Source organism: Nocardiopsis alba, assembly GCF_000710955.1.
In the GTDB taxonomy this organism is placed as follows: Bacteria; Actinomycetota; Actinomycetes; order Streptosporangiales; family Streptosporangiaceae; genus Nocardiopsis; species Nocardiopsis alba.
Map to the genome: position 1 here is coordinate 55,308 of NZ_BAZE01000002.1, position 53,380 is coordinate 108,687.

The 53,380-nt window shown below is 69.2% G+C and carries 59 protein-coding genes and 2 pseudogenes (2 of these 61 only partly in view); 32 read left to right on the top strand and 29 right to left on the bottom strand.

The genetic code is table 11. The features are described from left to right. The 4 genes from TR33_RS03610 to TR33_RS03625 form a co-directional block, all read right to left on the bottom strand. Positions 1–465: the 5' portion of an HAD family hydrolase gene (locus TR33_RS03610; RefSeq protein ID WP_017534976.1), read on the bottom strand. Its footprint begins 261 nt before the window's first position; 465 of the gene's 726 nt are visible here — the first part of the coding sequence; it begins with the start codon at positions 463–465; its stop codon lies off the left edge, out of view. Between the two features lie 128 nt (positions 466–593). Beyond that, on the bottom strand, positions 594–1,541 hold the full coding sequence (locus tag TR33_RS03615; protein ID WP_042281416.1) for a VWA domain-containing protein: 948 nt from the start codon (positions 1,539–1,541) through the stop codon (positions 594–596). Between the two features lie 70 nt (positions 1,542–1,611). Beyond that, positions 1,612–2,580: a DUF58 domain-containing protein gene (locus tag TR33_RS03620; RefSeq protein ID WP_042281419.1), complete on the bottom strand. Its 969-nt coding sequence runs from the start codon at positions 2,578–2,580 to the stop codon at positions 1,612–1,614. A 7-nt stretch (positions 2,581–2,587) separates the two neighbouring features. Continuing rightward, complete coding sequence (locus TR33_RS03625) at positions 2,588–3,652, bottom strand: AAA family ATPase (protein WP_014908995.1); 1,065 nt, start codon at positions 3,650–3,652, stop codon at positions 2,588–2,590. A 151-nt stretch (positions 3,653–3,803) separates the two neighbouring features. On the opposite strand from TR33_RS03625, the gene TR33_RS27375 reads away from it, so the two are divergent. The 5 genes from TR33_RS27375 to TR33_RS03650 all read left to right on the top strand — a co-directional run bounded on the left by TR33_RS27375 (position 3,804) and on the right by TR33_RS03650 (position 9,718). Further along, positions 3,804–4,514 (top strand): hypothetical protein, encoded by a 711-nt coding sequence (locus tag TR33_RS27375; protein ID WP_026125073.1) that lies wholly within the window; start codon positions 3,804–3,806, stop codon positions 4,512–4,514. Positions 4,515–4,959: 445 nt separating this feature from the next. Continuing rightward, positions 4,960–5,727, top strand: a complete 768-nt coding sequence (locus TR33_RS03635; RefSeq protein ID WP_017534973.1) for a HipA family kinase — start codon at positions 4,960–4,962, stop codon at positions 5,725–5,727. Further along, positions 5,724–6,158, top strand: a complete 435-nt coding sequence (locus TR33_RS03640; RefSeq protein ID WP_026125072.1) for a DUF3037 domain-containing protein — start codon at positions 5,724–5,726, stop codon at positions 6,156–6,158. The genes TR33_RS03635 and TR33_RS03640 overlap by 4 nt, the downstream gene beginning before the upstream one ends. A 147-nt stretch (positions 6,159–6,305) precedes the next feature. Continuing rightward, entirely contained in the window at positions 6,306–7,562 is a 1,257-nt protein-coding gene (locus TR33_RS03645) for a multidrug effflux MFS transporter (protein WP_042281423.1), read from the top strand. A gap of 140 nt (positions 7,563–7,702) precedes the next feature. Beyond that, the gene (locus TR33_RS03650) at positions 7,703–9,718 is read left to right on the top strand and encodes an AMP-binding protein (protein ID WP_017534970.1); all 2,016 of its coding nucleotides are present in this window, start codon (positions 7,703–7,705) and stop codon (positions 9,716–9,718) included. 87 nt (positions 9,719–9,805) lie between these two features. On the opposite strand, the gene TR33_RS03655 is transcribed toward TR33_RS03650, so the two are convergent. Both TR33_RS03655 and TR33_RS03660 read right to left on the bottom strand, forming a co-directional pair. Beyond that, entirely contained in the window at positions 9,806–10,453 is a 648-nt protein-coding gene (locus TR33_RS03655; RefSeq protein ID WP_017534969.1) for a LuxR C-terminal-related transcriptional regulator, read from the bottom strand. Then, positions 10,402–11,670, bottom strand: a complete 1,269-nt coding sequence (locus TR33_RS03660; protein ID WP_042281426.1) for a sensor histidine kinase — start codon at positions 11,668–11,670, stop codon at positions 10,402–10,404. The genes TR33_RS03655 and TR33_RS03660 overlap by 52 nt, the downstream gene beginning before the upstream one ends. Positions 11,671–11,951: 281 nt before the next feature. On the opposite strand from TR33_RS03660, the gene TR33_RS03665 reads away from it, so the two are divergent. The 3 genes from TR33_RS03665 to rnhA all read left to right on the top strand — a co-directional run bounded on the left by TR33_RS03665 (position 11,952) and on the right by rnhA (position 13,847). Beyond that, on the top strand, positions 11,952–12,395 hold the full coding sequence (locus TR33_RS03665; protein WP_026125071.1) for an SMI1/KNR4 family protein: 444 nt from the start codon (positions 11,952–11,954) through the stop codon (positions 12,393–12,395). A gap of 89 nt (positions 12,396–12,484) precedes the next feature. After that, positions 12,485–13,147, top strand: coding sequence for a peptide deformylase (def, locus tag TR33_RS03670; RefSeq protein WP_017534967.1), 663 nt, complete (start codon positions 12,485–12,487; stop codon positions 13,145–13,147). A gap of 226 nt (positions 13,148–13,373) precedes the next feature. Further along, positions 13,374–13,847 carry a ribonuclease HI gene (gene rnhA / locus TR33_RS03675; RefSeq protein ID WP_017534966.1) on the top strand — a complete coding sequence of 158 codons (474 nt, stop codon included), beginning with the start codon at positions 13,374–13,376 and terminating at the stop codon, positions 13,845–13,847. A 67-nt stretch (positions 13,848–13,914) separates the two neighbouring features. Here rnhA and soxR read toward each other — a convergent pair whose 3' ends face one another. Further along, complete coding sequence (gene soxR / locus TR33_RS03680) at positions 13,915–14,382, bottom strand: redox-sensitive transcriptional activator SoxR (protein WP_014912762.1); 468 nt, start codon at positions 14,380–14,382, stop codon at positions 13,915–13,917. A gap of 4 nt (positions 14,383–14,386) precedes the next feature. Then, a complete protein-coding gene (locus tag TR33_RS03685; protein ID WP_042281429.1) occupies positions 14,387–15,061 on the bottom strand; it encodes an ATP-binding cassette domain-containing protein in 675 nt (224 codons plus the stop codon). A 156-nt stretch (positions 15,062–15,217) separates the two neighbouring features. Between TR33_RS03685 and TR33_RS03690 the strand changes: the two genes are divergently transcribed. Then, entirely contained in the window at positions 15,218–16,183 is a 966-nt protein-coding gene (locus TR33_RS03690) for a DUF2332 domain-containing protein (protein ID WP_052358086.1), read from the top strand. A gap of 73 nt (positions 16,184–16,256) precedes the next feature. On the opposite strand, the gene TR33_RS03695 is transcribed toward TR33_RS03690, so the two are convergent. Beyond that, entirely contained in the window at positions 16,257–17,240 is a 984-nt protein-coding gene (locus TR33_RS03695) for an adenosine deaminase (RefSeq protein WP_042281431.1), read from the bottom strand. A 119-nt stretch (positions 17,241–17,359) separates the two neighbouring features. Beyond that, positions 17,360–18,310 (bottom strand): alpha/beta fold hydrolase, encoded by a 951-nt coding sequence (locus TR33_RS03700; RefSeq protein ID WP_042281433.1) that lies wholly within the window; start codon positions 18,308–18,310, stop codon positions 17,360–17,362. A 544-nt stretch (positions 18,311–18,854) separates the two neighbouring features. On the opposite strand from TR33_RS03700, the gene TR33_RS03705 reads away from it, so the two are divergent. Together TR33_RS03705 and TR33_RS03710 are read left to right on the top strand one after the other, a co-directional pair. After that, positions 18,855–19,181, top strand: a complete 327-nt coding sequence (locus tag TR33_RS03705) for a thioredoxin family protein (RefSeq protein WP_042281436.1) — start codon at positions 18,855–18,857, stop codon at positions 19,179–19,181. A gap of 385 nt (positions 19,182–19,566) precedes the next feature. Beyond that, positions 19,567–20,019 (top strand): pyridoxamine 5'-phosphate oxidase family protein, encoded by a 453-nt coding sequence (locus TR33_RS03710; RefSeq protein ID WP_193789612.1) that lies wholly within the window; start codon positions 19,567–19,569, stop codon positions 20,017–20,019. Positions 20,020–20,121: 102 nt separating this feature from the next. Here the strand turns inward: TR33_RS03710 and TR33_RS27380 are convergent, their stop codons facing one another. Beyond that, positions 20,122–20,694, bottom strand: a complete 573-nt coding sequence (locus TR33_RS27380; protein ID WP_267880649.1) for an aminotransferase class V-fold PLP-dependent enzyme — start codon at positions 20,692–20,694, stop codon at positions 20,122–20,124. A 41-nt stretch (positions 20,695–20,735) separates the two neighbouring features. Between TR33_RS27380 and TR33_RS03720 the strand changes: the two genes are divergently transcribed. Beyond that, complete coding sequence (locus tag TR33_RS03720; RefSeq protein ID WP_234305738.1) at positions 20,736–21,398, top strand: FUSC family protein; 663 nt, start codon at positions 20,736–20,738, stop codon at positions 21,396–21,398. A 48-nt stretch (positions 21,399–21,446) separates the two neighbouring features. Here TR33_RS03720 and TR33_RS03725 read toward each other — a convergent pair whose 3' ends face one another. Further along, positions 21,447–22,736 (bottom strand): purple acid phosphatase family protein, encoded by a 1,290-nt coding sequence (locus tag TR33_RS03725; RefSeq protein WP_042281439.1) that lies wholly within the window; start codon positions 22,734–22,736, stop codon positions 21,447–21,449. 169 nt (positions 22,737–22,905) lie between these two features. Here TR33_RS03725 and TR33_RS03730 point away from each other — a divergent pair, with 169 nt between their 5' ends. Continuing rightward, positions 22,906–23,877, top strand: a complete 972-nt coding sequence (locus TR33_RS03730; protein ID WP_042281926.1) for a phosphotransferase family protein — start codon at positions 22,906–22,908, stop codon at positions 23,875–23,877. Positions 23,878–23,921: 44 nt separating this feature from the next. Here TR33_RS03730 and TR33_RS03735 read toward each other — a convergent pair whose 3' ends face one another. Beyond that, complete coding sequence (locus TR33_RS03735; protein ID WP_042281440.1) at positions 23,922–24,833, bottom strand: phosphotransferase family protein; 912 nt, start codon at positions 24,831–24,833, stop codon at positions 23,922–23,924. A 143-nt stretch (positions 24,834–24,976) separates the two neighbouring features. Between TR33_RS03735 and TR33_RS03740 the strand changes: the two genes are divergently transcribed. After that, positions 24,977–26,068 (top strand): winged helix DNA-binding domain-containing protein, encoded by a 1,092-nt coding sequence (locus TR33_RS03740; protein ID WP_042281443.1) that lies wholly within the window; start codon positions 24,977–24,979, stop codon positions 26,066–26,068. A gap of 123 nt (positions 26,069–26,191) precedes the next feature. After that, entirely contained in the window at positions 26,192–26,677 is a 486-nt protein-coding gene (locus tag TR33_RS03745; protein WP_017534953.1) for a MarR family winged helix-turn-helix transcriptional regulator, read from the top strand. Positions 26,678–26,737: 60 nt separating this feature from the next. On the opposite strand, the gene TR33_RS03750 is transcribed toward TR33_RS03745, so the two are convergent. Further along, entirely contained in the window at positions 26,738–27,286 is a 549-nt protein-coding gene (locus TR33_RS03750) for a nitroreductase family deazaflavin-dependent oxidoreductase (protein WP_084570190.1), read from the bottom strand. Positions 27,287–27,338: 52 nt separating this feature from the next. On the opposite strand from TR33_RS03750, the gene TR33_RS03755 reads away from it, so the two are divergent. Both TR33_RS03755 and TR33_RS03760 read left to right on the top strand, forming a co-directional pair. Beyond that, positions 27,339–27,494, top strand: coding sequence for a hypothetical protein (locus TR33_RS03755; protein WP_159068767.1), 156 nt, complete (start codon positions 27,339–27,341; stop codon positions 27,492–27,494). A 71-nt stretch (positions 27,495–27,565) separates the two neighbouring features. After that, a complete protein-coding gene (locus TR33_RS03760) occupies positions 27,566–28,252 on the top strand; it encodes a hypothetical protein (RefSeq protein WP_042281447.1) in 687 nt (228 codons plus the stop codon). An 889-nt stretch (positions 28,253–29,141) separates the two neighbouring features. Here TR33_RS03760 and TR33_RS03765 read toward each other — a convergent pair. Both TR33_RS03765 and TR33_RS03770 read right to left on the bottom strand, forming a co-directional pair. Next, positions 29,142–29,333 (bottom strand): hypothetical protein, encoded by a 192-nt coding sequence (locus TR33_RS03765; protein ID WP_052358088.1) that lies wholly within the window; start codon positions 29,331–29,333, stop codon positions 29,142–29,144. A 295-nt stretch (positions 29,334–29,628) separates the two neighbouring features. Further along, entirely contained in the window at positions 29,629–30,795 is a 1,167-nt protein-coding gene (locus TR33_RS03770; protein WP_017534947.1) for a DUF418 domain-containing protein, read from the bottom strand. Positions 30,796–30,906: 111 nt separating this feature from the next. Here TR33_RS03770 and TR33_RS03775 point away from each other — a divergent pair, with 111 nt between their 5' ends. Both TR33_RS03775 and TR33_RS03780 read left to right on the top strand, forming a co-directional pair. Beyond that, positions 30,907–32,139, top strand: a complete 1,233-nt coding sequence (locus TR33_RS03775) for a sensor histidine kinase (protein ID WP_234305739.1) — start codon at positions 30,907–30,909, stop codon at positions 32,137–32,139. Continuing rightward, positions 32,136–32,801, top strand: a complete 666-nt coding sequence (locus tag TR33_RS03780; RefSeq protein WP_036568165.1) for a response regulator — start codon at positions 32,136–32,138, stop codon at positions 32,799–32,801. Before TR33_RS03775 ends, TR33_RS03780 begins: the two co-directional genes overlap by 4 nt. A 188-nt stretch (positions 32,802–32,989) precedes the next feature. On the opposite strand, the gene TR33_RS03785 is transcribed toward TR33_RS03780, so the two are convergent. The 4 genes and pseudogenes from TR33_RS03785 to TR33_RS03795 form a co-directional block, all read right to left on the bottom strand. Beyond that, positions 32,990–33,772 carry a DUF4158 domain-containing protein gene (locus TR33_RS03785; RefSeq protein WP_234305740.1) on the bottom strand — a complete coding sequence of 261 codons (783 nt, stop codon included), beginning with the start codon at positions 33,770–33,772 and terminating at the stop codon, positions 32,990–32,992. A 39-nt stretch (positions 33,773–33,811) separates the two neighbouring features. Next, positions 33,812–34,006: pseudogene (locus TR33_RS26840) on the bottom strand (alpha/beta fold hydrolase); the annotation flags it as partial. A 15-nt stretch (positions 34,007–34,021) separates the two neighbouring features. Then, positions 34,022–34,222 carry an alpha/beta fold hydrolase gene (locus TR33_RS26845; protein ID WP_234305742.1) on the bottom strand — a complete coding sequence of 67 codons (201 nt, stop codon included), beginning with the start codon at positions 34,220–34,222 and terminating at the stop codon, positions 34,022–34,024. 390 nt (positions 34,223–34,612) lie between these two features. Then, a complete protein-coding gene (locus TR33_RS03795; RefSeq protein ID WP_017534940.1) occupies positions 34,613–35,614 on the bottom strand; it encodes an alpha/beta hydrolase in 1,002 nt (333 codons plus the stop codon). Between the two features lie 215 nt (positions 35,615–35,829). Here TR33_RS03795 and TR33_RS27115 point away from each other — a divergent pair. Together TR33_RS27115 and vph are read left to right on the top strand one after the other, a co-directional pair. After that, a pseudogene (locus tag TR33_RS27115) lies at positions 35,830–36,080 on the top strand (IS1380 family transposase); the annotation flags it as partial. Positions 36,081–36,363: 283 nt separating this feature from the next. Further along, positions 36,364–37,218, top strand: coding sequence for a viomycin phosphotransferase (gene vph / locus TR33_RS03800; RefSeq protein WP_042281455.1), 855 nt, complete (start codon positions 36,364–36,366; stop codon positions 37,216–37,218). Positions 37,219–37,628: 410 nt separating this feature from the next. Here the strand turns inward: vph and TR33_RS03805 are convergent, their stop codons facing one another. Then, positions 37,629–37,907, bottom strand: coding sequence for a hypothetical protein (locus tag TR33_RS03805; RefSeq protein WP_234305743.1), 279 nt, complete (start codon positions 37,905–37,907; stop codon positions 37,629–37,631). A 128-nt stretch (positions 37,908–38,035) separates the two neighbouring features. Between TR33_RS03805 and TR33_RS27125 the strand changes: the two genes are divergently transcribed. Then, on the top strand, positions 38,036–38,443 hold the full coding sequence (locus TR33_RS27125; protein ID WP_234305744.1) for a sigma factor-like helix-turn-helix DNA-binding protein: 408 nt from the start codon (positions 38,036–38,038) through the stop codon (positions 38,441–38,443). Then, a complete protein-coding gene (locus tag TR33_RS27130) occupies positions 38,368–38,670 on the top strand; it encodes a DUF6596 domain-containing protein (RefSeq protein WP_052358090.1) in 303 nt (100 codons plus the stop codon). Before TR33_RS27125 ends, TR33_RS27130 begins: the two co-directional genes overlap by 76 nt. A gap of 66 nt (positions 38,671–38,736) precedes the next feature. On the opposite strand, the gene TR33_RS03815 is transcribed toward TR33_RS27130, so the two are convergent. The 4 genes from TR33_RS03815 to helR form a co-directional block, all read right to left on the bottom strand. After that, entirely contained in the window at positions 38,737–39,036 is a 300-nt protein-coding gene (locus TR33_RS03815) for a hypothetical protein (RefSeq protein WP_042281457.1), read from the bottom strand. Positions 39,037–39,276: 240 nt separating this feature from the next. Beyond that, entirely contained in the window at positions 39,277–39,939 is a 663-nt protein-coding gene (locus tag TR33_RS03820) for a dioxygenase family protein (RefSeq protein ID WP_042281460.1), read from the bottom strand. A gap of 74 nt (positions 39,940–40,013) precedes the next feature. Then, positions 40,014–40,952, bottom strand: a complete 939-nt coding sequence (locus tag TR33_RS03825) for a helix-turn-helix domain-containing protein (RefSeq protein ID WP_017534934.1) — start codon at positions 40,950–40,952, stop codon at positions 40,014–40,016. Between the two features lie 53 nt (positions 40,953–41,005). Beyond that, the gene (gene helR, locus TR33_RS03830) at positions 41,006–43,156 is read right to left on the bottom strand and encodes an RNA polymerase recycling motor ATPase HelR (RefSeq protein WP_042281462.1); all 2,151 of its coding nucleotides are present in this window, start codon (positions 43,154–43,156) and stop codon (positions 41,006–41,008) included. 362 nt (positions 43,157–43,518) lie between these two features. Here helR and TR33_RS03835 point away from each other — a divergent pair, with 362 nt between their 5' ends. Next, positions 43,519–43,875, top strand: a complete 357-nt coding sequence (locus TR33_RS03835; RefSeq protein ID WP_036568157.1) for an ArsR/SmtB family transcription factor — start codon at positions 43,519–43,521, stop codon at positions 43,873–43,875. Continuing rightward, a complete protein-coding gene (locus tag TR33_RS03840; protein WP_042281464.1) occupies positions 43,872–45,050 on the top strand; it encodes an MFS transporter in 1,179 nt (392 codons plus the stop codon). The genes TR33_RS03835 and TR33_RS03840 overlap by 4 nt, the downstream gene beginning before the upstream one ends. Positions 45,051–45,057: 7 nt before the next feature. Here TR33_RS03840 and TR33_RS03845 read toward each other — a convergent pair whose 3' ends face one another. Together TR33_RS03845 and TR33_RS03850 are read right to left on the bottom strand one after the other, a co-directional pair. Next, entirely contained in the window at positions 45,058–45,699 is a 642-nt protein-coding gene (locus TR33_RS03845; RefSeq protein WP_042281467.1) for a DJ-1/PfpI family protein, read from the bottom strand. Between the two features lie 39 nt (positions 45,700–45,738). Further along, positions 45,739–46,701 carry a GlxA family transcriptional regulator gene (locus TR33_RS03850; RefSeq protein WP_042281469.1) on the bottom strand — a complete coding sequence of 321 codons (963 nt, stop codon included), beginning with the start codon at positions 46,699–46,701 and terminating at the stop codon, positions 45,739–45,741. Between the two features lie 71 nt (positions 46,702–46,772). Here TR33_RS03850 and TR33_RS03855 point away from each other — a divergent pair, with 71 nt between their 5' ends. From TR33_RS03855 to TR33_RS03865, 3 genes are all read left to right on the top strand, one after another. After that, positions 46,773–47,057: an alpha/beta hydrolase gene (locus TR33_RS03855; RefSeq protein ID WP_267880650.1), complete on the top strand. Its 285-nt coding sequence runs from the start codon at positions 46,773–46,775 to the stop codon at positions 47,055–47,057. A 168-nt stretch (positions 47,058–47,225) separates the two neighbouring features. Beyond that, positions 47,226–47,801 carry a TetR/AcrR family transcriptional regulator gene (locus TR33_RS03860; RefSeq protein ID WP_017534927.1) on the top strand — a complete coding sequence of 192 codons (576 nt, stop codon included), beginning with the start codon at positions 47,226–47,228 and terminating at the stop codon, positions 47,799–47,801. Then, entirely contained in the window at positions 47,798–49,006 is a 1,209-nt protein-coding gene (locus TR33_RS03865) for an FAD-dependent oxidoreductase (RefSeq protein ID WP_042281472.1), read from the top strand. Before TR33_RS03860 ends, TR33_RS03865 begins: the two co-directional genes overlap by 4 nt. Positions 49,007–49,025: 19 nt before the next feature. Here the strand turns inward: TR33_RS03865 and TR33_RS03870 are convergent, their stop codons facing one another. Further along, positions 49,026–49,556, bottom strand: a complete 531-nt coding sequence (locus TR33_RS03870; RefSeq protein WP_042281473.1) for a glyoxalase superfamily protein — start codon at positions 49,554–49,556, stop codon at positions 49,026–49,028. A 193-nt stretch (positions 49,557–49,749) separates the two neighbouring features. Between TR33_RS03870 and TR33_RS25850 the strand changes: the two genes are divergently transcribed. Then, entirely contained in the window at positions 49,750–49,902 is a 153-nt protein-coding gene (locus TR33_RS25850) for a hypothetical protein (protein WP_199806097.1), read from the top strand. Between the two features lie 133 nt (positions 49,903–50,035). Continuing rightward, positions 50,036–50,575: an MOSC domain-containing protein gene (locus tag TR33_RS03880; protein ID WP_017534923.1), complete on the top strand. Its 540-nt coding sequence runs from the start codon at positions 50,036–50,038 to the stop codon at positions 50,573–50,575. A gap of 51 nt (positions 50,576–50,626) precedes the next feature. On the opposite strand, the gene TR33_RS03885 is transcribed toward TR33_RS03880, so the two are convergent. Beyond that, positions 50,627–51,400, bottom strand: coding sequence for an SDR family NAD(P)-dependent oxidoreductase (locus TR33_RS03885; protein ID WP_042281475.1), 774 nt, complete (start codon positions 51,398–51,400; stop codon positions 50,627–50,629). A gap of 345 nt (positions 51,401–51,745) precedes the next feature. Here TR33_RS03885 and TR33_RS03890 point away from each other — a divergent pair, with 345 nt between their 5' ends. Together TR33_RS03890 and TR33_RS03895 are read left to right on the top strand one after the other, a co-directional pair. Continuing rightward, positions 51,746–52,573, top strand: coding sequence for an alpha/beta hydrolase (locus TR33_RS03890; RefSeq protein WP_387608596.1), 828 nt, complete (start codon positions 51,746–51,748; stop codon positions 52,571–52,573). Beyond that, positions 52,570–53,380 carry the 5' portion of a daunorubicin resistance protein DrrA family ABC transporter ATP-binding protein gene (locus TR33_RS03895; RefSeq protein ID WP_017534920.1) on the top strand. It continues 155 nt past the right edge of the window, so 811 of the gene's 966 nt are visible here — the first part of the coding sequence; the start codon lies at positions 52,570–52,572; its stop codon lies beyond the right edge, outside the window. Before TR33_RS03890 ends, TR33_RS03895 begins: the two co-directional genes overlap by 4 nt.

The following is a 53,380-nucleotide window of genomic DNA, read 5'->3' on the forward strand; positions in this document are numbered from 1 at the left end:
GACCACGGTGTGGAAGTAGCCCGTCAGTTCCAGGGCCTGGAGCTTGGCGTGCTGGAGCGCCTCGATGCCGTTGGTGACGATCGCCAGCCGGTACCCGGCCTGCCCCAGCGCGGCCAGGGTCGAGTGGGTGTCGGGGAAGACCTGCCAGGCGGTGCGCTGGACCTCCAGGTAGAGGCGGTAGAGCTCGTCGCAGTGCTGGTCGGCGAGCTCGTTGTGCCCGGCCTGGACGGCCAGGGCGCGGATGCGTTCGCGGCGCTGCTCGTCCAGGGACAGGTGTCCGCGAAGGTAGGCGCCGAAGGAGAGCTCGGTCTGGATGTCCCACAGGGCGCGGGCGGCGCCGAAGTCAGGGTGGCCGATGCGCTCCATGACCGCGCGCAGCCCCGCGGAGGAGGAGGCCGCGTCGTCGATGAGGGTGTCGTCCAGATCGAAAAGGATCGCGGTCGGAGAAGCGGGTGTGTTCGACATCGTTCCTCGATGTAAGTGGGCATGACAAAACATGCCAACGCTAACCGGTATCACCGGGTCAATTGGTGTAAACCCCACCTAAAAGGATGTGGTCAACATCACTTCGGGGGTGGTGGGGGTGGCTCTGATCAGGGAAGTCGCTGGAACCACAGCAGCGAGGTCAACGCGGTGGCCATGGACAGCACGATCGCGACCAGAACGAAACGCGTGACGATCTCCTCGTGCACGTACTCGGTCCCCAACGAGGAGCCGATGTCCTCATAGACCTCGTCCAGCTCGCTCTCGCTCTCGGCCTCGTAGAAGTGGCCACCGGTGTCCTGGGCCAACGCTCGCAACGCCTCCTTGTCGATGTCGGCCGGCACCTGGTAGCCGTCGATCTCGATCATCGCGGCCCCACTGCCGAACGCGATCGTCGACACCGGAACCTCGTCCTCGGCCGCCACCGACGACGCCTGCGCGATGTCCCGGCCGCTGGTGTTCTCACCATCGGAGAGCAGCACGATCGCCGCGGGAGGCGGATCCTCCTCCGCGTCCTCGTCGAAACCGCGAATGGACTCCAACGAGGCGAAGACACCCTCGCCGATGGCCGTACCCGGCCCCAACCGAAGGTTCTCGATCGACCCCATGACCGCCTCGTGGTCCTGGGTCGGAGGCGCCACCACCGTAGCGGTCGAGGAGAAGGACACCAAACCCACGTTGAACCGCTCCGGCAACGTCTCCACGAACCCGCGCGCCGACTCCTTGGCCGCCCGCAACCGGTCCGGCTCGATGTCGGTGGCCGCCATCGACAACGACACGTCCACCGCCACGATGATGGTCGCCCGCTCACGAGGGGCCTCCACCGGCATCGCCGGCACCGCCATCGCGGCGATCAACACCGCCGTCGTCCCCACGAACAGCACCGCCGGGACGTGACGACGCACGTCCGGACGCTTCGGCGCCACCTGGTCCAACAACTCCAGGTTGGTGAACCGCACCGTGTACTCACGACGCTGCCGCTGGGCGAGGACGTAGGCGACCACCAGGAGCACGATGAGCAACAGCCACCACAGCCGCTGCGGTTCCAGGAAGGTCATGACGGCCTCGCCTCCCCCATGGGCGTCGAATGCGCGGGGCCCTCCCACGCCTGGTCCTGACGACTCCGTCTCACCGGGGCGCCCCCGGAGTGTGACGGGCCATGTGATGCGCGGTCCGACGCTGATCGACCACGAACCGCGCGATGTCCAGTACCCAGTCACGGTCGGTCCGCAACACCAGATGCTGGACGCCGCAACGACGCAGAGCCGAACGGATCGTCGCCCGCTGCTCCGCCGTCGCCCGACGATAACGCTCCCGCACCGCACGGGTCAGCCGTACGTCGCGCACCCGCCCACTGGAGGGATCCCGCAGAGCCACGTCGCCCACCTCGGGCACGTCCAACTCACGCGGATCCACCACCTCCACCACCAACACCTGGTGGCGCGCGGCCAACATGCGCAACGGCCGCTCCCAGGGGACCGTGCCCCCGAAGGCCGGAGTGTCCAGAAAGTCCGAGACGACCACGCGCAGACCACGCCGACGACGCGTACGCACCAGATCGTCGATCGCGTCGGCCAACGTCGCCCCGTCCGCCGACGGGACGTTCTCGTCACCCGTGGGCGCGGCCGCTACCGTCGCCAACAACCCCAGCAGGGCCTCCTTGCCCGACCGGGCCGGCCACCGGCGCACCCGCCCCTGATGCAGGAAGTGCGCGCCGAAACGGTCGCCCACCCGCTGCGTCAGCAGGTTCGCCGCCACCAGGGCCCCCACCGCCACGTCGCGCTTGGAGTACAGGCCGGTACCGAAGTCCATTCGAGGGGACAGGTCCAACAGGGTCCAGCTCTCCAACTCCCGGTCGGCGACCAGATCGCGCACGTGCGGGGTGTCGGTGCGCGCCGTCACGGCCCAGTCCATGTGCCGTACGTCGTCCTCGCCCGGCTGGTACAGACGCGCCTCGGCCGCCTCCGAACCGGGCCCCAACCGCAACCCCAGATGCTCACCGTGCAACAGCCCGTCCAGCCGGTGCACGATACGCAGGTCCAGACGGCGCAGCGCGGCACGCAACCGAGGGTCGGTGCCGATGGCGGGAGTGTTCATGGACCGGTCACCTCCGCGCGGCGAAGGAGGCGGTCTCTCCGCTGGGCGGCTCGTCCCAGATCACCCTGGGCGCCGGAACGGTGGACAGGATCCGATCGACCACCTGCCCCGGGGTGATCCCGTCGGCCAGCGCGTCGAAGGTCAGGACCAGACGGTGGGCGATGACGTCGTGGGCGAGCACGCGCACGTCGTCGGGCAGGACGTAGTCGCGCCCGCGCAGCAGCGCCAGGGCGCGGGCCGAGGCGACCAGCCCCAGCGTGGCGCGAGGGCTGGCCCCCACCTCCAAGGCCTGGCGCAGATCGGGCATCTGGTGGTTCTCGGGCTCGCGGGTGGCCATGACCAGCCGGACCACGTAGTCGGCGATGAGCTGGTGGACGTGCACCCGCTCGGCGTCGGCCTGGAGCTCGCCCAGGGTCACCGGATCCAGCACCTGGTGGGCGGTGGGCGGCTCCGTGCTCATCCGCCGCAGGATCTCCATCTCCTCGTGCGCCTTGGGGTGGTTCACGTCGACCTTCATCAGGAAACGGTCGCGCTGGGCCTCGGGAAGGGGGTAGACGCCCTCGGACTCCACCGGGTTCTGCGTGGCGATGACGATGAAGGGGGCGGGCAGGGGGTGGGTGGTGCCGCCGATGGAGACCTGCCGTTCGGCCATGACCTCCAACAGCGCCGACTGCACCTTGGCCGGGGCCCGGTTGATCTCGTCGGCCAGGACGAAGTTGGCGAACACGGGACCGAGCTCGACGTCGAACCGCTCCGTGGAGGGGTGATAGATGCGCGTGCCCACGATGTCGGAGGGGACCAGATCGGGGGTGAACTGGATCCGGGTGAAGGAACCACCGGTGACCTTGGCCAGTGTGGACACGGCCAGTGTCTTGGCGATGCCGGGGACCCCCTCGATGAGACAGTGTCCTCGGGCCACCAGGGCGATCAGGGAGCGCTCCACCATGCGCTCCTGGCCGACGATGACGGTGGAGACCTCGTGCAGCGCCGCGCGCAGCAGACGGGTCGGTTCCCCCGGTGCACTCTCGGGGCTCGGAGTGGGGGAACCGTTCCCGGGTGAGGTTTCTGCCATGGCCCGCCTTCCCAGACTGGGTGCTCCGTCCTCGGGCACCGGTAGGAGTAGGTTGTGGATCACCTGTGGCGACACTACCTGTTCCGGCCCCGTTGTTCCGGTTTCCGGCACGGGTGGTGGGTCAGGGCGTTCGCGGCGAAGGGGGAGACGGATGTCGGTGCCCACGATGGGGCTGCGTGAGGGGGATCCGCGGCAGCTGGGGGAGTACCGGCTGCTGGGGAGACTGCGCGAGTCGCGCCTGGGCGTGGTCTACCTGGGTCGGGACGGTTCGGGAGAGCTCGTGAGCGTGGCGATGCTCAACGACGCCGCCGCGATCGACGAGCCCACCCGTGAGCGGTTCGCCCGGGTGGTGGAGGAGGACGACGACGTGGTGGCCGCGCGCATCAGCGGCCGTTCGGCTCTGTGGGTGGCGCGACCCCACACCGAGGACGGCCCCGACGCCGGGGTGCTGTTGGAGAGGGCCGGAGGCGGCGGTCCGGCGGTGCGCAGCGGTCCCGTGGTGATGCCGCACTGGGCGGGGGAGCGGGGCGCCTCCGCCGTGCGATGGAGCGTGCGCGGTGACGGGCGTGACAGCAAGGTGGCCCGGGGCGAGGCCAACTGGTGGTTGATCGGCGCCCTGGGCGCGCTGCTGGCCCTGCTGCTGGTGTCGATGTTCCTTCTGTACCTGTGGATGTTGCAGTTCCCCCAGCCTGAGAGCACCCCCGAGGAGCAACCGGGGGAGGAGCGGTCCGAACCGGCGCAGGAGGAGCCGTCACCGGGGGACGAGGAGGGGGAGCCCACCCCGGTGCCGTCCCTGCCGGGTCCGGGAGAGGATCCGCAGGGGGAGGAGGGCTGGGAGGAGCTCCCGGAGGACAACGTCTAGGGGAGCGGGCCCGGTCGGGCGGAGGAGACACCCTCTTTCCCGGGGGAGATCGGCGGGAAGACGGTGAAGATCTTCGAAGGACCCTGCCGTGGAACACGTTCCAGCATATAAATCTACGTCGTCAAGGTGGCGCGGCTTTTCTATGAAAAGCACTCCAGAAAAAGAAGATCGCGCGGCTACGCCGCACCCCTATAAACCCCTCCCTGAAGGACCCTCGGCGTGTCGTGGCCCTTCGGGGCCATATCTAGAACGTGTTCAGGGGTGTGTTGGAGACCCCTGGAGGGGTGCTCTCCGGTGACGGCGTGGGTGCGTGTGACCGATCGCGGAGAGAAGGACTGAACGCCTCGTCTCCTCCCGGACTCGAAAGCGCACTCGGCGGTGCGGGTTCGAAGCGCCGTGGGGTGCGCGACATCGCGGTCGGTCCCGCCTTGGGTCATCGGTGTCTATGCTGGCCGGCGTGCTGAAGAAAGTGATCGCGACGCGGTACGTGGTGCCGTTGCGCGAAGGAGGTTCGCTCCCGGGGTTGGTCGAGGCCGACGACCTGGGAATGTACGTGGTCAAGTTCATCGGGGCCGGACAGGGGCGTAAGACCCTGATCGCGGAGGTCGTCGCCGGTGAGCTGGGTCGAGCCCTGGGATTGCCGGTGCCCGAGCTCGCGCTGGTGGAGTTCGACGCGGTCATCGGTCGCGGTGAGCCCGACCCGGAGGTCCAGGAGCTGCTCAAGGCCAGTGACGGGTTGAACCTGGGGATGGACTTCCTGCCGGGGTCGTTGGGCTTCGATCCGCTGGTCTTCGAGGTCGATCGGGACCTGGCGGGGCGGGTGCTGTGGTTCGACGCCCTGATCGGGAACGTGGACCGTTCCTGGCGCAACCCGAACATGTTGATGTGGCACGGTGCGCCCTACCTGATCGACCATGGCGCCTCGTTGATCTTCCATCACTCGTGGGCCAACGCCGACCGGTTCGTCTCCCGTCCCTATGACGCCTCCGATCACGTGTTGTCGGGGGTGCGGCCGGATGTGGCCGCGGCGGACGCCGTGCTGGCCCCGGTGGTGGACGAGGTCCTGTTGCGTCGTGTGGTGGCCGCGGTGCCCGAGGTGTGGCTGGTGGACGAGCCGGGGTTCGACTCGGCCGAGGAGGTCCGTGAGGCCTACGTGCGTCATCTGTCGGCTCGTATGGCCGATCGTTCCTGGCTTCCGGAGGTGTCCTCGTGAGTGAGCGTTACCCCAGTGGGACGGTGACCACCGGGCGTGTGGGTGTGGAACGCGATCGTGCCGTGTTCGAGTACGCCCTGTTGCGTGTGGTGCCGTGTGTGGAGCGTGGTGAGTGTGTCAACGCGGGGGTGATCGTCTACTGCCAGGAGAGGGCGTTCCTGGCGGCTCGTTCGGCGTTGGACGAGGGTCGTCTGTTGGCGTTGGACGAGGGTGTGGACCTGGTGGGGGTGCGTCGGGCCCTGGAGGCGGTGGAGATGATGTGTCGCGGTGGTGATGAGGCGGGTGCGGCCGGTCGTGAGCGGCCGGGGCAGCGGTTCCGGTGGTTGACGGCTCCGCGGAGCACGATCGTGCGTGCGGGGGAGATCCACGGGGGGTTGACGGAGGATCCGGAGGCCGAGGTGGAGCGGTTGTTGGATCGTCTGGTGCGTTGATCCGGGGGGTGGACGTAAGAGAGGTCACAGGTTTCGGTTCGCGGGGGCGGGGAGCGATTCTCGTCGGCCTGGTGTTGGTATGGAGTGTTGTGCGCCTTCGGGTGTGCTTTCCCCTACCTCGTCCTCGTTCGATGAACTGGAGTCCCTGTGTCTTCCTCGTCCTCCCCCACCGCCGTTCCCGAAGGGGCGGCGGTTCTCAGGCCGCCACGTTCGCGTGGTGCGATCGCGTTGTTGGTGCTGGTCCTGGGTGTGTTGACGGCGACCGGTCCGTTGGCGACCGATATGTATCTGCCGGCCTTCCCTCAGATCACCGAGGAGTTGGGGGCCTCTGAGGCGCAGATCGGGTTGACGCTGACGGCGATCATGTTGGGGCTGGCGGTGGGCCAGTTGGTGATCGGGCCGATGAGCGATGCGTGGGGTCGTCGGCGTCCGTTGTTGGTGGGCGTCTCGTTGTTCACGGTGACGTCGGTGTTGTGCGTGTTCGTGCCGGACGTGACGGCGTTCATCGTGTTGCGGTTCGTTCAGGGTGTGGCGGGTGCCGCGGGTGCGGTGATCGCGCGGGCCGTGGTGCGGGACATGTTCCAGGGTGATGACGCGGTGCGGTTCTTCTCGCGTCTGGCGTTGGTGATGATGTTGGCGCCGTTGTTGGCTCCGCTGGTGGGTGCCCAGTTGTTGTTGGTGGGTCCCTGGCAGTTGAGTTTCTGGGTGTTGGCGGCGATGTCGGCGTTGAGCCTGGTGTTGGTGGCGTTGTGGTTGCCGGAGTCGTTGCCGGTGGAGGCTCGGCGGGCGCAGGGGCCGCGGGTGTTGTTGGCGACGGTGGGTTCTCTGGTGCGGGATCGGCGGTTCATGGGGCCGGTGTTGTCGCTGGGGTTGAGTTTCGGGATGTTGTTCACGTATGTGTCGGCGTTCTCGTTCGTTTCGCAGAACGAGTTCGGGGTGTCGCCGCAGACGTACGGGTGGTTGTTCGCGGTGAACGCTCTGGCGTCGATGTTGGGGACGCAGGGCAATGGTCTGTTGGTGGGTCGTGTGGATACGCGGCGGCGGTTGGCGGCCGGTTTGTCGGTGGCGTTGTTCTCGGTGGTGACGTTGTTGGTGGTGGCGTTGGCCGGGGTGGCGCAGTTGTGGTCGGTGTCGGCGTTGTTGGCGTTGATGATGTTCAGTGTCGGTTTCATCATGCCGAACGCGACGGTGACGGCGTTGGACGGTCAGCCGGCGTCGGTGGCGGGTACGGCTTCGGCGTTGATGGGGTCGTTGCAGTTCGCGTTGGGTGGTTCGGTGGCGGCTTTGGCGGGGTTGACTCCGTCGGGTGAGGCGTCGTTGGTGAGTATGGCGGTGGTGATGGCGTCGGTGGCGGTGTTGTCGTTGGGGGCGTTCGTGTGGGGTTCTCGGGTGAGGGTGGTGTGAGTGTGGTCGTTGTGGGTTGTGCTGGGGTTCTGAGGTTGCCGTTCGGTGGTGAAGTGGGCACAGTAGGGCTCTAATTCCCCGATTGAGGCGGGTTGGTTTCGTGTGGCCCGTCTTCTGATGTGGCAGAGGATGAGTGGGATATGGGCGAGACCCCCGGTTCGGTGGCTCGGGAGCAGTCCGGGCTGAGTGACCAGATCTATGACGTGGCGACCTCTGACGCGCATGCGCAGGTGTTCTCGGTGTTCCGGGAGGAGCGTTGGGAGCGGTTGACGGCGGGGGAGTTCGCGACCGAGGTGACGTCGTTGGCCAAGGGTTTGGTCGCGGCGGGTGTGGGTGAGGGCGACCGGGTCTTGTCGGTGTTGCCGCAGGGGCATGACTGGGTGCGTTTGGCGTACGCGGTGTGGTCGGTGCGTGCTGTGTTGGTGCCGGTTCCGGTGGTGGCGTCGTCGGAGCGGTTGGCGTATGTGGTGCGGCATACGCGTCCGGCGGCTGCTGTGGTGTCGGGTGAGCGTGCTCATCGTGTGGTGGTGGGGTTGCAGCGGGAGATGTCGGATCTGGGGAGGGTCTGGCGTTTTTCGGAGGGTTTGCCGGAGGTGGCGAGCCTGGGGGCGTATATGGACGCTTCGGCTGTGCGGTTCCGTCGTGATGCGGTGGTGGCGGAGGATCCGGCGGTGGTGCTGTATCCGATGAGTACGGTGTCGCGGACGATGCGGGGTGTGGTGCTCTCGCATGGTGCGTTGTTGTCGTCGGCGGCGGATGTGGTGGATCGGTTGTGGCCGCGGTTGTCGGAGTTGCCCGAGGGTAAGGCGAGTGCGGTGGTGGATATGCCGCTGTCGGAGTTCTCGGGTCTGGCGATGTTGGTGGCGTGTGTGGCCGGTCGGGTGCGGGCGGGTGTGGCTCGGCCTGGTGGGTTGCGTCGTGAGTTGTTGAGGTTCCGGCCGACGGTGTTGGTGGGGACGTCGGGGTTCTTCGAGCGTGTGCATGGTGCGGAGCGGTCGACCGCGCATGCGACGGACTGGAATTCGGTGGGGGCGTTCAACGCGGCGGTGGACGCGGCGGTGCAGTTCGATCAGAACAAGAAGAAGGGTGCTTGGGCCCGGTTGTCGCGGTCGATGCACGATTGGTCTTTCGCGAAGGTGCGGGAGGCGTTGGGTGGTCGTGTGCATGTGGCGGTGTGTTGGGGTGGGGGGTTGTCGGAGCGTCTGGATTCGTATTTCAACGGTTTGGGTGTTCCGTTGATGCAGGTGTACGGGGTCGCCGAGGCGGGTGGTGTGGTGGCCGCGAACGCTGTGGGTGATCGTGTGGCGGGTTCTGTGGGTCGTGTGGTGGAGGGCCGGGAGCCGTGGGTGTCGCGTGAGGGTGAGTTGTTCTTGCGTGGTGGTGCGGTGTTCTTGGGTTATTGGGCGGATGTGGAGGGGACGCGGGCGGCGTTTCGTGATGGGTGGTTGGCCACGGGTGTGGCGGCCGAGGTGGATGATGAGGGTTTTGTTCGGGTGTCGGGGCGTGTGAGGCCTCAGGCGTCGGCGTTGGAGGTTCCTGGGCGTTTTGTGGCGTCTTCGGGGGTTTCTGGGGTCGTTGAGGTGGAGGGTTCTGAGGGGTCTTCGGGGGGTCCGGTCGAGGGGCGGGGGGCCGAGGAGGCTCGTCGTGCGTTGGCGGTTCTGGGGGCGGTTGCCGAGGGTGAGGGTGCCGGGTCCGGGGTCGTGGAGTCGGGTGTGGAGGAGCCGGAGGAGGAGGGTTCTTCCGGTGTTTCGGGTGAGGACGCCGAGTTGGTGGCGGGGTTCGAGGCTCGGTTGCGGGCTCATCCGTTGATCAGTCAGGTGTTGGTGATCGTGGAGGGGCGGCCGTTCGCGAGTGCTCTGGTGACGTTGGTGCGTGATCAGTTGGAGTATTGGCGTTTGGTGAATGGTCGGCCGTTGTCGATGGCGCCGGAGGAGGTCGCGGGGGATCGTGATCTGCTTCGTGAGGTGCAGGGGTTGGTGTACGAGGCCAATCGGAGTGTGCCGCGGCATTTGGCGGTGCGGTCGTTCCATGTGTTGGCGGAGGAGTTCACGGTGCAGTCGGGGTTGGTGCGGCCTTCGGGTGAGTTGCGGCGTGAGGCTGTGTTGAGGGCGTTCTCCGAGGAGATCGATGGTCTGTATCGGGTGCGTCGGGAGTAGGTGGGGGTGTGCGTGCGGCCGTGGTCCTTGGGGGCCACGGCCGTTTTGTGTGCGGGGGGTGGGTCGTTGTTGTTCGTGGTGGGTGCTCTAGCGGCCGTTGAGGTAGGCGAGGACGGCGAGGACGCGGCGGCTGTCGTCGGAGGAGGGGGGTAGGTCGAGTTTGGTGAAGATGTTGTTGATGTGTTTGCTGATGGCTTTTTCGGTGATGTAGAGGCGTCCTGCGATGGCGGAGTTGGAGCGTCCTTCGGCCATTTCGGCGAGGACCTGGCGTTCGCGGGGGGTGAGTTGGGCGAGGGGGCCTTGGTTGTCCTGGCGGGCGAGGAGTTGGGAGATGACGGCGGGGTCCATGGCGGTGCCGCCGGCGGCGACGCGGCGGACGGCTTCGATGAATTGGCCGATGTCGAAGACGCGGTCTTTGAGGAGGTAGCCGACGCCGCCGGTGTGGTCGGAGAGGAGTTCGCGGGCGTAGAGCTGTTCGACGTGTTGTGAGAGGACGAGGATGGGCAGACCGGGGAGGTGGGTGCGGGCGTCTATGGCGGCTTGGAGGCCTTCGTCGGTGAAGGTGGGGGGTAGGCGGACGTCGACGACCGCGACGTCGGGTTTGTGTTGGGTGAGGGCGGTGTGGAGGTCGGGGCCGTTGTCGACGGCGGCGACGACGGTGAAGTCGTGGGCTTGGAGGAGTCTTATGAGGCCGTCGCGGAGGAGGGCGAGGTCTTCGGCGATGACAACGCGCATGGGATCTCCAGGGTGATGATGGTGGGTCCGCCGGGTGGGCTGGTGATGTTCATGGTGCCATCGAAGGCGTCGAGGCGGCGTGCGATGCCGTTGAGGCCGCTTTCGGGGGTGGGGTGGGCTCCGCCGTGGCCGTTGTCGGTGACGGTGGTGATGAGGCGTTGGCGGCCGTGGTTGATGTGGATTCGGGCGTGGGTGGCGCCTGAGTGTTTGGCGGTGTTGGTGAGGAGTTCGGCGATGGCGAAGTAGGTGGCGGATTCGACGGGGTCGGCGGGGCGGCCGGGGAGGTGGGTGGTGACGGTGATGGGGAGGGGGTGGGTGAGGGCGAGGGCTTGGACGGCTCCGTCGAGTCCGCGTTCGACGAGGACGGGTGGGTGGATGCCGCGGACGAGGTCGCGGAGTTCGGTGAGGGCGTGGCGGGTGGTTTCGCGGGCTTCGGCGAGCATGGTGCGGGCGGTGGTGGGGTCGGTTTCGATGATCTGTTCGGTCATGGCGAGGTGCATGCCGAGGGCGACGAGGCGGGCTTGGGCTCCGTCGTGGAGGTCGCGTTCGATGCGGCGGATTTCGGCGGCTTGGGTGTCGATGGTGTCGGCGCGGCTGGTGGCGAGGTGGGCGACGCGTGCGGTGAGTCGGGCTTTTTCGGAGGGGGCGAGGATGAGTTGGGATAGGTGTGTGTAGGCGTGGGTGGTGTGGGGTGTGAGGAGGGTGGCGGTGATGGTGAGGAGGGTGGCGGGGATGAGGGCGGTGAGGGCTTGGGTTTGGGTGGTGGCGGTGAAGGTGTCGTAGAGGGGGTGGGTGTGCCAGAGGAGGAGGGCGTAGAGGGTTTGGTAGGTGGCGTGGGCGAGGAGGAGGGTGGGGATGAGGGCGAGGGTGATGAGGAGGGGTGAGGTGGTGAGCCAGAGGAGGTCTCGCCAGGTGGCGGGGTCGGTGAGGATGATGCGGACGCGGGGGATGATGCCGGTGGGTGGGAGGGGTCGGTAGGGGGGTGGGAGGGGTTTGTGGAGGAGGTGGGTGAGGGTGGTGCGTTGGGCGTTGGCGATGGTGCGGAGGGTGAGTGCGGTGAGGATGATGAAGGGGAGGCCGATCCAGAGGAGGGTGAGGAGGCCTGAGGCGATGACGAGGGGGGTGAGGGTGAGTGCTGCGGTGTTGTGGGAGATGAGGAGGAAGAGGTAGGCCGTGGTGGTGTGGTGGGGGGTTCGTGGTGGTCGGGTGGTGGCCATGATGGTCTCTTCCAGGGGTGGGTGTGGGTGGTGTTGTTCTATTGTGCGTTGTGGTGGTGGGGGTGGTGTGTGGGTTCGTGGTGTGGGTGGGGTGTGGGGTGGTTGGTGACTTTTTGTAGTGGGTTGGTGGTTTCGGGTGTTGGTTTTGGTGGGTGGGGTGGCCTCCGGGGCTGGGGGTTTTGTGGGGGTTTGGGGTGTTCGTGGTGATCCGGGTGGGTGGTGGGGTGGATTTTCGGCGCAACTCGCCGACCACGATTTCCCGTGTCTTGCCATGACCTGTGATGATCGGTGGTGTGTGGCGTGAACTGATCCTGGAGATGTATCCGGAGGCCGATCTGAGTGATCCGGCCGATGAGGTGATGCTGGCCGAGGTGGAGAAGCACTTGATGCTGCCTTTGCCGTTCGAGTTGGCGTCGTTGTTGCGTGAGACCGATGGGGTGACCAACGAGTACGGGGACGCGGTGGTGTGGGGTGCGCGCCGGTTGGTGGAGGACAATCTGGCGATGCGGTGTGAGCCGGATTACGAGGAGTTGTACGCGCCCTTCGACGAGATGATCTTCTTCGGTGATTCGGACATGGGTCCGCAGTTCGCGTATGTGCACACGGACTACGGGCCGGGGATCGTGGTGTGGGATCATGAGAGTGACCGGCGGCGCCTGGTGGTGGTGTCGTTGCGCGACTATCTGGCGCGGTGTTTCATTCAGGGCAACGCCTGGTTCCGTTAGGGGCCGGGGTGGGCCGTCGGTCGGTGTTCGTTTTCATCGGCCGTGGCGGTGTGTCGCCGTCGGTGGCCGTTTCCCCGGAGAGAAGGACCATGTCGGAGCAGTCCACGCCCGTGCCCGCCGTCTTCGTTCAGGGGCGGGAGGTGTCGGACTATCCGGATATGGCGCCGGAAGCGGCTCGTGGTCGTGTGCTGCGGGTGACGGTGACGGGTGAGGAGGTCCTGCACCGGGTGAACGCCGATGTGCCCGAGGAGATGTTGGGCGGCGCGGAGTTGTCGCGTCTGGTCGATGACATGTTCTTGACGATGTACGCGGCCGAGGGTGTGGGGTTGGCGGGCAACCAGGTGGGTGTGGATCTGCGGTTGTTCGTCTATGACTGCCCCGATGATGATGGTGTGCGGCATGTGGGGCATGTGATCAATCCGGTGTTGGACGAGCGTGATGTGTCCGACGCGGTGGTGGTGGAGAACGAGGGTTGTCTGTCGGTTCCGGGTCCGCACGCGGAGTTGGGGCGGGCCGAGCACGCGACGGTGCGTGGGGTGGACAAGGACGGCAACGCGGTGGTGGTGAGCGGGAGCGGGTATTTCGCGCGTTGTCTTCAGCACGAGACCGATCACACGTTCGGGCGTTTGTACGTGGATCGGTTGTCCAAGCGTGAGCGTAAGCGGGTGTTGAAGAAGATGAACGAGATGTCGGACAGTGTGTTCGCTCGTCGTGTGGAGCGGGCGCGTGAGTTGGGGGTGGAGCCGGCCTGAGGTGGTCGGTTCCGTCGGTGGCGGGGGTGTTCCGGTGTGGCCGGGGCGCCCTCGTTTTTTGTGTCGGGTGGTCGGTGGTGGTGGGGTGTGGGGGTGCCTTTGGTTGTTCAGGTGGTTTGAAATGGCCGTTTTGGGGGCTCCATTGGTCACGATTGGCTCTGAAAGTGGCACTTTGTTCGGGGGTTGTGGCCTTTTTGTGACCTGTGGGGGCGGTAGATTGCCCGGCATGCACAACGGGGACGAGGTCGACCAGGGGTCGACGCGACGTGTGGTCATCTACACCGACGGGGCGTGCAGCGGCAACCCCGGCCCGGGCGGGTGGGGTGTGTGGCTGCGCTATGGCGAGCATGAGCGGGAACTGTACGGAGGCGAGGCGCAGACCACCAACAACCGGATGGAGCTGATGGCGGCCATCAAGGCGTTGGAGAGCCTGACGCGGCGGGTGCCGGTGGTGTTGCACACCGATTCCTCCTACGTGCGCAACGGCATCACCTCGTGGGTGCACGGGTGGAAGAGGCGCGGGTGGAGGACGGCGGACAAGAAGCCGGTCAAGAACGTGGATCTGTGGCAGCGGCTGGAGGCGTTGGCCGCCGAGCACGAGGTGGAGTGGAAGTGGGTGCGCGGCCACAGCGGTGATGAGGGCAACGAGCACGCCGACGAGTTGGCGCGGCGTGGTCGGGATGAGGCCGCGGCCGCCTGAGGCGGCCGGCGCGGTGGTGTGCGGGCGGTCCCGTTCCCTGGTGGGGGGCGGGGCCGCTTTCGTCGTCTCAGGTGGTCTCGTCCTTGAAGGGGTCGACCATGAGGCGGCGGGCGCCGGGGCCGGTGGCGGCGAGTTCGTCGTCGGGGTTGGACAGGGTGCACGAGCTCAGGGACAGGCAGCCGCAGCCGATGCATCCGGTCAGGTCGTCGCGGAGGCGGATGAGTTGGGTGATGCGGGCGTCGAGTTCGGTGCGCCATTGGGCCGAGACCGATGCCCAGTCGGCGCGGGTGGGGGTGCGGTTCTCGGGGAGGCGTTCGAGGGCCTGGCGGATGCGGGCCAGGGGGATGCCCACGCGTTGGGAGATGCGGATGAAGGCGACGCGGCGCAGGGTGTCGCGGTGGTAGCGGCGTTGGTTGCCTGAGGTGCGTCGGCTGTGGATGAGGCCTTGGCGTTCGTAGAAGTGCAGGGCGGAGACGGCCACTCCGGAGCGTTGGGAGACCTGGCCGACGGTGAGTTCCTTGGTTACGGGTGCCACGGGCTCAGTGTAGGTGGGTGCGGGTGCTTTGGAGGGCGTACAGGCGTGCGTAGGCGCCGCCGCGGATGAGGAGTTGGTGGTGGGTTCCGGTTTCGGTGACGTGTCCGTGGTGGAGGTGGAGGATGCGGTCGGCGTTGCGGGCCAGGGTGGGGTGGTCGGTGAGGGGCAGGTGTGCGGTGGTGGGTGTGGGCGGGGGTGTGGGGGTGGTGGGTTGTTCGATGAGGAGGAGGTGGGCGTGGGTGTGGTGGGCGTAGAGGGTGCGGGCGTGGTGCAGGTGTGAGGCCAGGTGGGGTTGGAGGTGTTTCAGGGGTGTGGTGTGGGGGTGGTGGTGGAGGCCGGTCGCGGTCAGTGCGTGGTGTAGGTGGGGGTCGTCGGGGTGGGGGTGGGTGTGTCCGGTGATGGCCTGGGCGAGGGTGGGGTGGGGTCGTGTGTGGTGTAGGGCGGTGGTGGTGTGCAGGTCGCCGTGGGTGGGGTGGAGGTGGCCGTGGAGGAGTCGGGTGAGGGTGGTGCGGGCGGGGGTGGTCAGGCCGACCAGGGCGACGTGTTCTGAGGGGCGCAGGGTCAGGTCGAGGTGGTGCAGGTGGGTGTGGGTGAGGTCGCGTATCCGGAGCAGGGGTGGTGGGGGTGGGGTGGGTGCGGTGGTGGTGTGGTGCAGGTGGCCGCGGTCGATGAGTCTCACGGGTGGTCCGTTCGTGTGGGTGGGTTCTTCGGCGGGTGGGACTGACGTGGGCGGGTGAGGGTTCTGGCGGGTTTTTCGCACGGGGGCGGGCGGGGTGGTGTGGGGGTGGGTGTGTAGGGTCGGCGCACGTTTTCGTCTGTTGCGAAGGGGTGTGTCGTGGTGGAGGGCGCGGGTCGGGTGGCCGAGAGGTTCGAGCGGATGGCGGTCCATTTCGAGCGGGGTGGTTCGCCGGCCTACGCGCGGATCGCGCGGGGCCTGGCGCGGGATCGGGTGTTGCTGGAGTTGGTGATGTCGGTTCCGGAGGGTAATAAGCGTCAGCCGAACCTGTGGTTGGGGGCGGTGCGGTTTCTGGGTGGGCCGGTGGACTCGTTCGAGGCGTTTCGGGGGTGGGTGCTCGAGCGTTCGGAGGCGGTGGTGGAGGTGGTGCTGTCGCGTTCGACGCAGACCAACGAGGCACGTCGGTGTGCGACGTTGTTGCCGGTGTTGGCGGGTTTGGAGGGGCCGTTGGCGTTGATCGAGGTGGGGGCGTCGGCGGGGTTGTGTCTGTATCCGGACCGGTATCGGTATCGGTTCGATGGTGGTGGTGTGGTGGGGCCGGTGGAGAGTCCGGTGGTGTTGGAGTGTGCGACGTCGGGGGGTGTTCCGATACCCGAGAGGGTGCCGGAGGTGGTGTGGCGGGCGGGGATCGACATGAATCCGTTGGATCCGGCCGATGGGGGTGATGTGGACTGGTTGGCGGCGTTGGTGTGGCCGGGTGAGGGTGAGTTGGAGAGGGTGGCGCGGTTGCGGGCGGCGGCGTCGGTGGCGGCGCGGGAGCCGGCGTGGATGGTGGCGGGGGATCTGTTGGAGGAGTTGCCCGGGGTGGTGGAGCGGGTGCCGGCGGGGGTGCGGCCGGTGGTGTTGCACAGTGCGGTGTTGGCGTATCTGTCGCGGGTGGATCGGGTGCGGTTCGAGGGGTTGGTGCGGGGGTTGGACGTGACGTGGGTGTCGAATGAGAGTGGGGCGGTCTTCCCGGAGTGGGAGGGGGCCTTCGGTGGTGTGGATACGGATTTCGCGGTGGCGGTGGACGGCCGGGTGGTGGGGTACGCGGGTGAGCATGGGGGGTCGTTGGTCTGGCGGTGAGCGGTCCGGGGGCGGACATGGAGGAGGGGGACCACCGTGTGGGGTGGTCCCCCTCCTGTGTCGGTGTGGGGGGTCAGAAGGTGTGGGCGTCGACCTGGGCGATGAGGGCGTCGCGGCGTTCGGGTGTCAGGAAGGAGGCGGTGAAGGAGTTGCGGGCCAGGGTGCGGAGTTGTTCGTCGGTCAGGCCGAGGTGGTGTTGGAGGCCGAGGTAGTTGTCGTGGACGTAGCCGCCGAAGTAGGCGGGGTCGTCGGAGTTGACGGTGACCAGGAGGCCGGCGTCCATCATGGCGGGCAGGGGGTGTTGGTCCAGGGTGGGGACGGCGCGTAGGCGGACGTTGGAGAAGGGGCAGACGGTGAGGGGGGTCTGGGTGGTGGCCAGGTGGGTGATGAGTTCGGGGTCGTCCATGCAGCGGATGCCGTGGTCGATGCGTTCGGCGCCCAGGTGGTTCAGGGCGTTCCAGATGTAGGTGGCGGGGCCTTCTTCTCCGGCGTGGGCGACGCGGCGTAGGCCCAGGTCGGCGGCGGTTTGGAAGACCTCGGTGAATTTTTCGGGTGGGTTGCCGACTTCGGCGGAGTCCAGGCCTACGGCGGTGATGTGGTGCAGGTGGGGGCGGGCGGCGTCGAGGGTGTCCATGGCGTCCTGGGCGCTCTGGTCGCGTAGGAAGCACAGGATGAGGTGGGTGGAGATGCCGTGGTCTTGGAGGCTGGTGTCGAGGGCGGAGGTGAGGCCGTTGATGACGGTTTCGAGGGGGATGCCGCGTTGGGTGTGGGCTTGGGGGTCGAAGAAGATCTCTGCGTGGCGGACGCCTTGGGCGGCGGCGCGGGTGAGGTAGGCGGTGGCCAGGTCGTGGAAGTCGGCTTCGGTGCGTAGGACGTCCATGAGCCGGTAGTAGAGGTCGAGGAAGGATTGGAGGTCGGTGAAGGAGTAGGCGTCGCGCAGGGTTGGGACGTCGGGGTAGGGGAGGGTGATGTTGTTGCGGTGGGCGAGTTGGAAGGCGAGTTCGGGTTCGAGGGTGCCTTCGATGTGCAGGTGGAGTTCGGCTTTGGGGATGGGCATGGTGGTGTGTGGGGCCTTTCGGGGTTGTGTGGTGGTTGTTGGTCATTGTGGCTGATGGGGTGGGTGGGTTGTGCGTGTGGTGGGGGTCGTCGGGTGTGGGGCGGCCCTCTTTTTCGTGTTCAGAGGGTGCGCATGCGGTCGAGGGAGTCTTTGGCGGCTTGGCCGACGCCGTGGTGGTCGGAGGTGTGGCCGGCGTTGTCGACGATGACGAGGTGGGCGCCGGGCCAGGAGGCGGCGAGGTCGTGGGCGATGTCGCTGGGGCCGCTGATGTCGAGGCGGCCGTTGATGAGGGTGGCGGGTAGGTGGGTGATGCGGTGGAGGTCGCGGGTGAGTTGGTCGGGTTCGAGGAAGCAGTCGTTGGCCCAGTAGTGGGTGACCAGGCGGGCGAAGGTGGCGCGGAAGGCGGGGTCGTCGAAGCGGGGGTTGGGGGTGTGGCCGGGGGTGGTGGCGACGTGGGTGTCCTCCCAGCGGCACCAGGCCAGGGCTGCGTCGTGGCGGATGGTGGGGTCGGGGTGGGCGAGGAGTCGGCTGTAGGCGGCGGGGAGCCTGCGGGGGTCGGCGTCGGGTCCGGCGGCGGCGCGGAATTCTTCCCATTGGTGGGGGAAGACGCGGCGCATGTCGTGGGTGATCCATTCGATTTCGCGTCGGGTGCCGGTGTTGACGGCCAGGAGGGTGAGGGAGTGGATGTGGTGGGGGTGGGTTTGTGCGTAGGCCAGGGCCAGGCAGGTGCCCCAGGAGGCGCCGAGGAGGTGCCATCGGTCGATGTTCAGGTGGGTGCGTAGGGCTTCGAAGTCGGCGATGAGGTGGCCGGTGGTGTTGTGGGTGAGGTCGGTGTGGGGGTGTGCGGCGTTGGGGGTGCTGGCGCCGGTGCCGCGTTGGTCGATGAGGATGAGTCGGTAGTGGTGGGGGTCGGCGAGTTGGGACCAGCGGGGGTTGGAGTGGGCGCCGGGGCCGCCGTGGATGCCCAGGAGGGGTGTTCCGTGGGGGTTGCCGTGTTCTTGCCAGTGCAGGTGTTGGCCGTGGGGGCGGGTGAGGGTGCCGGTGGTGTGGGGTGTGGTGATGGGGTGCATTCGGGGCTCTTTTCTTTGTGGGGACCGGTGATGGTAGCGGGTGTGGTGGGGGTGTGGGCGGGTTTTTTCTAGGCGGGGGAGGTAGTGGGGTGTTTCGGGCGTTTGGGTGGTTTCCGGGATGTTGGTGTGTTAGTGGGGTGTTTGACCTGGGGTCTTTCGGTGAGGGGTGGCCGGCCGGCATGATCGTGTGATCGGTTCGTCGCGTTTCGTGATGGCGTTCGGGGTTCTCGGGCCCTGGGGGTCGTTCGCGTTGGTGGCGTCGTCCTCCCTCCTGCGGCCCGTGTGAAGGAGAGTGCTCCGTTGTTCGGTTCGTCCCCTGGCTGTCGGGGTGGTCTTTACCGGTGTCCTGGTCGAAGACCTTTCCGGGGTGCGTCCTCCGTCGGGGTGTAGGGCGCCGGTCCGGTTCCGTGGTGGTGCCGGTTTCGTCGGGCGTGGTCGTTCTCGTGTTCGTCGAGGAGCGCTCGTCCGGGTCTGTTCGATGGTTGTTCGAATGCGCGGTGGCCCTGGTGTCGCCGTTCCCTCTGGAGAAAAGGAGTCACCCCTGATGAGCGGTACCGTCGTCGATGTCACCGACGCTGATTTCGAGGCGAAGGTCGTCCGGGTCGCGGGGCCGGTGCTCGCGGTCTTTCGCGCGGAGTGGAGTGCGGTGTGCCGGGCGTTGGATCCGGTGTTGGTCGAGGTCGCCAAGGAGTACGACGGTCGGTTGACGGTCGCGCGGTTAGACATCGACCGTAGCCCCGAGACGCCGCCCGAGTACGACGTGACGGCGATTCCCACGCTGTATGTGTTCAAGGGCGGGAGCATCGTGGCCACGCGTATCGGCCCGGCGAGCAAGGGCAACGTGGTCGATCTGGTCACGCCGCACCTGTGAGGGGTGCGCGCCCCGGTCTGGAGAGATGACCGGGGTGAAGAGGGGGCGTCTGTCGGGACGGGTGGTTCCGGTGGGCGTCCCTTGTCGTGCGCGGGGTGGTCCGCCGCTCTCTTTTCCTCGTCGCCCGTATCCGGGGGCGGCCTTCGGTGTGCGTTCCCCGGCCGCCGTCGAGCCCACGGGTGTGCGGTGTCCCGGTGGTGGCCCGCGGGTGGCGTTCGCGTCTTCGGTCGTGGGAGGAGGGCGGGGGTCCGCCGTAGGGGGCCACGGGGCGGTGTGCGCTCTCGGGGGTGTTCGAAGGGGTTCGAACATGTGGGTGGGCGGGGGTCGGTGAGGGTGGTGCGGGGGCGCTGGGATGCTGGTGGTGGGGGTGTTCCCCGTGGTTTCGATGGTGGGAGGTCGTGTGTCCGAGGTGGTGTCGGAGGTGGAAGGGTCCGGTGTGGAGGATCCCTTCCTGGTGTTCTGGGGCGAGTACCGGTTGTGCATGTTGGCGTCGCCGCGTCCGGACGGGAGTATCCATCAGGTGCCGGTGGGGGTGACCTATGACCCGGAGCGGCATCTGGCGCGGGTGATCTGTTCGGGGGCCAGTTATAAGGCGCGGAATCTGGCGGCGCGTCCGGGGGCGCGGGTGTCGGTGTCGCAGGTGGAGGGTGCGCGGTGGTCGACGTTGGAGGGTCGTGCGCGGGTGGTGCGTGATCGTGGGGCGGTGGCCGAGGCCGAGCGTCGGTATGAGGAGCGGTATCGGCGGCCGCGGGAGAATCCGGAGCGGGTGGTGATCGAGATCGCGGTGGAGCGGGTGTTGGGTACGGTGCGGCCCGAGCGTGCGGGGTTGGTGCCCTGAGCGGGGTGTTCGAAGGGGTTCGAACACGTGGAGGGGGCGGGGTCTTGGGGCCCGCCCCCTCCTTTTTCGTGTCCTGGGGAGGGCGCGGTCCCCGGTCGGGGGTCAGCGGGTGAGGGTGTGGGCGGCCAGGTCGGCGTCGGCTTCGGTGTTGTAGAGGTGGAAGGCCAGGCGGGTGTGGCCGCCGCGTTCGGTGGCGATGATGCCGGCTTCGCGCAGGGTCTGGAGGGCGCCGGGGGTGGTGACGGTGGTGATGGCCGAGTGGGCGGGTGGTTGGTCCAGGTGGGCGCGGAAGCGGTCGGCCAGGTGGGTGTTGTGGGTGTGGATCTTGTCGATGCCGGTGTCGAGGAGGGTTTGGAGGGCGGGGGCGGCGGCCAGGGTGGCGAACCAGTTGGGGGACAGGTCGAGGCCGCGGGCGTGGGGGCTGGTGTCGGGGTGGGGTGCGTAGAAGGCGTGGGCGGGGTGGCGGTCGGCGCTGGGGCCGGCGTTGATGGGGCGTAGGCGTTCGCGGAGGGTGGGGGCGATGTAGGCCAGGGCGAGGCCGCGGGGTGCCATGAGCCATTTGTAGGCGGAGCAGACGAGGGCGTCGAAGTGGGTGGCGTTCAGGGGGTGCCAGCCGGCTGCCTGGGTGGCGTCGGCGATGACGAGGGTGTCGTGTTCGCGGGCGGCGGTGAGGATCTGTTCGGTGGGGGCGGGCTTCGGGCGCCTGGGTGGTGCGTGTGGCGGTGGCGTCGGTGGTGGCCGGTGGTGTGGCGTGGCTGTGGGGGCTGGGCCATGGGTATTGGGCGACGGTGTCGGCGGCGTCGGTGTTGCAGGTCGCCGGTGTGTCGGCGACCTGGCATCGGACGGTGCAGCGCGGGGTGGGGACCGTGGTGGGCGCGGTGGTGGCGGTGGGGGTGTTCGCGCTGGTGGACATCTCGTCGGTGTGGGTGGTGATCGCTTTGGTGGTGGCCTGCCAGGTGGGGGCGGAGTTGGTGGTGATGACCAACTACGCGTACGCGATCGTGTGCGTGACGCCGTTGACGTTGGCGTTGTCGGCGTTGGCCCGGCCGGGTGAGGGCACGTTCGATCTGGTGGTGGAGCGTACGGCGGCCACGGTGTTGGGCGCTGTGGTGGGGTTGGTGGTCTGTGTGGTGGTGGCCGATCGTGGTGCGCGGGCCCGGTTGGAGGGGGCGTTGGTCGAGTGCGAGCGGGCCTGTGCGCGGGTGTCGGCTTGTGGTGGGGCGGGGTGTCGGCACCGTCTGGTGGAGGCGTTGGGCGATGTGGAGGCCGCTGTGGCCGTGGCCGTGGGCGAGCCCGCGGTTTCGGTGCCGGGTGAGCGGGTGGAGCGGGTGCGTGGGCGGGCGCGGGCGTTGTTGGATCGGGAGCCGGAGCCGGTGTGAGGGGTCGGGTGTCCGGGCGCTTCGCCCGGGCACCCGACGTGCGGGGGGTTAGAGACGGTCGGTGACCGTCTTGCCCTGGTCGTCCTTGACGATGGTGAAGGCGTCGATGATCTGGCCGTCGATGGTGCGGGCCTGGTATTCCAGGGTGGTGCCGTCGACCTCGATGGACTGGTAGGTCTGGGTGTCGGTGGCGTGGGCGCGGACGCGGGCGCCGTTGTCGGTCCAGTTGCCTTCGTGGGCGTCGTACATCTTGGGGCCGGTGACGGCGACGGTGTAGACGGGGCCGGTCTGGACGGTGGGGTCGTCGGTGTCGTTGGTGGTGAGGTTGCCGCGGCTGTAGGAGTGGTCGTGGCCTTGGAGGACGAGGTCGATGTCGTTGTCCTCGAAGACGGGCATCCAGGCGTTGCGCAGTTCGGGGTTGTCGCGGCCGGGGGTGTTGGAGAAGACGGGGTGGTGGAAGGTGACCACGGACCAGCGGCCGGGGTTGTCGGTCAGGGCCTGGTCGAGCCATCGGGCCTGTTCCTGGAGCCAGGCGTTGCGGCTGATGGGTGCGGCGTTGCGGTAGTTGGAGTTGAGGACGATGAAGCGGACGCCCTGGTAGTCGGTGTAGTAGGTGGTTTCGGGGAGGTCGGCGCCGTTGGTGGGGCCGTTGCCGGAGCCGGGGAACTGGCCGGTCCATTGGGGGCTGAGGGTGGTGCCTGAGTATTCGTGGTTGCCGGGGGCGGCGAGCTGGTTCATCTTGACGGCGGCGGGCCCGTAGGCGTCGTACCACTCGGCCCATTGGGCGTCGTTGGTGGAGGTGTTGATGAGGTCGCCGGCGTGTAGGGCCAGGGCGGCGTCGGGTTGGGCCTGGAGGGCGGCGCGGACGACGGGGGCGGCCTCTTCGGTGATGTCGTTCTGGGTGTCGCCGAAGTAGAGGAAGTCGAAGGGTGTGTCGTCCGGGGCGGCGGTGGTGAAGGTGTGGGGGTCGCTGAGGGTGGTGTCGCCGTCGCCGACCCGGTAGTCGTAGGCGGTTGCGGGGGTCAGGCCTGTGAGGGTGGCGGTGTAGTAGGTGCCGGCGGCCTCGGTGCTGATGTGGGCTTGGACGTCGCGGGTCTGTTCGGGGTCGTCCGCGGGTGCGTAGCGGACCAGGGCGGTGTCGCCGTGGTCGCCTCGCCAGGTGATGGTCTGGGAGGTGGTGGGGTCGGCGGTGGGGGACAGGGTGATGCGTTCGGTCGGGCCTTGGACGGTGGGGGCGGGCTGGGCGTGGACGGCGGCGGGGGTCAGGGACAGGGCGGCGCCGCCGAGCAGGGCGAGGGCGAGGGCGAGGTGGACCGTGGAGCGGGGGAGCGCGGTCATGGGGGTTCGCTTTCGGTGTTCGGGTGTGGGACGGGTCGACGCTAGTCGGTGTGGTGTAACGGGGAGTGAACGCTCCGGGGCCGATCGTTGCGGTGGGGTGAACTCGCCTGGGGTGGGGGCGGTAGGTTCGGGCTTTCGTGTGGCCTCTTCTCGGTGTGGGGTGTTGTGGATGTGCGCTGTCGGTGGGCGGACCGATCCGGGGGCGATCGTCGCGGTGGCGGCTCGTGCTCTGGGTGGGCGGGGTCGAGCGGTGGGGGTGGAGCGGCTGCGCGGTGGGACGCGTAAGGGCGTCTATCGGGTGCGGGTCGAGGGTGGCCGTGATGTGGTCGTCTATGTGTGGGGGCGGGCGGAGCATCGGTGGCCCGAGGCGGCGGTGGAGCGGGAGGGGCCCTTCGCCGATCCCGATGGGTTGGATCTGTTCTTGGGTGCGGCGCGGGTGTTGGAGGGGGCGGGGGTGCGGGTGCCGGCGGTGGAGTGGGTCGAACGCGACCATCCGGGGCCGGGGGTGGACATGGCGGTGGTGGAGGATGTGCCCGGCCCCGACCTGGAGGGGTTGTTGGCGCGGGATCGGCGTGCGGGGATGAGGGTGGTGGAGCGGCTGGGGTCGGTGTTGGAGACGATGGCGTCCCTGCGCGGTTCCGGGTGGGGGCGGGTCTCGGGGGCGGTCCGGGGTGAGGGCGCCTGTGAGCGGCTGGTTCTGGAGCGGGCTCTGCGCGATCTGGCCGAGGGGGCGCGGCGGCGTCCGGATCTGGCGGCGGTGCGTGGGCGGGTGGAGCGCGAAGTGGTGGAGGCCGCGGCCCGGGTGGAGCCTCGTCGTCGTTACGGGTTGGTGCACGGCGAGTTGGGTCCGGACCATGTGCTGGTGGGCGCGGGTGGGGAGCCGGTGCTCATCGATGTGGAGGGGACGATGTTCTTCGACGTGGAGTGGGAGCACGTGTTCGTGCGGTTGCGGTTCGGTGACCTGTACCGGTCGTTGGAGGTGCCGGGGTTGGACGGGGCGCGTCTGGGTCTGTACGCGTGGGCGCAGCGGTTGTCGTTGGTGGCGGGGCCGTTACGTCTGTTGGAGGGGGGTTTCGCGGATCGGCGGGTGTTGGAGGGGATCGTGGAGGCGCAGATGGGGTGGATCGGCGCCCACGTGTGAGGGGTTTTCGCGGTGCCGCGCCCGTGGGGGCGAGGGTGCGGTGGTCAGCCGGGTGGGGTCAGGGCGCGCCAGGTGGGGTCGGGGTGGGTGGCGAACAGGCGCAGTAGCCCGAGGAGTCGGCTGTGGGGTGGGGCGCTCCAGTGGCGGGCGTCGGGGTGGGGGTGTGGGTCCTTCAGGCGGGCCAGGGCCCAGGTGAGCTGGTGGTGCAGGATACGGGCCCGCCAGGTGAGGGTGTCGTCTTCGAGGCTCAGGGTGGTCAGGTAGCCGTTGAGGACGGGGGTGAGTCGGTGGGGTGGGAGTTTGGCGAAGTCCACGGCCGGGTCGGCCAGGGCGGCGTCGCCCCAGTCCACGATGCCGGTGAGGGTGCCGTCGTGGCCGGTGAGGAGGTTGGCGGGGGTCAGGTCGCCGTGGATCAGGACGGTTTCGGGTGGGTGTGGGGGCAGGTGGGTTTCCAGGTGCCGGTACCAGGTGTGGAGCCAGTGGGCGGTGTCGGGGTCCAGGTGTCCGGTGTGGTGCAGGCGTCGGATGAGGGTGTGGGGGCGGGTGGTGTCGTCCTGGTGGGGGGTGCGGGTGAGTGTGCGGGTGGGGAGTCGGTGCAGGTGGGCGAGGTGGTGGCCCAGTTCGGTGAGGAGTCGGGTGGTGGGGTGGTGGCCGTGCAGGTCGTGGCCGGGTAGGCGGGTCTGGATCATGTGGGGCCGGGGTGTGGTGTGGTGTTCGATCGGGTGGGGGACGGGCAGTCCGGCGGCGTGGGCCAGGGGGAGGATTTCGGCTTCTTTGGCCAGGTCGTGGGCGTGTTCGGGGGTGCGGGGCACGCGCAGGAGCAGGTGTTCTCCCAGGGCGAGGACGTGGTTGGCCTCCCCCGCCGGCAGTGGGTGGATCCGGTCGGGGTGCAGGTGGTGGCGTCGGGCGGCGTCTTCGGCCAGGGCGAGGACGGGTTCGGGTGGGGTGTGCTCCATGGGGGTCGATCCTGGGTCATGGGGGTGGGTGGGCGCATCGTGTTTTTTCGAGTGCAGGACGGGGGGTGTCCTGGACGTTGGGGACCCTGGTGTGCGAGAAGCGCCCTTCGGGGTGGTGTGCGGGTGTTGGAGGGGGTCGGCCGGTGACGGTTCTGGGGGTTCGTGCGCTGAATCGGGCGATGTTGGCGCGGCAGTCGTTGTTGGAGCGTTCGCAGTGGTCGGTGCCGGAGGCGGTGGCGCGTCTGTGCGGGGTGCAGGCGCAGGAACCCCAGGAGCCGTTCGTGGGGTTGTGGTCGCGTCTGTCCGGTTTCGAGGTGGGGATGTCGGACGCCGCGTTGACCGGTCGGGCGGTGGTGCGCACCCATCTGATGCGGCGCACGGTCCATCTGGTGGCGGCGCGGGACGCGTTGGCGTGGCGTTCGCGTCATGAGGCGATGTTGCGGCAGAAGGTTCTGGGCGTCTATCGGAGTGAGTTGGCGGGTCTGGATCTGGAGGAGGTCGCGCGGGCCGGGCGTGAGGTGATGTCCGACGGGTGTGCGCGCACGATGCGTGAGTTGGCCGAGGCTTTGGAGGGGCGTTGGCCGGCGGTGTCGCGGCGGGCGTTGGGCGAGTTGGTGGTGGCGGCGCTGGTGCCGATGGCGCAGCTGCCGCCTCGGGGGTTGTGGAAGGTCAGGGCGGGGGTGCGCAATCTGCCGTTGGAGACGTGGCTGGGGTGTGAGGTCGATCCGCCGGCCGAGCGGGGCGATCCGGTGGGGCGGGAGTTGGTGCGGCGGTATCTGGCGGCGTTCGGGCCGGCCACCACGGCCGATGTGCGGGCCTGGTGCGGGTTGGCGGGGTTGCCGGCGGCGGTGCGGGAGTTGGAGCCGGAGTTGGTGTCGTTCCGGGATGAGCGGGGGCGCCGGTTGTGGGATCTGGAGCAGGCGCCGCGTCCGGATCCGGATACGCCGGCGCCGGTGCGGTTCCTGCCGGCGTTCGACAACGCGATCCTGGGTTATCGGGATCGGAGTCGGGTGATCGATGAGGCTCATCTGGGGTTGTCGGTGGCGGGACAGAGGGCGGTGTTGGTGGATGGGCGTGCGGCCGCGACCTGGACCTATGGTCGGGGGTGGTTGGAGGTGGCGCCGCTTCGGCCGTTGTCGAGGGCCGAGTGTGAGGAGGTGGAGGCCGAGGGGTGGGTGTTGGCGGGGTTCTTGGAGGAGGGTGTGGAGCGGGTGCGGATTCTGGAGGCCGGTTGACGGGTGTGGCCTGGTTTCGCGAACCACGCACATGATATTTGCGGGCGCGTTCTATATGTGCTGGCCGGTATTTTCAGCAGAGCTTATCCTGGGGGTGTCGGCACCCAGAAGGAGACAGGACCCATGACCGCCACCGATCCCGCGCTGACCGCCCTCGCCAACGGATGGGCGGCGCTCTACCTGCTCCACGGCAGGATCGAGACGCGTATCGAACGCGCCCTGCAGACCGAACACGATTTGAGCGTGCGCGAGTACTCCCTGCTCGACGTGCTCAGCCGCCAACACGACGGAGAGGGCGGCCACCTTCAGATGAAGCAGGTCGCCGACGCCGTGGTGCTCAGCCAGAGCGCCACCACCCGGCTGGTCACCCGGCTGGAGGAGCGCGGTCTGCTCTCGCGCTACCTGTGCCCGACCGACCGTCGCGGTATCTACACCGACGTCACCGAGGCCGGCCTCGAGCTTTTGGAGCAGGCGCGGCCGACCAACGACACCGCCTTCGCCCAGGCGTTGGAGGAGGCCGCCGAGAACCCCGGGCTGGCCCCTCTGGTCGCGGCGGTCGAGGCGATGAACGCCACCCACCCGCTTCCCGTCCCCGCCCAGGAGCCCTGACGGAGAACCCTTCGCGAGGGCTCGGTGCCCGGACGGTGTCCCCTGAGCGTCGCCGGTCTTTCACGGGGTCGGTGAGGGCGGACGATCTTCGCGTGAGGCGATACGAAAGACCGGATGACGGTGCGCGACGCGTTCGAACTCCGCCAGGGGCGCGCGTGGGTCCACCGGTATGTGGGGGCGGGCGCCCGGGGCGATGGCGAGGTAGTGGCGGATCACGGGTGCGCGTTCGTCGACGGGGATCTCGTGGAGCGTGACCGGTTCGGCTCCTCCGCTGCGCAGTACCGCGTGGCCGTGCGCCGCGCGGACGTTGCGCACCCGGTTCGTGTTCTCGCCCGGCATCGACACCGGATAGCGCTCGCCGGACAGGTGGGTGACGGCGACGGGCAGTGAAAGTCGACGTCCCGATCGCCTGCCGGTCACCTCCAGTGTCGCGGCCCGGCGTGGTGAGAGCAGGTTCGAGGCGTACAGCAGGGCGTCGAGGCGGTTGATCGCGCGCATGAGGGTGGTGGGGGAGGCCTGGTCTCCTCGGTAGAGCGCGCGTTCGAGTCGTGCGAGGAGGGTCGGGCGAGGGGTTCGGTGCGTCTTGGCCCGTGGCGGGTGGCAGGTCATGGACTCCTCCTTGTTGTACGTCGTACAACGGGTCAAGGGGAAGGGAGGATCCGTGGAGGCGGAGCGAAGCCGTGGACAGCACGCCGCCCTGTTGTGCGGCCTGGACGAGTGCGACGCCGACACCTACACCCTCCCCGGCCTGCCCGCGCTGCCACACCGGCTCGACGCGAACGACAACCCGGACGGCGGCGTCGGCCGGTCTCGCTGAGGGAGAGCGGCTCCAGCCACCGACCGCCTGCCCACCGCCCACTGGTGGAAGGCCGGCGCTAGGATCTTGGCATGGCGAAGGGCAAGGTGCGGCGGCGGGCGCGGAAGATCCTGGGCGAGGAACCCGTGGCCTTGGTCTGGTGCGAGATCCACAAACCCATCCCCGCGCCGCCCAAGGACGTTCACCGTGCCGCCGGCAAAGGACGCCTGAAATCGCGCCACCACTGGTTGTGGTACGTCGGAGCCGTGGTGTTCTTCTTCGTGGTCGTACCGATGATCTTGCTGGACGGCCTCGGCCGTAGACTCGACCGACGGTTGTCGGGACGGGGTCGTGACGGTCGGACCGGGCAGCCGTCTCCACCCGACACACAGCGTTCGGGCCGTGGCCGTTCTCGTGGGAGGGATCGCGGGCAGGACCCGACCAACGGGGTCTTCGACGGGGACTGGAACCTGACCGCGGGCCGGCTGCTGCTGCGTTGGTACGGGTACTCGCCCAGCCCTAAACGCCTGGTCATGCTGACCCGCGACCGCATCTGCGTGGCAGCGTCCCCGCGCCGCCGGCTGTCGCCGACCAAGGCCGACGATTTCCGGACCGTCACGGAGTTCACCCTCGACCAGGCCCGGATCGACGGTGAGGCGGGCCAGCCGCGCGGGTACGCCACCTTCCGGCTCGCGTTCGCGGACGGTTCCTGGCTGGAGTTGGGCCGACTCGGCGAGCCGGAAGACGCCGATCACTTTCTGCGCACGGTCAGCGGCTGATCACCCCTTCCGGCTTTCCCGGCCGCTCAGTCCTCTTCGCCCTCGAAACCCCCGTCCCCGTCGACGACCGGCGGGACCCTGCTCAAGCCGTGATCACGCTGTTCGTCATCGGTGTTCATCCGACCGGCCTTCCAGCCACCACCGACATCGATAGTGGTAGGCAGGTTCCGGTGGTACCTCTTATTAGGCCCAGTTCTCCCGAAGCTACGGTGAGCCACAAAGTAACCCGTGAGTAGCTTCGTGTGTCTGTCCTAACGGTGGGAGAACACGAGCTCAGGGTTCGCGAACTCAGGCTGCTCGGCACGTTGGTGTGGTGGAATCGGCTCATGAGCGATGAGCGTGGCTCCCTCTGAGGAATCCAGACACTGCCCCCTTACGCCTTCTGGCTCACGGGGCCCTACGCGGCCGAGTACCACCGGCGCGGTCCTGACCGGGTACAGGGCCGAGTTCGCATCTCTCGCGGGCCGAAGTTCCCTGAGACCTACTTCTTCGACCCCGTGCACGACAACGCCCAGGACCCCGTCATGACCACGTGCGGGGGCCATGGCGGCTTCATCGTGCACCAGAGCGAGATCCCCCCGATTCTGGCTGACCTACGATCCGATGCTCGCTCGAAGGTCGAACTTCGACGTCTTCCCACGGGGGAAGAATTGGTCACGAGCCGGCGTGTGGTGAACGAGTGCCGCCGTCCGGGGTGCTCACAAGATAAACCGGAAAGGGGCAACGGCCTGCGTTTACCCAGTTCAGGCGGCCCGCGCGAGATTCTGGCGCGGACGGGCTCCGGCCCGGCGCTCGGGGTGCGCGCCAAGTCCCCACGTGGAACCCGGGGGTCACGGGGGCGAGCCCCGGGTACTGCCGGTCGCCCGCCGAGCCCCGCCTGGGCGCGACATCAGTGACGCCGGTTCCTGGACCCCTCGCTCAGCCCGTCGTAGAACCGGCTCCTGGCTGTGCGCACCTGCTCGACGCCGCGCATCGCCCGGTCGATCTCGGCCGGCGTCAGCTGCCCCTGCGCGATCGCGGCCGCGGTCTGGGTCAGCAGGCGCTGGATCTCGCGCGGGCGCGGCAGGGAGACGGTCGGCAACGGAGTCAGGTCCGGCTCCTGCCAGGGGTCCGGCGACGCGTAGTCGTCCCGACCGGGCGCGAGGTGACCGCCTCGGGAGTGCGGTTCTCGAAGCCCCCGTAGCGCCGACCACCCGCTTCACGGCCGTGCTCCTCCAGGGCCCCGGGCGGTGAAGGCATCCCACCGTGCGATCGCACCCCCAACGGTCTATCCCTCGGCGTCTACTCGGAGAACTACCCGTCAGGACCGCCGCCGTCCTGGTCCAGCTACGTGCACGACCGGACAGGACCTTCGCCCCGAATTCGCCGGACACGCCTCAGCGGCGTTCCGGCAACAGCGCGAGCACCCGGGCACTGACGGATTCCAGAGGCCCCCGGGCGAACCGGCGCGACCACATCCTGGCGGCGGTGACCAGGATCAGAACGATCGTGCAGTAAGCGGCCGCGACCGTCGCCGCGACCACGGTCGGACCGGCCCCCACCAGGATCCCCGCCAAGCCCAGCCCCCAGCCGTAGAAGACCACCGACCCCAGCAGGTTCTGTAGGACGTAGCAGGTCAGGGCGGTGCGTCCCACCGCGCGCAGGGAGCGGACCACCTGCCCGTTCCCACGCACCCGGTCCAGCAGCCATCCCGTCAGACCCACGTATCCGAGCATCAACAGGCTGGAGAGGGCGTACCGGTGGGCCGTGCCGAGTTCGGGTACCACCGAACCCAGAACGCACAGCGGCAGCCCCAGTCCCAGCCCCCAGGCCAGCAGCCGCCCGCGGACCAGCCGTCCTTGCGCGGTGTCGTCGAAAGCGCCCGACCGGTAGAGCCGTACCCCCAGCAGGAACAGGAAGAGGCACATGGGGAGGGCCACGAGGATCTCCGCCCGGGTGCCGAAGAACCCCGCCCACCGTTGGGCCACTTGCTCGGGGTAGGCGCCCTCGATGAAGAGGAGTTCCTGCGCCCCGACCGTAGCGGGGTCGGGATCACCGGCCGGGAACAGGGTGAACAGCAGGGTGAACGCACTCATGAGAACGAGGTTCGTCCCCAGCGCGGTCCACATCACCACCGTTCTGGCCTTCCCCGAGCGCCTCAGCAGCCACACGACCAACAGCGCGGTGATGGCGTAGCCCATCAGGACGTCCCAGGCGAACAGCAGCACGGTGTGCAACGCGCCCTCGACCAGTAGTAGGAGCTGGCGCCACCCGTGACGGCCGGGCCAGGGTCGGCCGTGCGCGGCCGCGGACCGGTGCTGCACGGCCAGACCGATGCCGAACATCATCGCGAGCAACGCGTAGGACTTGCCGTTGAGCAGCGGATCCAGCACCGCTCTGAAGGCACCCGCCGACTCGGCGACGCCGGGCAGGAAGAGCCAGATATTGGTGGCGAGGGTGCCCAGGATGGCGATTCCCCGCAGCACGTCGAGGAGCAGCAGCCTGGGCGGGGGTGCGGGGCGGCCCTCGGCGTGGGCCCGTGGGGCTCCGGATTCGGTGTCCATGCCCGGCAGCCTGCCGGTACGGGCCCCGGAGCGCGTCCGCCGAACGGCAGAGGCGCACCCTTATACCGTTCGGCATACGACGGAGGGCGTTCCATGATCCACCATGAGGGGATGAAGACGACCTGGACCCGAACGGGCGCACTGGGCACTTTGGTGCCCCAGGGGCCGCACGGCCGACGGCTCCGACTGCCGGACACCGCTCGGGACCCCCTGATCGCCGCGGGCTGGGCGGTGCCACTCGTCTGGGCGGGGATCTCGGGCGCCGCAGAGGCATCGTGGTGGGGACTGCCCGTGCTGGTGGTCTGCGCCTGCCTGCCGCTGGTGTGGCGGCGCCGGTACCCGGTGGCGGTGGCCACCGCCACCGCCGCCGCGGCGCTCGCGCTGGCAGTCGTCCTGGGGGTGGAGGCCCCGTTACCGGAGGCGCTGGCCGCCTTCGCCGCCGGGTCAGCGGTCCTGTACCGGGCTCCGGCAGTCCTGGTCGGCGCGCTCTCGGTGTCGTGGATCCTGGCCCTGTTCACCCTGAGCGCGGAGCAGCCGGGCCTGTTGTGGGGGAACCCGCCGCAGATCGTGATGATCGCGCTGACCGGGGTCCTGCCGATGCTCGTGGGACTGCTCCTGCGCATGCGCACCGAGCGGGCGGGGCAGCGGCGTAGCGCCGAACGCTCCCGAATCCAGCGGGAGCGCGCTCGGGAACGGGCCCGGATCGCTCGGGATGTGCACGACATCGCCGGGCACCACCTGAGCGCGATCCGACTGTTGGCCGTGGGCGGACGCGAGTCGCTTCGCGGGCCGCAGGCCGACCCGGACCGGGTACTGTCGGCGATCGCCGACGCCGCTGGGAGGGCGGTGGGCGAGTTGCGGGAACTGCTGGAGCCCCTGCGTGAGGAGCGCTGGGACGAGCCCCCGCCGCCGGAGGTGCGGTTGGCGGATCTGCCGCGGTTGGTGGAGGCGGTGGAGGGGATCGGCATGGCCGTGGACCTGGTGCTGCCGCCGGGTCTGGACGAACAGGTCCACCCGCAGGTGGCGGAGGGCGTCTACCGGATCGTGCAGGAGGCCCTGGGCAACGCGCTGCGGCATTCGTCGGCCCGGCGCGTGACCGTGTGCCTGGCCAGACAGGGCGTCGCCGGGCTGCTGGTGAACGTGGTCGACGACGGCACCCCTCCGCCCGGGGCCGCCACCGGTCGGGGGATCGCGGCGACCGGGCTGGGACTGCGGGGGATACGCGAACGCGCCGAGGAGTTGGGCGGTCGAGTCGAGGCCGGGTTCGGGTCGGGGGGAGGTTGGCGGGTGCGGGCCGTGCTCCCCGTGGCGCCCGCCGGGAACGGAAGGGACGCGTGGACGTGATCCGGCTCCTGGTCGCCGACGACCAACCCGCCGCGCGGGAGGGGCTGCGACTACTCTTCGGGGCGGCTCCGGACGTGACCGTGGTGGGCGCCGCCGCCCATGGGGTCGAACTGGTCGCCATGACACGACGGTTGCGGCCGGACGTGGTCCTCACCGACATCCGCATGCCTGGCATGGACGGGGTGGCGGCGGCCCGGGAACTGGCCCGGCTGGTCCCGGCACCGCCCACGATCATGCTGACCACCTTCGATCTGGACGAGTACCTGTTCGGAGCGCTCCAGTCGGGGGCGGTGGGGTTCCTATTGAAGGAGAGCGAACCGGAGCTGTACGTGACGGCGGTGCGGGCGGCGGCGCGCGGCGAGGGGGTGATCGACCCGCGTGTGACGCCTCGGTTGATCAACCGGTTCGCGCGGACCTCGCCGCGGACCCCGCCGCGTCGGGCACAGGACCTCACCGACCGGGAGCGCGAGGTGCTGCGCCTGGTCGCACGGGGGCACGGGAACGCGCTCATAGGCCATGAGCTGGGAATCACGCCGGGCACCGCCAAGGTGCACGTGGCCCGCATCCTGACCAAGCTCGGGGTGGCGAGTCGGGTGCAGGCCGCCGTGTTCGCCTACCGGTACGGGCTGGTGACCTGGTCCGACGCCGTTGAGGAGCCCTGATACCCGCACGCGGTCCGGGCCGGTGCAGGCACGCAAAACCCGGTGATGGGGGGCGAGGGCGACCACAACGGCTTTCTGTTCCGACACACCTCCGAACGGCTCATCGGGGAGCCCCGGGGCCTGCACGGTCTTGAGCTTGTCGATCTCGGTGAGCAGGGTTTCCAGACCCAACGGTCCGGGGTCGGACTTCACGGCCAACAGCACGCCTTCGGTGCCCAGCACTCGACTCTGGAGCCGGTCGCAGATGCCCGGGCCCAGAGGCGGGTCATCACGCTGGTGGTGAAGGCCTCCTCGAACCGACGCACCCCCGAGGCGACGACCCGCTCGATCTGCCCAGGTGAAGGAGGTTCGACCCTCAGGGTGCGGCACCGGCGCTCCACGGCCTGGGCGAGCTCGTCGCGGTCGACCTCCACCGGGCACACCTGGTCCGCGAGCCAGTCGGCGAGCTGGTCCTCTTCGTCCTCGGTCGCCGGGTGTGTGCCGTACTTGTCGCGGATCTGGTGGCGGTGGTATTCGATCGTCCGGCCGGTCCAGGCGTACTTGGTGCACAGGGCCCTGTCCACGTTCACCTGGTCGGCGACGAACTCCACTGCGGCCGCCGGGATCTCCTCGGCGTAGGTGGGGATGCGGCCCTCGATCTGGAAGAACTTCAGCAGCAGTGCGAAGCCGAGCCGGGTGGCGCCGCTCTTGTCACCGAGTAGCTTGCGGTCGCCTTCTTCCAGGTTCCACTCCTCGACGAGCTGTTCGAGAGTCCAGTCCTGGCGCATGAGGAGGCGCTCCCAGATCGTGACGGTCGGTAGTCGACAGCGCACACGATCGCGGGCCCGGCTGTGGACGCGTTCCTGTGGTCGGCGCGCCGCGTCCTCGTCGAAGGGCGGCCCGGTTCCGTGCAGCACGCGTTGCTCGGCGATCATGCTGTTGATCAGCGTGGGGCGGTCCCGAGTGGGCGGGGCGGCCATCAGTGCGCGCAAGGATTCCACGAACTCCCGCTCCGGCAGGCTGCCTCTGGGTTACGGCCGGCCCGTCAGGGCCCGCAGGAGCACCCGGCCCTCGCCGCGACCGAGCGGCGAGGAGGTGATGACGGTCAGCGAGCGCACCCGCTCCGGGGCCTCCACGGCGATGAGCCGGCTGAGCAGCCCGCCCGCCGAGTGGCCCACCAGGTGGGCGCTGTCCAGGCCGTGGGCCGCCCGTACGCGGTAGACGTCGTTCTTGAGGTCGGCTCAGGTGTACGGATCGGTCGCGAAGTCGACGGTGTCCGACCTGCCGGTGTCACGGTGGTCGTACCGGATCACCCGGCGGCCTCCGGCGGCCAGGCGGCCGACGAACTCGTCCGGCCACAGGATGCCCTGCGACATCGAGCCCATGATCAACAGGATCGGTGTGTCCGTCTGGGCGCCGAACTCTTCACTCCAGATGTTCACGTTTCGCATGCCTCACAGCATGTCGTCCGCGGCTACGGGTGCCTTCCGTGGAACTACCGGCCTGACGCGTTCACCGGGCAGGTCCGGATCTCGATGTCGGAACGCAGAAGTGCTCCCTGGGCTGTGATGATCCGACTTGCCGAAGATCAAGGCACCACAGCTGGGAGCACTTGCCACGTGACCTCCACGACGTCTCGTTGGAGGCTGTCCAATGCCCTCGGGGTTCGACGGAGCCGGGACGCCGGACACTCGTCGGTCCACAACCTTGGAGGGCTCCGTGTCACGCGGCTATCCGCCTGAGTTCCGTCGCGAGGTTCCTCGACCTCGTTGCTAGAGACGCCTGGCCGGCACGTTGTCCATCCCGGGACCGGCTACCGCCGGAGGAGACCGTCAGTGGGTGGCGAAAAGGTGCTCCAGCCAGTTGTGGCGTGCAGCGACAGCGGCCTTGCTGATCCGCGCCTCGGGGGCTTTCCGGTCGAAGCCGTGGATTCCGCCGGGCCACACGTGCAGCTCGGCTTCGCCACCGGCCTGCCAGATCCGGTCGGCGTAGGCGAGGATCTCATCGCGCAGGCATTCGGCGGAGCCGACGTCGAGGAATGTGGGCGGCAGATCGGCCAGGTCGGTGGCGCGGGCGGGCGCAGCGTACTGCGGCACGTCAGGTCCGCCCTGGATGTCGCCGAGCAGCGAGCTCCAGGCGAACCTGTTTCGGCTGCGGTCGAAGAGTTCGACGTCGTCCATCTGCAGGGCCGAGGCGCTGTCGTTGCGGTCGTCGAGCAGCGGGGCGATCAGCAGCTGGCCGAGCAGGTGGGGGCCGCCCTTGTCGCGCACGGTCAAAGCCAGCGCGGCGCTGAGGGTGCCGCCGGCGCTGAAGCCCGTGACGACGATGCGCTCCGAGTCGATGCCGAGTTCGTCCGCGTGGTCGGCGACCCACAATAGACCGGCGTGAGCGTCGTTAATCTGGGCGGGGTAGGGGTGCTCGGGCGCGAGCCGGTAGCCGACCGAGATCAGCGTGGCCCCGAGCCGCTCGGCCGTCTCGAGTATCTGGTCGAGCTCGGTGCGGTGATCGCCGCAGTAGAAGCCGCCGCCGTGTATGAAGTAGAGCGCCGGCCGTGATGCGGGCGCGCCGGAGGGTGTGCACACCAACAGCGGGATCTCGGGGGCGCCGTCCAGGCCGGGCACCGAAGGCTGGAAGACGGTGAAGCGCCCGCCATGGCCGAGGTCCTCGAGCGCCGCCACTTCGGCGTCGATCTCCGCGCGGATCACCGACAGCTTCTCGAGGCTCATCGGCGCCGGGTCCGGTTCCTCCGCCAGGTAGGCGTCATAAGCGATCCGAAGTTCGGCATCGAGAGGAACGGGAACGGCGGGAACGGTCTTTCCAGGTTCGAGATTCATACGCGCACGCTAGCGCTGCCGCTCCTTTCGCACCATCCGGATTTCAACACCTTGTCGATCGCGTGGCAGGGCCGGGTGGATCGGCGGCGTGGGTCAGGCGTGGGCCTGCTCGATCTCGACCAGTCTCACCGAGTAGGTCCGGACCTTGATAGCGGTACGCAGAAGTACGCTCTGAGCTGTGATGATCCGATTTGTCGGGGACAAAGCGCCACAGCCTGGAGCGGTTTCACGTGAGCTCGACAACGTCTCGTTCGAGGCTGTCCGTAACGTCCGACGGGCGAGGTGTCGTCTCGCATGCCGGGGCTCGGCTGCCGGCCGATCCGGCGGAGGCGACCGTGCTGACCGGTGCCTTCGGTGAAGCGCCGGCCGGAGGACGACAGCGCACCGGCGGCCACGACCCGGGCCGGGTGATCACGGACATGGTGGCGACACCATCTCGTATCTCGCCGTGCTGCGGGGCCGGGCCGAGCCCAAGTGACCGCGCTACCGACGGTGGCACACCGCCGCTCGCCTCACTCGCGGCGGCAGACGGACCTGGGCACGAGTTCGCTCGGGAGTCGCTGCTCTCCGGTTTCGCCGAGGCGGGTGAACGCCGGCCTTCGCCGTGGGGCGGTTGCGCTCGGATGTGCCCGTCGACGTGATGGTCGGTCTCTTCTACGCGCCGATCTGGTCCAGGATGTGCTGTCGGACCTGAGCTCCCGCTCTTAGAGGGGTCGGGCCGGCCACATTCGAGAAAGAGGTACCTCCTCATGGGGATCGTCGAGACGCACCGTGATCTGCTGGGTCGGCTTCTGCCCGGGGATCGTGTGAGGGACCTGGTCGTGCATGAGGGACAGTTCCACCATGTGGTGGTCGGCTCGGATCGGGTGGTGCGTCTGGCCCGCACGGCCGCGGCCGCCGATCGGCTGCCCGCCACGGCTGTGGCGCTGCGTGCCCTGGCCGGGATCGATCTCGACTTCGGGGTTCCCCGTGTGCTCCTGGTCGGGGATGGGACGAGTCCGGGCGAGCCGTCCTATCTGGTGATGAGCCGTATCCCCGGAGCTCCGCTGGCGGGGGAGACGCTCACCCGCCCCGAGGTGCTGGAGGCGGTGGCCGAGCAGTACGCGGCTCTGCTGAGCGGGCTCGCGACGGCGGGCTTCGGGCACGCCGTGTTGCCGGAGGTGTCCGCCGACCGGTGGCGGGAGTTCGCCGCGCGGGTGCGCGCCGAGCTGTTCCCACTGATGTCGCCCACCGGTCGAGAACGTGCCGAGCGTGAGCTCGGCGCGCTCGACGTCCTGCCCTATCTCACCACCGCCGTGGTCCACGGTGATCTGGGGGCTGAGAACGTCCTGTGGGAGTGGGTGCGGGGTGTGCCGCGTTTGAGCGGTGTCGTCGATTGGGACGAGGTCGCTCTGGGGGATCCGGCCGAGGATCTGGCGGCTATCGGCGCGAGTTATGGAGAGGGGCTGTTGGGGCGGGTGCTCGCGTTGAGTGGCCTGTCCGGGGGTGGGGTGGTCGAGCGTATCTCGGCGATCCGCGCCACCTTCGCTCTTCAGCAGGCTCTCTATGCGTGGCATGACGGTGACGAGGGGGAGTTGGCCGACGGTCTGGCCGGCTATCGGTAGGGGCGGGGGTGAGGGGTGAGGGCGGGTCCTCGCCGGCGGGGGTGACGGAAGGGCCCTTCGAGGTCTTTTCGTCCACCCCGAGGTCTGTACAGCGGTGGCTGTATCCGTCGCGTTTCGCGAGGTCGTCGACGGGCCCTGAATAACGTTGGCGGCCCCTGCGTGGGTGTGGATACGCGGGTCGACCCCTCTGAGCGCCTGACTTCCTAGAAGGTTGACTTATCGGTAGTCAGGATTCCGGTGGTTTCCGGGTTCCGTTTCGTCGCGGAAACCTAATAACGTTTCTTGAGTAACGTTAAAAACAAAACGATATTGCGTGGAGTGGAGACGGCCCCTCTCCGGCCTCCGGGGGCGGAAAGGGGCCATGGGGCGGGGTGGCGCCCGAGCACCACCCCGCGCCTTCGCCCCCGAGTTCAGGCGCGGGTCATGGTGGAGGCGTAGCCACCGCCTCCGGGGTAGGTCCAGGCCCCGGAGAGCGTGGAACCGGCGGCGTCGAAGGTCCCCTGGAAGTAGGCCGGGCTCCCCTTGGTCCCGCCCCAGATGGTGAGCCGGTCGCCGGTGAGCTCGTGCACGTAGTCCAAGGTGTTGCCGAGCGAGTCGTAGAAGCGCGAGACCACGTCCGGTCCGGCGGGTCCTTCGTCGAACTCAAGGAGGTGCTGGCGAGCTTCGCCGTGATCGACGTCGCGGGCCATGAGCGCGCGGTCGAGATCCGGCCGAGGACGCGGTCCAGGAGGCTCTTTCGGCGGGCTACCGGAGTTGGACGGTCGATGGGGTTCCCGAGGATCCGCGGAGTTGGTCGATCAGGGTCGGTTATCGCAGGATGGTCGATCTGTTGCGGGCCGAGCGGGCGCGGGCCCGGCGTGAGCGGGAGGTCGTGGTCGCCGATCCGGCGCTGCGCGGCCCTGGGGCTTCGGTGTCGGAGGTCGACGATGGTCTGGCGTTGTCGTTCCTGTGCTGTCATCCGTCGTTGAGCGTCACCTCGCAGGTGGCGTTGACGTTGCGTGCGGTGGGTGGTCTGACGACGGCGCAGATCGCGCACGCCCATGGGGTGGACGAGGCGACGATGGGGACGCGGATCGGTCGGCCGAGGCCGGTGCCCGCTTCACGCTCCCGGTGGGGGATCGGGATCGTGCCGCTCGCGCGGTCGCGGTCATGCGGGTCCTCTATCTGGTCTTCAACGAGGGTTGCACCGCTTCGGCGGGTGAGGAGCTCTCGCGTGTGGATCTGATGGCGGAGGCGATCCGGTCGGCGCGCATGTTGCGGGCGGCTCTGCCCGAGGAGGCCGAGGCCGCCGGTCTGCTCGCGATGATGCTGCTGTTGTGGTCGCGGCGCGCGGCTCGTACCGGGGCCGATGGTGTTCTGGTGCCGTTGGAGGAGCAGGATCGGTCGTTGTGGGATGTGGAGGCGATCGAGGAGGGGCGCTATCTGTTGGAGCGTGCCGATCGTCTGCGGTGAGGCGGAAAGGGGGCGGCCCCGCGTTCGTGTGGAGCGCGGGGCCGAGGTCGTGTTCGGGTGGGGTGGTCACTCGTGCAGGTCGATGGAGTGGTCCAAGGCGACGTCTCCGGAGGCGCAGCTCGCGATGGAGGTGAAACCGGGGTCGACCCAGTCACCGAAGTGCCAGTTGTCTCCGGTGCACTTGACCGCGGCCCGGTGGGCCATGTCGAGGCATTTGGTGTGCGCGGCCGTGGAGGTGGCCCGGATCGTGCATCCGGGGGGAATGGGGGCGGCCGAAGCCGGGGCGGCCGTCAACGCTCCGCCGCCGAGCAGGGCGCCGGTCAACGCGAGCGCCGTGATCGCCCTGGTCCTGGTGTTCACCGTCATCGCTCTCCTCGAGTGAGCCTGTGGATCGTGCGCGGGTGGCCGCCGCCGGAGCCGTGGTCGGGTGGCGGTGGTGGTCTCTGCGGCGTCCATCCTCCACCCGGTGTCCGGTTTCGGAGGGAATCCTTGGTTTCTCGAGGTGGGCGTGAATGTCCCTGGGAGAGGGGCTTTCGAAAGGGCGCGGGGCCGGGCGCCTCCGACAGGGAGCCCGGCCCCGCGTTTTTTCGGGGGAGGTCGAGGTGGTCAGGCGGTGAAGTTCAGGACGAAGTCGAATTCGGCCCGTCGGCCGACGCCTTCGTTGGTGACGTTCATGAGCAGGCGGGGGTCGTAGAGCATGTCGGTGCCGTTGCGGGGTTCGCCCGGGAAGTAGAGCTGGGTGGTGAGCAGCGGCCGGTTGGGGGCCTGCACCTTGACGTGCAGGTGGCGGGTGCGGCCGGGGTAGAGGCCCGGGATGATGGTGTCGAGGTGGAAGGCGCCGTCGGTGCCGGTGAACTGGTGTCCGCGGTAGTTGTAACCGACGTTGTCGTAGTTGCCGGCGTCGTCGGCCTGCCAGAAGTCGACGAGGGCTCCGGAGACGGGGCGGCAGTCGCGGGAGAAGACGTAGCCGGAGACCACCAGCGCGGTGCCGGGGTGGCCGGGCACGACCAGGTCGGTACGTTGCGGGGAGTTGGGTTTGAAGTAGGGGCCTTCCATCTGCGGGGGCGTGGGGTCGTCGCCGTCGTCGCACTGGGGGGTGGGTTCCAGGGAGCGGCCGCCTTGGACCTGTTCTCTGGCCAGGGCGGGGGTGGCGGCGCCGGCGCCGGAGAGCAGTGCCGCGGCGGGGGCCGCGACGAAGGCGGCCTTGAGCAGGCTTTTGCGGGTGGGCCCGTGTTCGGTGCCGTCGGGTCGGTCGTCGCGCTCGGCCATGGGGGCTCCTCGTAGCGGGATGAGAAGTGGGGGAGGCGGGATCCGGCCGTTACTCCCTGTGGGTGAGGCCGAGATTACGTTCCGTTCGTGGGGTGGGCGATGGACGGATCTCGGTGGGCGTGGTGTTTTCCGGGGGGTTCCTTCGACTCGGCGGGTGTGGTGTGGGTGTGGTGGCGGAACGCGCCGGGGCTGGTGCCGGTCTCGCGTCGAAAGAAGCGGCAGAAGTAGGCGGGGTCGTTGAAGCCCACGGCGCGGGCGATGGCGGCGACGGTCAGGTCGGTGCCGGTCAGGAGGCGTTTGGCCTCCAGGGTGCGGGCGGCGCGTAGGAGTTCTCCGGGGGTGCGTCCGGTGCTCTTGCGTACGGATTCGGCCAGGTGGCCGGGGGTGAGGCCGAGTTCGGCGGCGGCTTGGGCGACGGTCATGCCGGTGGCGGTGGCGGGGTCGTCCAGTAGGCGTAGGAAGCGGGCGCCGGGGGTGTCGGTGGCCGGTGGGGCGGGGGCGGGTTCGCGGTCGAAGGAGCGGGCGGCGCGGGTGAGCAGGATGTGCAGGTAGGCGCGCAGGATGGAGGCCATGCCGGTGCGGCGGGCGTGGAATTCGCGCTGCATCTCGTCGAGGATGTCGCCGATCTGGGCGGCGGTGTCGGGGGTGGGGGTCTGCCAGGGGCGTTCTTCGGCCAGTCGGCGTAGGAGGTCGCGGTCGCCGGGGCGGTCCAGGAGGAAGGAGTCCTCCAGGAGGAGGACGCGGCCGTCGACTCCGTGGGCGCGGTCCCAGTGGTGGACCTGGCCGGCGGTGAGGATGCCCAGGTTGGGCGGGTCGATGGGGCGGCTGTGCAGGTCGATGACGTGTTCGCCGGTGCCGGCGGTGACGTAGACGATCTCGTGGAAGGTGTGGCGGTGGGGGAAGGGGGCGCGGGAGAGGGGGCCGATGGTGTCGAAGGTGCCGATGGAGAAGGGGAGGGTCTGTGGGGCGGGGACGTCCAGCCGGTGCAGTTCGAGGGGGGAGGCGGTGCGCATGGGCGCTCTCCTACCCGGGGGGTGGTGCCCTACTCCACCGGGGTGGTGCGGGGTCAGGGTGTGGTGAGGATGACCAGGCGTCGGGTGGCGCGGGTCATGGCGACGTAGCGGTCGACGGCGCCTTGGACGTCGTCGCCGAAGCGGTGCGGGTCGATGAGGACGACCAGGTCGAATTCGAGTCCTTTGACCAGTTCGGGTGGGAGGGAGCGGACACGGGGGGTGTCGGGCAGGGTGGGGTCGCCGATGACGCAGGCGGTGCCTTCGGTGTTGTGGGTCTTCCAGGTGTCCAGGAGTGGTTTCAGGTCGGTGGTGGGTCCGTGGGTGATGGGGATTCCGGCGGCGCGGATGGAGGTGGGGACGTTGGCGTCGGGCAGCGCTGCGCGGATGACGGGTTCGGCCTCGGTCATGACCTCTCGGGGTGTGCGGTAGTTGATGCTCAGGTGGGTGAGGTGGACGCGGTCCAGGCCGACGCGTCGGAGGCGTTCGTGCCAGGTCTCGGTGAAGCCGTGTCGGGCCTGGGCGCGGTCGCCGACGATGGTGAGGCTGCGTGAGGGGCAGCGTGCGAGGAGCATGCGCCATTGGGCGTCGGTGGGTTCTTGCGCCTCGTCCACGACGATGTGGGCGAAGGGGCCGGTGAGCCGGTCGGGGGTGTTGTGGGGTGGGGTGGTGTGGTCGACGAGGCTGTTGCGCAGGTCTTGGCCGTGCAGCATGGTCATGAGGCCTTCGCCGTCGTGGTCGGAGGCGATGAGGTCGTCGATGACCAGGGACATGCGTTCGCGTTCGGCGGCCTCTCGGGCTTTGTGGCGGCGGGTCTCTCGTGCGGATTCGGGGTCGCCCAGGCGTCGTCGGGCGGCGTCCAGTAGGGGCAGGTCCTGGGTGGTCCAGGGGTGGTCGGGGGCGCGTTGGAGGGTGTGGATCTGTTCGGTGGTGAGCCAGGGCGCGCACAGGCGTAGGTAGGCGGGGACCGTCCATAGGTCGTTGACGAGGTCGGTGGGTTCCAGGAGGGGCCAGGCGCGGGCGAGGATCTCCAGGGGTTCGGGGTTGGCGGGGAGTGCGGCCCGTAGGTGGGTGGTGGTGAGTTCGGGGTCGGGGTGGTGCTCGGTCAGGAGTCGGAGGAGGTGGTCGAGGATCTCCTCGCGTGCCTCGTTGTGGGGTGTGGCGGGGTCCAGGGCGGCGTAGGCGTGGGCCCAGTGGGAGGCGTCGATGGTGAGTTCGTGGTGGTCGGTGGTCAGGGTGGTGGTCTGTTCGGGGGGTCGTTCGTAGAAGCGGACGGCGGGTTCGATGGCCTCGATCATGCGGGCGGTGGATTTGAGGTGGGCGATGTTCGGGTCGGTTTCGGGGAGGGCGTCGGCGCCTTCGGGGACCAGGTCGTTCAGGGTGCAGGTCTGGACGCCCTCTTCGCCCAGGCCGGGGAGGACGTCGGCGATGTAGGCGAGGTAGGGGCGGTGGGGTCCGATGAAGAGGACGCCGCCGCGGTGGTGGCCCAGGCGCGGGTCGGAGTAGAGCAGGTGGGCGGTGCGGTGGAGTGCGACGACGGTCTTGCCGGTGCCGGGGCCGCCGTCGACGACGAGGGCGCCTTCGGATCCGGCGCGGATGATGGCGTCCTGGTCGGCCTGGATGGTGCTCAGGACGTCGCGCATGCGGGGTGAGCGGTGGGTGCCCAGTTCGGCGATGAAGGCGGATTGGTCGTCGAGGGCGGCGTGTCCTTGGATGGCGTCGTCGGTGAAGACCTCGTCCCAGTAGTCGGTGACGTGTCCGTGGTTCCAGCGGTAGCGGCGTCGGCTCTCGAGGCCCATGGGGGTGGCGTGGGTGGCGGCGAAGAAGGGTTCGGCGGCGGGGGAGCGCCAGTCGATGAGCAGGCGGTGTCCTTCTTCGTCGGTGAGGCCGAGGCGTCCGATGTAGAGGGGTTGTGGGTCGTGGGTGTGGACGATGTGTCCCAGGCACAGGTCCAGGCCGAAGCGGTTCAGGGTGCGCAGGCGTGTGGTCAGGCGGCGGATCTCTTGGTCGCGTTCGAGGACTTCGCGGCCGGTGCCTCCGGTGCGGGTGCGTGCGGTGTCCAGGCGGTGGGTCAGGTCGGTGATGGTGCGGCGCAGGGTGGTGGTGATGGCGTCGAAGTGTCGTTCGTCGGCGGCGATGAGTGCGGGGTCGGCTTTGGCGGCGAGGTGGTCGGGGAGGTCGAACGCGCTGGTCGTGGCTGGTTTCACGTCATCCCCCGGGCGGTGTGCGGTGTTCACGAGGGTCGATTGTGAGGCATGAGGGGGGTCTTGTGGCAAGGCCCGGGGTGCGCTATAGATTGAGAGTGGAGGGGAGCGTTCTGAATCGCTTCCGTCCGGTCGAGTCGTCCACCGCCGGTGGGCGATTTTCTTGTTTTTCGGGGGTGGTGTGCGCCTTTGGGTGGGCGTGGGCGTGGATGTCGAGGGTCGGGGCCTTGAAGGGTTCCGGCCCTTTCGTGTGTCCGGGGGCGGGTGGGGTGGGGGGCCTGGTCCTGTTCACCCGAGTTGATCTTTCGAGAATCTTCGAACTATTATCGTGCGGAAATCTTCGAACGATCATGGAGGTGGTGCCCATGTCCGCGGCACGGACCTATGTCCATCCCGACACCGAGGACATCTCGTTGCCGCGTGTGCTGTTCGCGTTGAGCGAGCCGCTGCGCCTGGAGATGGTCCGCAAACTCGCCGAACGGGGCGAGATGGACAGCCTCGACCTGGGGCCCGACCTGCCCCGATCGACCCTGACCCACCACACGAGCCTGCTGCGCGAATCCGGTGTCGTCTTCGTGCGGGCCGAGGGCCGCAAGTGCATGATCAGCCTGCGCGAACAGGACCTGGAGTCCCGTTTCTCCGGGCTGGTCGAGACCGTGCTCTCGGGTTATGAGTCCGACGCCGACCAGGGACACGACGACCGGGCCGGGGGCGAGCGTTGATCCGCCGTCTCTGGCCGTTGGTGGCCGCCACCGTCGCGCTGGGCATCGACGCCTACGTGCTGGCCGGGGTCCTGCCCCGTATCGCCGACTCCCTCTTGGTGTCGGTGGCCGCCGTCGGTCTGGGGGTGAGCGCCTTCACCGGCGCCTACGCCTTCTCCGGGCCGCTGCTGTCGGGGCCGCTCGTGGCCGGCTCCACCCGTCGCGCCCTGGCCGTGGCGCTGATCCTGTTCAACCTCGGCAACCTCGTCACCGCGCTGGCCCCGGGCATCGCGGTGTTCCTGGCCTCGCGCGTGGTGGCCGGTCTGGGCGCCGGTGCCCTGACGGCGGTGGCCACCGCCACGGCCGCGGCGATGGTCGCCGACCACGAACGCGGCCGCGCCATGGCGATGGTGACCTTCGGTCTTTCCACCGGGACCGTCGCGGGCGTGCCGGTGGGCATGCTCATCGGCCAGTGGGCGGGGTGGCGTTGGACCATGGGCCTGGTCGTGCTGATCGGGATCGTCAGCATGGTCGCGGTCCTGGCCCGCAGGGAACCCTACCCCGCGATCGCGGTGGTGCGGATCTCCGAGAACCTGCGGCTGCTGCGCACCTCCTCGATCGCCACCGGGGTGCTGTCGGCGTTCGTGCTCGGTGTGGCGAGCCTGGGCCTGTACACCTACCTGGTGCCGATGGCCCAGGATCGCGACCTGGGCGGTTGGGCGTTCGCGCTGGTGTGGGCCTGGGGCGTGGGCGGTGTCCTGGGTTCGGCCCTGATCGGCCGCCCTCTGGACCGGTGGGGTTCGCGCCGGCTGCTGCCCCTGGTGGTGGCGGTGCTGGTGGTGACGCTGGCGGCCCTGACCTGGACCGATCTGGTTCCGGTGTGGATCGTGGCGACCGCCCTGTGGGGCGCGGCCGGGTGGGCGAGCGTGCCCGTCCTCCAGCACCTGTTGGTGCGCGAGCGGGGCCGTCAGGCCATGGCGATCATCGCGTTCCAGATGGCCGCCATGTACCTGGGGTCGGCCGCGGGCGCGGCCCTGGGCGGGCGCCTGTTGGACACGGGGGTCTCGGCCGGAGCGCTGCCGGCCTGGGCGTTCGGTGTCGCGGTGGTCGGTCTGCTGTCGACCCTGGTCCTGGTACGGAGCGGCTCCTCCACCGTGGCCGTCGAGCCGGTGGAGGAGCGCTGCGAACAGCGGTGAGGCCGGCTCACCTTCCTTGGAGGACGAACCTGCTGTTGTCCCGTAGGAGGCGGACGACCTCCTCGGGGGCCTTGTCGGGCGATCCGGCGTCGTAGGGCGGCCGGGGGTCGTATTCGGTACCGAGTTGGATGCTCTGGGCGGTCGTGTCTCCGGCGATGCGGCCGACCAGGGTGAGCGCCATGTCGATACCGGACGAGACCCCGGCTGCCGTCACGTACTTGCCGTCGACGACGACGCGTTCACCGGTGGGTTCGACGCCGTGGGCGCTCAGCTGTTCCAGGGCCAGCCAGTGCGAGGTGGCGCGTCGGCCGCCGAGGAGGCCGGCGGCGGCCAGGATGAGCGATCCGGTGCACACCGAGGTCGTCCAGGTGCTGGTGGTGTCGGCGGTGCGCAGCCAGTCGTGGACCGGCCCGTCGTCCATGAGGGCGTTCTGTCCGGGGCCGCCGGGGACCAGGACGATGTCGGGGTCGGTGAGCTCGTCGAGTTCGGTGTCGACCATCAGTCCCAGTCCGCCCCGGTGGGCGCGGACCGGGCCGCGGCGTTCGCCGACCAGGTGGATCCGGGCTCCGGGCAGGAACGACAGGATCTCGTAGGGGCCCACGGCGTCGAGCGCGGTGAGGTCGTCGAAGAGCAGGATCGCGATGCGCATGTCGTCTCCTTCATGGTGACGGTCGATGGTGGTGTCGGTTCAGGTCGTGGTCCGGAAGCGGTTCCGGTATTCGGTGGGGGTGCATCCCAGGGAGCGGACGAAGGCGCGTCTCAGCGCCTCGTCGGTGCCGAGGCCGCAGGCGCGGGCGATGGCCGTGACACCGTCGTCGCTCTCCTCCAGAAGGCGGCGGGCGGTCTCCAGACGGACGCGTTCGACGTGTCGTCCGGGGGTGGTGCCGACCTCGGCGGTGAACAGGCGGCTGAACTGGCGTGGTGAGAAGCCGGCGCGTTCGGCCAGGGCCGGTACCGAGAGGTCGGCGGCCGGGTTGTCGGCGATCCAGTGTTGGAGGTCGCGCAGGGCGGGGCGGCGGGCGGTCCGTGTGGCCAGGTGGGTGCTGAACTGGGCCTGGCCCGAGGGGCGTCGTAGGAACATCACCAGGTGGCGGGCGATGAGCAGGGCGGCGTCGGCTCCCAGGTCGTCCTCGACCAGGGCCAGGGCCAGGTCGATGCCGGCGGTGACCCCGGCGGAGGTGGTGATGGGGCCGTCGCGCACGAAGATGGGGTCGGGGTCGACGGTGATGTCGGGGAAGCGGTGGGCCAGGGTGGCGCAGTGGTTCCAGTGGGTGGTGGCGCGTCGGCCGTGGAGGAGGCCGGCCTCGGCGAGGACGAACGCGCCGGTGCAGACCGAGGCGACGCGGCGGGCGTGGGGTGCGCGTTCGGCGACCCAGGTCACCAGGTGCGGGTCGGGGGTTCGGGTTCCGGGTCCGCCGGGGACGACGAGGGTGTCGATGGCGCCGACCCGGTCCAGGGCGGTGTCGGGGAGCAGGGTCAGTCCGCTGTCGGTGCGTACGGGGGCGCCGTCGGGGGAGGCGGTGACCACGCGTGGGGCGCGGTGGGCGTGGCCCGGGATCGAGGCGGCGCCGTGGAAGACCTCCAGGGGGCCGGTGACGTCGAGGCTCTGGACCCGGTCGAAGAGCGGGAAGAGCACGGTGGGACGGTCCATGTCTCGATCGTGGGACACCGATCGTGTGTCCGCAATGACGAGGTGCCCACCTTTCCTGCCATCGGCCCGGTCTGGACGATCGGCAGTGGACCCGGTCGGCCCGCGACTTCACGTACGCGCCGTGGATGGATCGTGACTCGGGGTCGCCACCGGTCTACGTCGTGAGCGCGGAGTCGTGTCCGGTGCGGGACGAGGGCATCGAATACGCGTCGCGGCTGCTCCGGGCGGGTGTGTCCGTGGAGTTGCACCAGTGGGCGGGGGCCTTCCACGGTTCGCAGGCGTTGTTGTCGGCGAGTGTGTCGCGGCGTCGGTTCGATGAGCTCTGCGCGGTGGTGGAGCGTGCTCTGTCCGATTGAGGTCTTCCTCCTTCGGGGTGTGAGGGGGCGGGCCGGCGCGCAGGGCGCCGGCCCGCCCCCTTTTTTTCTCTGGTGTTCGGGGATGGGTTGTGCCGGGTCGTGGGGTGGGCGTACCTTTAGTTGGGCAAGTGTCCAAGACGATCGCCCAAATTCTCTGGAGGCGACCTCATGTCCTCACCCCGCGGCGAACAGGTCCGACAACGCCTGTTGGCGGCCGCCACCGAACTCATCGGGGAACGGGGCTGGTCCGCGGTGAGCACCCGGGCCCTGGCCGAACGCGCCGAGCTGACCCCGGGGCTGGTCCACTACCACTTCTCCTCGCTGAACGCCCTGCTCGAGGAGGCGGCCCTGGCCACCGTCCGCGCCATGGTGGACCGGGCCGCCGCGCTCATGGAGCAGACCACCCCACGTCAGGGGGTGGAGGCGATGCTCCTCGAACTGGAGGGCTACCCTGGCGACGACCCCACCTCGCGGCTGTTCCTGGAGGCCTATCTGGCGGCCGGTCGCGACGCCGGTCTCCGGGAGGGGCTCGCCCGGCTGCTGGCGGACTTTCGGGAACGGACCGCCCGATGGCTGGAGCGGAGCGGGGTGCCCGAACCCGAGGCCACCGCGCGGGTGTTGGCCGCCACGGTCGACGGGCTCATGCTCCACCGGCCCTTGGATCCGGAGGCGACCCGCCGATCCCTGGCCCCGGTCCTGGACCGATTGATCCCCGAACAGGACAGAGGAGAGGAGCGACGATGAACGACCGACGACGACGTGACGTCCTCGTGGTGGGGGCCGGGATCGCCGGACTGGCGCTGGCCCACCGCCTGGCCCACCACGGCACGCGGGTCCGGGTGCTCGAACGCGCCCCGGCGCCCAGACCCCAGGGCTACATGATCGACTTCTTCGGGCCGGGCTATGACGCCATGCGCGCGATGGGACTGCTGTCCGAACTGCGCGACCGCGGCCACGACTTCGACGAGATGGAGCTCGTGGACGAGCGTGGTCGAAGGAGAGCGGCGATCTCCTTCACCGGGTTCGCCCGTTCGGTGGGCGGGGAGGTGGTCTCCATCATGCGCCCCGACCTGGAGGAGCTGTTGCGCAAGGCGCTGCCCGAGAGCGTGGAGGTCCTCTACGGCGCCCGTCCGGTCGAGATCGACGACCACGGTGAGGGGGTGCGCACACGTCTGGCCGATGGTCGGGTGTTGGAGGCCGATCTGCTGGTGGGGGCCGACGGTATCCACTCCACGGTGCGGCGTCTGTTGTGGGGTTCCGAGGAGCGCTACCTGCGCCATCTGGGCTTTCACACCGGTGCTTTCGCCTTCGACGACGCCGAGATCCACGCCGCGCTGCGAGGGCGGTTCGTGCTCACCGACAGTCTGGGCGCGCAGATGGGGCTCTACCCCTTGGCGGGGGAGCGGGTGGCGGCCTTCACCGTGTACCGGACCCTGGAGACCACCTTGCCCGAGGATGGCCGGGCGGCTCTGCGTGGGGCGCTCTCGGGTCTGGGCTGGGTGGTGCCCGGAGCTTTGGAGCGCTGCCCCGCCCCGGAGGAGGTCTACTACGATCACGTCGCCCAGGCGGTGGTGGATCGGTGGAGCCGGGGGCGGGTGGTCCTGGTGGGGGACGCCTGCCAGGCGGTGTCGTTGCTGGCCGGGCAGGGTGCCTCGCTCGGGGTGGGCGGCGCGTTCGTGCTGGCCGAGGAGCTGGCCCGGGGAGGTTCGGTCCAGGAGGCGTCGGCGCGTTATGAGCGGCGTTGGCGTCCGGTGGTGGAGGAGCGTCGACGGGCCGCGCTCACCGGTGCCTCCTGGTTCCTGCCTCAGAGTCCGGCCCGGCTGCGGATCCGGCGCGCGGTGCTGCGGCTGTCCGCTCTGCCGGGAATGGAGCGGTTCGTGGCCTCCTCGGTGTCGGGCAAGCCCTCCCGGGTGGTGAAGGATCTGGCCGAGGAGGTCGCGCCGGGCTGAAGGGGCGCGGGGCGCGGGTTCACTCCTCGGGTCGGCAGAATCGGATCACGTTGGCGAACGGGTCGACGATCGTCATCGTCGGCCCGCCGGGCGCTTCGAGGTCGATCTCCGGTGGTGTCCTCGTGTGGGGGCTTTGTGACAGTTCCTCATGGAGCCGGTGGACGTCGCCGACCTCGACCCACAGGACGGATCCCGGGGTGCCGTCGCCCTCGTGGCCTGACAGGTCGATGACGAGTTCATCGCGTCGCAGACGCGCGTACAGCGGCATTCCCGGCGCGAAACGGTGTTCCCACTCGATGGAGCATCCGAGATGGTCGACGTAGAACTCGCGTGCCGCCTCCTCGTCGTGGATCCGCAGGATGGGTACGGCACCGCGCATCCGGGGTTTCGAGAGGACGTCGAGGGCGGTGTCGGTGTCGCTGTCATGGTGGCCGAGCATTCGGGCCGCCGTCTCCAGGGCCCGTTCGTGGGTGATGTGCGTACCCGAACGGCCCAGGTTCTCCTGTAGGAGACGGGCGGCCCGCTCGACCTCGTCGACGTGTTCGGTCATATAGTCCGCCCGTGTGTTCCGGTGCCCCGTCCTTGGGCGGCCAGCCTACCGAAGCGGTCTCACCTCGCGGGCCGGGGTCGTGTCCGGCGGCGCGCGTTCGATGTCGCGCTGGAGCGGGTTGTAGGGCACCCGGGGCGCGGAGAAGGCGGTCCGCTCCTCGTAGCGGGCGATGGTCTCGGGCAGGCCCTCCCGGGTGGTGAAGGATCCGGCCGGGGAGCTCGCCGAACAGCTGGTCACCCTGGCCGACGGGGCGGCCGGTCGCGCCATGATCCTGAACCGCGTGGACTACGGCCGTCATGGGCGCGCGGCCGCCGACGCCCTCATCTCCCAGGCCCTGAAGGCCTGACCCCACTCCGGGGGTCGGCCGAAGGGGTTCTCTCGGTCGGGCGTGGCGGCGTCGAAGCCGTAGGGTCTCGTCCTCGAGGGTGAGCGGGGGCTCTACGCTGAGGGCTCCACCACCCCCCAAGGAGGTCGAGGGCATGGGCCCTGTCGTCACGGCGGTCAGTAGCAGTCCCACGCACAGGTTCGGCAAGGTCAACCGGGCGCGGATCCGGTTGTTGGCCGGTCTGGGGGTGGAGGGGGACGCCCACATGGGCAGGACGGTCAAGCACCGTTCCCGTGTGGCCGCGGACCCCTCTCAGCCCAATCTGCGTCAGGTCCATCTGATCCACGAGGAGTTGTTCGACGAGGTCGCCGAGGCGGGGTTCGTGGTGAAGCCGGGGCAGATGGGCGAGAACATCACCACTCGCGGGGTGGATCTGCTCGCGTTGGGGCGGGGCACCGTCCTGGAGTTGGGGCGGGCCCGGGTGGAGATCACCGGGTTGCGCAACCCGTGCGCGCAGATCGACGGGTTCTCGCCCGGCCTGCTCAAGCGGATGGTGTACCGGGACGAGCGGGGCGAGCTGGTGCGCAAGGCCGGGGTGATGGGCGTGGTGCTCACCGAGGGCGAGGTCGAACCGGGGACGCCGGTGGGGGTGTGTTTTCCCGCGGGTGAGCACGTCCGGCTCGAACGGGTCTGAGGACCGCGACGGGCCGCCCTCCCACGGGAGACCGGAGGGCGGCCCGTCGTGTCAGTGGGCGGTCTGGCCGCCGTCGACGGTGTGGACGCCGCCGGTGGCGAACGAGGCCAGGGGCGAGGCGAGGTAGAGGACCATGCCGGCGATCTCCTCGGGTTGGGCGGCCCTTCCCATACGAGAGCCGGCCAGGACTTCGGCCGCCATGATCGGGTCGTCCAGCCAGCCCTTGGTCATTCCGGTGGCGACCAGGCCGGGTGCGACCGCGTTGACCCGGATCCCGGATTCGGCGTAGTCGATGGCCGCGGCGCGGGTCAGGCCGACCACGCCGTGTTTGGCGGCGACGTAGGGCGCCATTCCGGGGTCGGCGATCAGTCCGGCGACCGAGGCGGTGTTGACGATGGATCCGCCGCCGTGGTCGACCATGTAGGCGATCTCGTGTTTGAGGGAGAGGAAGACGCCCTTGAGGTCGACGGCGATGGTGCGGTCCCAGTCCTGCTCGGTCTGGTCGAGCAGGGCTCCGGTGGGCGGTAGGACGCCGGCGTTGTTGAAGGCCACGTCGAGTCCGCCGTAGGTCGTGGCGGCGGTGTTCACGAGGTTCTCGACCTCGTCGGAGCGGGTGACGTCGGTGCGTACGAAGGTGGCCGATCCGCCGTCGCGTTCGATGAGCGCGACGGTCTCGGCCGCGTGCGGGTCGACGTCTCCGATGACGACCTTGGCGCCCTGTCGGGCGAAGGCCCGCGCGGTCGCCCGTCCGATGCCGGTGGCACCACCGGTGACGAGGACGACCTTGTCGGTGAAGTCCAAGAGCCGGTCGGTTATGGTCGACACTCCTTTGTCCCTTCCGATCCCGTCCCGGGATCGGAACCGTCGAGGCGGCCCGCGGCCGGGCCGGATCGGAGGAGACCCCCTCCGACCTTCGACTATTCCATACGCGTGATCGTTTCGTTATGAGGCGGTGGGTGGGGGACGCGTCGCGAACGGGCTCCTCGGGCGGTGGTATCGGCGCTGTTCGCGGCCCTGCGGCGAGGGCACGGTAGTGCGAGCACCACCGGAGCGGGTGGGCCGTGGTGGAGCGGGATCCGGGTGTCTGCGTCATCGTCCGCGCGGGGCGGCGATCCTAGCGTTGAAGGGTCGGATCAGCCCGTTGTCCCGGTGCCGTCGAGGAGAGTCATGATCGTGGCGAGCCCCCCTTCCCCTTCCCGCTACGAGGGCCCTTTGCGTTATGGGCGCGACGTGCGACTCGGTGTGCGCGTACTGGCCTATGACGAGCGGGGCGCGGGCCGGATCGTGGAGGAGCTCGGTGACGCCGCCGAGGCCGACCACGTGGCGGTGGTGGTGCCGGGCAACGACAACTATCTGGCCAACTACTTCGACCAGAGGCGTTCGACCCGTCCTCGTGCCAACGCGGCGATCCTGTTGGAGGAGATGCGCAGGCAGGCTCCGGGGGAGCGTGTGGCGGTGGTGGTGTGGGTGGGTTATCGGACCCCTCGTGGGTTCGGTGAGGCGGTGATGCGCGGTCCGGCGCTGCGGGGCGCCGAGGACCTGGCGCGGTTGACGCGTTTCCTGCCCTCGTCGGCGAGGGTGACGTTGGTGGGGCACAGCTACGGCACGGTGGTGTGCGGTCTGGCGTTGGCGCGGGCCCGGGTGGCGGACTGTGTGGCGTTGGGCAGTCCCGGGATGGGGGTGCGTACCCGCGAGGATCTGCGTTTCGAGGGCAACCTGTGGGCTGGGCTGGGCCCCGGGGACTGGATCCGGTTCTTTCCCCGGGGACACGTGGGGACGATGGGGCACGGCCCCTCGCCGTTGCGCAGGTCGTTCGGCGCGCGGGTGTTCGAGACCGGGGACATCGACGGGCACTGCTCCTACTACCGCAGGGGCAGCGAGTCGGTGCGCAACATCGCGCGGATCGCGGTGGGGCGTTATGAACGGGTCACGATGGCCGGGGGCGGCGCGAAGGTCCCGGCGCCGGTGGGCGGTCGGGGGTCGGTGGTGGTCCGATGAGCGGGCGGGCGGCGATCCTGGCGCGGGGGTTGCGCAAGGGCTATCGGGGTGGCGGCATGGCCTTGGACGGGGTGGATCTGGAGGTCGAGGCGGGGACGGTGCACGGGCTGTTGGGGCCCAACGGTGCCGGTAAGACGACCACGGTGCGGGTGTTGGCGACCCTGACCGGTTTCGACGAGGGCGAGGCGTGGGTGGCGGGGGTCGACGTGGCGGCTCGGCCGCGTCGGGTGCGCGAGCGGATCGGGTTCGTGGGCCAGTACGCGGCGGTGGACGAGGTGTTGAGCGGTCGCCGCAACCTGGAGATGTTCGGCCGGCTCTACCACCTGGGGCGTCGGCGCGCGCGGGCTCGGGCGCAGGAGTTGTTGGAGCGTTTCGACCTGGTGGAGGCGGCCGAGCGGCCGGCGCGGACCTATTCGGGAGGGATGCGTCGTCGTCTGGATCTGGCGGCGGGGATGGTGCTCGACCCTCGGGTGTTGTTCCTGGACGAGCCCACGACCGGGTTGGATCCGCGGAGTCGTAGCGAGGTGTGGGCGGCGGTGCGGACGATGGTGGCGGGCGGTACCACGGTGCTGTTGACCACCCAGTACCTGGAGGAGGCCGACCGGTTGGCGGATCGGATCTCGGTGCTGGACGCGGGTCGGGTGATCGCCGAGGGCGACCCGGAGGGGTTGAAGGCCCGTGTGGGCGGTGGTCGGGTGGAGGTCGTGGTGGCCGACGTGGAGGGGTTGGCGCCGGTCGCCGAGGTGATGGAACGTGTGTCGGGCGTGCCGGCCCGGGTGGAGGTCGACGCGTTGCGGGTGGGCGTGG

Excerpts from the sequence above, each read along its gene's own strand:
- TR33_RS03615 (WP_042281416.1), bottom strand. The coding sequence starts at position 1,541 with ATGACCTTCCTGGAACCGCAGCGGCTGTGGTGGCTGTTGCTCATCGTG.
- TR33_RS03620 (WP_042281419.1), bottom strand. The coding sequence starts at position 2,580 with ATGAACACTCCCGCCATCGGCACCGACCCTCGGTTGCGTGCCGCGCTG.
- TR33_RS03625 (WP_014908995.1), bottom strand. The coding sequence starts at position 3,652 with ATGGCAGAAACCTCACCCGGGAACGGTTCCCCCACTCCGAGCCCCGAG.
- TR33_RS27375 (WP_026125073.1), top strand. The coding sequence starts at position 3,804 with ATGTCGGTGCCCACGATGGGGCTGCGTGAGGGGGATCCGCGGCAGCTG.
- TR33_RS03635 (WP_017534973.1), top strand. The coding sequence starts at position 4,960 with ATGCTGGCCGGCGTGCTGAAGAAAGTGATCGCGACGCGGTACGTGGTG.
- TR33_RS03650 (WP_017534970.1), top strand. The coding sequence starts at position 7,703 with ATGGGCGAGACCCCCGGTTCGGTGGCTCGGGAGCAGTCCGGGCTGAGT.
- TR33_RS03655 (WP_017534969.1), bottom strand. The coding sequence starts at position 10,453 with ATGCGCGTTGTCATCGCCGAAGACCTCGCCCTCCTCCGCGACGGCCTC.
- TR33_RS03660 (WP_042281426.1), bottom strand. The coding sequence starts at position 11,670 with ATGGCCACCACCCGACCACCACGAACCCCCCACCACACCACCACGGCC.
- TR33_RS03665 (WP_026125071.1), top strand. The coding sequence starts at position 11,952 with ATGATCGGTGGTGTGTGGCGTGAACTGATCCTGGAGATGTATCCGGAG.
- def (WP_017534967.1), top strand. The coding sequence starts at position 12,485 with ATGTCGGAGCAGTCCACGCCCGTGCCCGCCGTCTTCGTTCAGGGGCGG.
- rnhA (WP_017534966.1), top strand. The coding sequence starts at position 13,374 with ATGCACAACGGGGACGAGGTCGACCAGGGGTCGACGCGACGTGTGGTC.
- TR33_RS03695 (WP_042281431.1), bottom strand. The coding sequence starts at position 17,240 with ATGCCCATCCCCAAAGCCGAACTCCACCTGCACATCGAAGGCACCCTC.
- TR33_RS03700 (WP_042281433.1), bottom strand. The coding sequence starts at position 18,310 with ATGCACCCCATCACCACACCCCACACCACCGGCACCCTCACCCGCCCC.
- TR33_RS03705 (WP_042281436.1), top strand. The coding sequence starts at position 18,855 with ATGAGCGGTACCGTCGTCGATGTCACCGACGCTGATTTCGAGGCGAAG.
- TR33_RS03710 (WP_193789612.1), top strand. The coding sequence starts at position 19,567 with ATGGTGGGAGGTCGTGTGTCCGAGGTGGTGTCGGAGGTGGAAGGGTCC.
- TR33_RS03725 (WP_042281439.1), bottom strand. The coding sequence starts at position 22,736 with ATGACCGCGCTCCCCCGCTCCACGGTCCACCTCGCCCTCGCCCTCGCC.
- TR33_RS03730 (WP_042281926.1), top strand. The coding sequence starts at position 22,906 with ATGTGCGCTGTCGGTGGGCGGACCGATCCGGGGGCGATCGTCGCGGTG.
- TR33_RS03735 (WP_042281440.1), bottom strand. The coding sequence starts at position 24,833 with ATGGAGCACACCCCACCCGAACCCGTCCTCGCCCTGGCCGAAGACGCC.
- TR33_RS03745 (WP_017534953.1), top strand. The coding sequence starts at position 26,192 with ATGACCGCCACCGATCCCGCGCTGACCGCCCTCGCCAACGGATGGGCG.
- TR33_RS03750 (WP_084570190.1), bottom strand. The coding sequence starts at position 27,286 with ATGACCTGCCACCCGCCACGGGCCAAGACGCACCGAACCCCTCGCCCG.
- TR33_RS03760 (WP_042281447.1), top strand. The coding sequence starts at position 27,566 with ATGGCGAAGGGCAAGGTGCGGCGGCGGGCGCGGAAGATCCTGGGCGAG.
- TR33_RS03770 (WP_017534947.1), bottom strand. The coding sequence starts at position 30,795 with ATGGACACCGAATCCGGAGCCCCACGGGCCCACGCCGAGGGCCGCCCC.
- TR33_RS03775 (WP_234305739.1), top strand. The coding sequence starts at position 30,907 with ATGAAGACGACCTGGACCCGAACGGGCGCACTGGGCACTTTGGTGCCC.
- TR33_RS03795 (WP_017534940.1), bottom strand. The coding sequence starts at position 35,614 with ATGAATCTCGAACCTGGAAAGACCGTTCCCGCCGTTCCCGTTCCTCTC.
- vph (WP_042281455.1), top strand. The coding sequence starts at position 36,364 with ATGGGGATCGTCGAGACGCACCGTGATCTGCTGGGTCGGCTTCTGCCC.
- TR33_RS03805 (WP_234305743.1), bottom strand. The coding sequence starts at position 37,907 with ATGGCCCGCGACGTCGATCACGGCGAAGCTCGCCAGCACCTCCTTGAG.
- TR33_RS27125 (WP_234305744.1), top strand. The coding sequence starts at position 38,036 with ATGGTCGATCTGTTGCGGGCCGAGCGGGCGCGGGCCCGGCGTGAGCGG.
- TR33_RS27130 (WP_052358090.1), top strand. The coding sequence starts at position 38,368 with ATGCGGGTCCTCTATCTGGTCTTCAACGAGGGTTGCACCGCTTCGGCG.
- TR33_RS03815 (WP_042281457.1), bottom strand. The coding sequence starts at position 39,036 with ATGACGGTGAACACCAGGACCAGGGCGATCACGGCGCTCGCGTTGACC.
- TR33_RS03820 (WP_042281460.1), bottom strand. The coding sequence starts at position 39,939 with ATGGCCGAGCGCGACGACCGACCCGACGGCACCGAACACGGGCCCACC.
- TR33_RS03825 (WP_017534934.1), bottom strand. The coding sequence starts at position 40,952 with ATGCGCACCGCCTCCCCCCTCGAACTGCACCGGCTGGACGTCCCCGCC.
- TR33_RS03835 (WP_036568157.1), top strand. The coding sequence starts at position 43,519 with ATGTCCGCGGCACGGACCTATGTCCATCCCGACACCGAGGACATCTCG.
- TR33_RS03845 (WP_042281467.1), bottom strand. The coding sequence starts at position 45,699 with ATGCGCATCGCGATCCTGCTCTTCGACGACCTCACCGCGCTCGACGCC.
- TR33_RS03850 (WP_042281469.1), bottom strand. The coding sequence starts at position 46,701 with ATGGACCGTCCCACCGTGCTCTTCCCGCTCTTCGACCGGGTCCAGAGC.
- TR33_RS03860 (WP_017534927.1), top strand. The coding sequence starts at position 47,226 with ATGTCCTCACCCCGCGGCGAACAGGTCCGACAACGCCTGTTGGCGGCC.
- TR33_RS03865 (WP_042281472.1), top strand. The coding sequence starts at position 47,798 with ATGAACGACCGACGACGACGTGACGTCCTCGTGGTGGGGGCCGGGATC.
- TR33_RS03870 (WP_042281473.1), bottom strand. The coding sequence starts at position 49,556 with ATGACCGAACACGTCGACGAGGTCGAGCGGGCCGCCCGTCTCCTACAG.
- TR33_RS03880 (WP_017534923.1), top strand. The coding sequence starts at position 50,036 with ATGGGCCCTGTCGTCACGGCGGTCAGTAGCAGTCCCACGCACAGGTTC.